Origin of the sequence: Candidatus Ancaeobacter aquaticus, from assembly GCA_030765405.1 — a bacterium.
Taxonomy (GTDB): domain Bacteria; phylum Auribacterota; class Ancaeobacteria; order Ancaeobacterales; family Ancaeobacteraceae; genus Ancaeobacter; species Ancaeobacter aquaticus.
In genome coordinates this window covers 1-57,671 of the sequence record JAVCCP010000078.1, presented here as the reverse complement: position 1 = coordinate 57,671, position 57,671 = coordinate 1, and the positions used below count along the sequence as shown (strand labels likewise).

41 protein-coding genes (1 of these 41 running past the window's edge) are annotated in these 57,671 nt (G+C 38.4%); 6 read left to right on the top strand and 35 right to left on the bottom strand.

Annotation, left to right across the window (positions count from 1 at the left end; translation table 11 throughout):
* From P9M13_10645 to P9M13_10580, 14 genes are all read right to left on the bottom strand, one after another.
* Nucleotides 1–905, bottom strand: the 5' portion of a protein-coding gene (locus P9M13_10645) for a dipeptide epimerase (GenBank protein ID MDP8263742.1). Its footprint begins 229 nt before the window's first position; 905 of the gene's 1,134 nt are visible here — the first part of the coding sequence; its start codon is at nucleotides 903–905; the stop codon falls past the left edge of the window.
* A 35-nt stretch (nucleotides 906–940) separates the two neighbouring features.
* Nucleotides 941–1,648: a BsuPI-related putative proteinase inhibitor gene (locus P9M13_10640; GenBank protein ID MDP8263741.1), complete on the bottom strand. Its 708-nt coding sequence runs from the start codon at nucleotides 1,646–1,648 to the stop codon at nucleotides 941–943.
* Nucleotides 1,649–1,808: 160 nt separating this feature from the next.
* Complete coding sequence (locus P9M13_10635) at nucleotides 1,809–4,226, bottom strand: homocysteine S-methyltransferase family protein (protein MDP8263740.1); 2,418 nt, start codon at nucleotides 4,224–4,226, stop codon at nucleotides 1,809–1,811.
* A 7-nt stretch (nucleotides 4,227–4,233) separates the two neighbouring features.
* The gene (locus P9M13_10630) at nucleotides 4,234–4,848 is read right to left on the bottom strand and encodes a vitamin B12 dependent-methionine synthase activation domain-containing protein (protein MDP8263739.1); all 615 of its coding nucleotides are present in this window, start codon (nucleotides 4,846–4,848) and stop codon (nucleotides 4,234–4,236) included.
* Nucleotides 4,849–4,948: 100 nt separating this feature from the next.
* Nucleotides 4,949–5,860 (bottom strand): phosphoribosylaminoimidazolesuccinocarboxamide synthase, encoded by a 912-nt coding sequence (locus tag P9M13_10625; protein ID MDP8263738.1) that lies wholly within the window; start codon nucleotides 5,858–5,860, stop codon nucleotides 4,949–4,951.
* A 23-nt stretch (nucleotides 5,861–5,883) separates the two neighbouring features.
* Nucleotides 5,884–7,638 carry a phosphoenolpyruvate carboxykinase (GTP) gene (locus P9M13_10620; protein MDP8263737.1) on the bottom strand — a complete coding sequence of 585 codons (1,755 nt, stop codon included), beginning with the start codon at nucleotides 7,636–7,638 and terminating at the stop codon, nucleotides 5,884–5,886.
* Nucleotides 7,639–7,884: 246 nt separating this feature from the next.
* Nucleotides 7,885–8,712 (bottom strand): type II CAAX endopeptidase family protein, encoded by an 828-nt coding sequence (locus P9M13_10615; protein ID MDP8263736.1) that lies wholly within the window; start codon nucleotides 8,710–8,712, stop codon nucleotides 7,885–7,887.
* Between the two features lie 19 nt (nucleotides 8,713–8,731).
* On the bottom strand, nucleotides 8,732–10,390 hold the full coding sequence (recN, locus tag P9M13_10610) for a DNA repair protein RecN (GenBank protein ID MDP8263735.1): 1,659 nt from the start codon (nucleotides 10,388–10,390) through the stop codon (nucleotides 8,732–8,734).
* A gap of 9 nt (nucleotides 10,391–10,399) precedes the next feature.
* Entirely contained in the window at nucleotides 10,400–11,959 is a 1,560-nt protein-coding gene (locus P9M13_10605) for an O-antigen ligase family protein (GenBank protein ID MDP8263734.1), read from the bottom strand.
* A 4-nt stretch (nucleotides 11,960–11,963) separates the two neighbouring features.
* On the bottom strand, nucleotides 11,964–14,381 hold the full coding sequence (locus tag P9M13_10600; GenBank protein MDP8263733.1) for a hypothetical protein: 2,418 nt from the start codon (nucleotides 14,379–14,381) through the stop codon (nucleotides 11,964–11,966).
* Between the two features lie 38 nt (nucleotides 14,382–14,419).
* On the bottom strand, nucleotides 14,420–15,190 hold the full coding sequence (locus P9M13_10595) for a CpsB/CapC family capsule biosynthesis tyrosine phosphatase (GenBank protein MDP8263732.1): 771 nt from the start codon (nucleotides 15,188–15,190) through the stop codon (nucleotides 14,420–14,422).
* 34 nt (nucleotides 15,191–15,224) lie between these two features.
* Nucleotides 15,225–17,207: a polysaccharide biosynthesis tyrosine autokinase gene (locus tag P9M13_10590; GenBank protein ID MDP8263731.1), complete on the bottom strand. Its 1,983-nt coding sequence runs from the start codon at nucleotides 17,205–17,207 to the stop codon at nucleotides 15,225–15,227.
* A gap of 8 nt (nucleotides 17,208–17,215) precedes the next feature.
* Complete coding sequence (locus P9M13_10585; GenBank protein MDP8263730.1) at nucleotides 17,216–17,839, bottom strand: polysaccharide biosynthesis/export family protein; 624 nt, start codon at nucleotides 17,837–17,839, stop codon at nucleotides 17,216–17,218.
* Between the two features lie 110 nt (nucleotides 17,840–17,949).
* Nucleotides 17,950–19,158 (bottom strand): outer membrane beta-barrel protein, encoded by a 1,209-nt coding sequence (locus P9M13_10580; protein ID MDP8263729.1) that lies wholly within the window; start codon nucleotides 19,156–19,158, stop codon nucleotides 17,950–17,952.
* A gap of 247 nt (nucleotides 19,159–19,405) precedes the next feature.
* Between P9M13_10580 and P9M13_10575 the strand changes: the two genes are divergently transcribed.
* Nucleotides 19,406–20,893 carry a sensor domain-containing diguanylate cyclase gene (locus P9M13_10575; GenBank protein MDP8263728.1) on the top strand — a complete coding sequence of 496 codons (1,488 nt, stop codon included), beginning with the start codon at nucleotides 19,406–19,408 and terminating at the stop codon, nucleotides 20,891–20,893.
* Between the two features lie 492 nt (nucleotides 20,894–21,385).
* Here the strand turns inward: P9M13_10575 and P9M13_10570 are convergent, their stop codons facing one another.
* Complete coding sequence (locus P9M13_10570) at nucleotides 21,386–23,761, bottom strand: vitamin B12-dependent ribonucleotide reductase (GenBank protein MDP8263727.1); 2,376 nt, start codon at nucleotides 23,759–23,761, stop codon at nucleotides 21,386–21,388.
* A 497-nt stretch (nucleotides 23,762–24,258) separates the two neighbouring features.
* A complete protein-coding gene (locus tag P9M13_10565) occupies nucleotides 24,259–25,554 on the bottom strand; it encodes a radical SAM protein (GenBank protein ID MDP8263726.1) in 1,296 nt (431 codons plus the stop codon).
* A 99-nt stretch (nucleotides 25,555–25,653) separates the two neighbouring features.
* Between P9M13_10565 and P9M13_10560 the strand changes: the two genes are divergently transcribed.
* From P9M13_10560 to P9M13_10545, 4 genes are all read left to right on the top strand, one after another.
* Nucleotides 25,654–28,002: a hypothetical protein gene (locus P9M13_10560; GenBank protein MDP8263725.1), complete on the top strand. Its 2,349-nt coding sequence runs from the start codon at nucleotides 25,654–25,656 to the stop codon at nucleotides 28,000–28,002.
* Nucleotides 27,986–29,143, top strand: coding sequence for a glycosyltransferase family 4 protein (locus P9M13_10555; protein MDP8263724.1), 1,158 nt, complete (start codon nucleotides 27,986–27,988; stop codon nucleotides 29,141–29,143). The genes P9M13_10560 and P9M13_10555 overlap by 17 nt, the downstream gene beginning before the upstream one ends.
* Nucleotides 29,130–30,098, top strand: coding sequence for a ParB/RepB/Spo0J family partition protein (locus P9M13_10550; GenBank protein MDP8263723.1), 969 nt, complete (start codon nucleotides 29,130–29,132; stop codon nucleotides 30,096–30,098). The genes P9M13_10555 and P9M13_10550 overlap by 14 nt, the downstream gene beginning before the upstream one ends.
* Nucleotides 30,099–30,218: 120 nt before the next feature.
* The gene (locus P9M13_10545; GenBank protein MDP8263722.1) at nucleotides 30,219–31,229 is read left to right on the top strand and encodes a hypothetical protein; all 1,011 of its coding nucleotides are present in this window, start codon (nucleotides 30,219–30,221) and stop codon (nucleotides 31,227–31,229) included.
* Between the two features lie 145 nt (nucleotides 31,230–31,374).
* On the opposite strand, the gene P9M13_10540 is transcribed toward P9M13_10545, so the two are convergent.
* The 17 genes from P9M13_10540 to P9M13_10460 form a co-directional block, all read right to left on the bottom strand.
* Nucleotides 31,375–32,256 carry a methylenetetrahydrofolate reductase gene (locus P9M13_10540; protein ID MDP8263721.1) on the bottom strand — a complete coding sequence of 294 codons (882 nt, stop codon included), beginning with the start codon at nucleotides 32,254–32,256 and terminating at the stop codon, nucleotides 31,375–31,377.
* 109 nt (nucleotides 32,257–32,365) lie between these two features.
* A complete protein-coding gene (locus tag P9M13_10535) occupies nucleotides 32,366–33,037 on the bottom strand; it encodes a methylenetetrahydrofolate reductase C-terminal domain-containing protein (protein ID MDP8263720.1) in 672 nt (223 codons plus the stop codon).
* 201 nt (nucleotides 33,038–33,238) lie between these two features.
* Nucleotides 33,239–34,123 (bottom strand): bifunctional methylenetetrahydrofolate dehydrogenase/methenyltetrahydrofolate cyclohydrolase FolD, encoded by an 885-nt coding sequence (gene folD, locus P9M13_10530; protein ID MDP8263719.1) that lies wholly within the window; start codon nucleotides 34,121–34,123, stop codon nucleotides 33,239–33,241.
* A gap of 314 nt (nucleotides 34,124–34,437) precedes the next feature.
* A complete protein-coding gene (locus P9M13_10525) occupies nucleotides 34,438–35,178 on the bottom strand; it encodes an SH3 domain-containing protein (protein MDP8263718.1) in 741 nt (246 codons plus the stop codon).
* Between the two features lie 159 nt (nucleotides 35,179–35,337).
* The gene (locus tag P9M13_10520) at nucleotides 35,338–38,067 is read right to left on the bottom strand and encodes a hypothetical protein (GenBank protein ID MDP8263717.1); all 2,730 of its coding nucleotides are present in this window, start codon (nucleotides 38,065–38,067) and stop codon (nucleotides 35,338–35,340) included.
* 191 nt (nucleotides 38,068–38,258) lie between these two features.
* Nucleotides 38,259–38,906, bottom strand: coding sequence for a prepilin-type N-terminal cleavage/methylation domain-containing protein (locus P9M13_10515; GenBank protein ID MDP8263716.1), 648 nt, complete (start codon nucleotides 38,904–38,906; stop codon nucleotides 38,259–38,261).
* Between the two features lie 292 nt (nucleotides 38,907–39,198).
* Nucleotides 39,199–39,966: a pseudouridine synthase gene (locus P9M13_10510; GenBank protein ID MDP8263715.1), complete on the bottom strand. Its 768-nt coding sequence runs from the start codon at nucleotides 39,964–39,966 to the stop codon at nucleotides 39,199–39,201.
* A gap of 185 nt (nucleotides 39,967–40,151) precedes the next feature.
* Nucleotides 40,152–40,310, bottom strand: coding sequence for a small basic protein (locus tag P9M13_10505; GenBank protein ID MDP8263714.1), 159 nt, complete (start codon nucleotides 40,308–40,310; stop codon nucleotides 40,152–40,154).
* A 13-nt stretch (nucleotides 40,311–40,323) separates the two neighbouring features.
* Nucleotides 40,324–40,638 (bottom strand): divalent-cation tolerance protein CutA, encoded by a 315-nt coding sequence (gene cutA / locus P9M13_10500; GenBank protein MDP8263713.1) that lies wholly within the window; start codon nucleotides 40,636–40,638, stop codon nucleotides 40,324–40,326.
* A 76-nt stretch (nucleotides 40,639–40,714) separates the two neighbouring features.
* Nucleotides 40,715–41,113 carry a thioesterase family protein gene (locus P9M13_10495; protein ID MDP8263712.1) on the bottom strand — a complete coding sequence of 133 codons (399 nt, stop codon included), beginning with the start codon at nucleotides 41,111–41,113 and terminating at the stop codon, nucleotides 40,715–40,717.
* Between the two features lie 22 nt (nucleotides 41,114–41,135).
* Nucleotides 41,136–42,461, bottom strand: coding sequence for a phosphomannomutase/phosphoglucomutase (locus tag P9M13_10490; protein MDP8263711.1), 1,326 nt, complete (start codon nucleotides 42,459–42,461; stop codon nucleotides 41,136–41,138).
* A 145-nt stretch (nucleotides 42,462–42,606) separates the two neighbouring features.
* Nucleotides 42,607–43,551 (bottom strand): GDP-mannose 4,6-dehydratase, encoded by a 945-nt coding sequence (locus P9M13_10485; GenBank protein MDP8263710.1) that lies wholly within the window; start codon nucleotides 43,549–43,551, stop codon nucleotides 42,607–42,609.
* A gap of 227 nt (nucleotides 43,552–43,778) precedes the next feature.
* Nucleotides 43,779–44,756 (bottom strand): GDP-mannose 4,6-dehydratase, encoded by a 978-nt coding sequence (gene gmd / locus P9M13_10480; GenBank protein MDP8263709.1) that lies wholly within the window; start codon nucleotides 44,754–44,756, stop codon nucleotides 43,779–43,781.
* Between the two features lie 233 nt (nucleotides 44,757–44,989).
* Nucleotides 44,990–45,325: a M23 family metallopeptidase gene (locus tag P9M13_10475; GenBank protein MDP8263708.1), complete on the bottom strand. Its 336-nt coding sequence runs from the start codon at nucleotides 45,323–45,325 to the stop codon at nucleotides 44,990–44,992.
* Nucleotides 45,326–45,562: 237 nt separating this feature from the next.
* Entirely contained in the window at nucleotides 45,563–46,576 is a 1,014-nt protein-coding gene (locus P9M13_10470; protein MDP8263707.1) for a hypothetical protein, read from the bottom strand.
* A gap of 108 nt (nucleotides 46,577–46,684) precedes the next feature.
* Complete coding sequence (gene larE / locus P9M13_10465; protein MDP8263706.1) at nucleotides 46,685–47,533, bottom strand: ATP-dependent sacrificial sulfur transferase LarE; 849 nt, start codon at nucleotides 47,531–47,533, stop codon at nucleotides 46,685–46,687.
* 72 nt (nucleotides 47,534–47,605) lie between these two features.
* Entirely contained in the window at nucleotides 47,606–50,239 is a 2,634-nt protein-coding gene (locus tag P9M13_10460; protein ID MDP8263705.1) for a cation-translocating P-type ATPase, read from the bottom strand.
* A 131-nt stretch (nucleotides 50,240–50,370) separates the two neighbouring features.
* Here P9M13_10460 and P9M13_10455 point away from each other — a divergent pair, with 131 nt between their 5' ends.
* On the top strand, nucleotides 50,371–52,398 hold the full coding sequence (locus tag P9M13_10455; GenBank protein MDP8263704.1) for an adenylate/guanylate cyclase domain-containing protein: 2,028 nt from the start codon (nucleotides 50,371–50,373) through the stop codon (nucleotides 52,396–52,398).
* A 214-nt stretch (nucleotides 52,399–52,612) separates the two neighbouring features.
* Here the strand turns inward: P9M13_10455 and P9M13_10450 are convergent, their stop codons facing one another.
* The gene (locus P9M13_10450) at nucleotides 52,613–53,341 is read right to left on the bottom strand and encodes a class I SAM-dependent methyltransferase (protein MDP8263703.1); all 729 of its coding nucleotides are present in this window, start codon (nucleotides 53,339–53,341) and stop codon (nucleotides 52,613–52,615) included.
* Between the two features lie 49 nt (nucleotides 53,342–53,390).
* Nucleotides 53,391–57,437, bottom strand: coding sequence for a M3 family metallopeptidase (locus P9M13_10445; protein ID MDP8263702.1), 4,047 nt, complete (start codon nucleotides 57,435–57,437; stop codon nucleotides 53,391–53,393).
* Nucleotides 57,438–57,671 lie beyond the last annotated feature (234 nt).

Genomic DNA, 57,671 nt, shown 5'->3' with positions numbered 1-57,671 from the left:
GTCTCCCCAACTTGACAGCCAAACTGGCACTTAATATTATTCTCTTTCGCAATATGGTAAATACTAAGAGCATCGAAGATGCCTGAGCATTTTGATAGGCGGATATTGAACATATTGAATACTTTATCTTTTGCAAGCATTCGGGCATCATTAACTGACGTTAAAGACTCATCCGCAGATATATAGAGACCTGAGGATTGTGTTAACTTTTTTATTCCTTCAATATCTTCTTTAGGTAACGGCTGCTCAACTGTACTCACACCATATATTTTCATCTGCTCAATTATGTCACGTGCCTGATCATAGTTCCAAGCACAATTCGCATCTACCCGTATATCAGTGCTTTTACCCACAATCCTTCTTACCACTCTTAATTTTTCGATATCATCCGGTGTACCTACTTTAAGCTTAATATACTTAAACCCGCCAAGTCTATATAGCAGCGCATACTTAATCACTTTTTTCATTTCACCAGACGAAATGACCCCGGTATAAAATATCTTGTCCCTCTTTTGAGAACCAATGACATCCGCTATAGATTTATTATGGGCTTTAGTCACCGCATCTAAAAAGGCAGTACTCACTGCACAAACAGCGCTGCTCCCACAATCGTTAAAATGTTCGTAATCTTTGTTCTTAAATATATCGAGTGCTTCTTGAAGCGAGGAAAATGACTTACCAATAAGAAATGGCGCCAGTTTGTCTTTTATATCAAGTGCGACAGATAGGGTAGTTTCACCCGTAACATACTCGCGCGGGAGGCCTTCTCCGTAACCGCAAGAGCCATTATCCAGGGTAATTTTTACGATAATACTCTCAGAAGAAGTGCGTGTTTTGAGAGAATGGGAAAATGAAACTTTAAATGGTATTTCTACTTCATATATGTCAATACAAGTAACGTTCATACGCTCTACAATTTGTTTGCGGAATTATATCCGGATTACATTCCGCTATATTCTTTTCTGCTGTTATATACCTTGAAATCTTTTATGGTTATGCTCCGGTACTGTGAACCGGAAATATTTTGTATTACAGGAGAAAAAACCGCAATATAATCACCGTTTTGATCTTTAAAATCTACACTACTGCCAGCGAGCTTATACGTCACACCATCATCACTATTTATATATATGTCACTGCCAATAACAGCAATTGTTCCTGTTATAGTATATCCACCGGCAATTTTTAAATCTTCTTCTAAAACGTCAATCTCTTTAGGTGCGGTAAGTATGCTTGTCGGCATAACAGAAAACTCTCCAGTAACCCCATACTTCCCCGGAGTAACCCGCTGCCCCTCATTGTTCTTATAGTCCCATTTCTCACTAAAAATAAACACCTGTCCTTTATCTAAAAATTCTTTTTGTATCGCTTGAGAAAAAAGGCGACTGTGTGTCCACTGCCAGATAATATTACTTTTTGCATCTTTTATAATAAAATCATATTTCTTTGCGGACAAAAAAGTACAGTTCACTTTTTCCGGACTAATATTTGCAACCTCTATCGTAAGAAGTGCGCTATCACCTTGTTTCTCGACAACGAGCATAACATTTATTTTATCAACAACTGATACAGCCTTTTGCGCCATAGCATAACCAGTTGTTTGCCATAAACAAATAATAGCCATAAACAATACTAATACTCTATACATAAATCCTCCTTTAAAATAAACTCTAAATTCTAAAACCTAAATCCTAAACAAATTAAAATTCTCAAATTCAAATAATCAAAAATAAATACAAAATCACACTACACATATTAAAATTCCTAAAAAAAACTAACATATTTCTCATTTATAATTACTTGCACTATTATTTAGACAATAAATCTTTAATGATCCTTACCGCCGCTATCGCATCTTTAGCATATGCATCAGCTTTTATCTCTTTTGCATATGCGGGTGTCACAACAGCGCCGCCAATAATCGTTTTTACATTAAGTCCCGCAGCTCCTATCTCACTGATCACTTTTTTCATCTCGGTCATTGTCGTCGTCATTAATGCAGACAACCCGACAATATCCGCTTTGTGTTCTTTTACCGTATCGATAATCTCTTTTGATGAAACACTTTTACCAAGATCGATTATTTCATATCCATAATTTTCCAGTACCGCTATTACAATATTTTTGCCGATATCATGGACATCTCCTTCAACTGTCGCGATAACAATCTTTGCTTTACTTGAATCCTGATCCTCTCCATTAGTAAACGTTTTAACGTGTTCAAAGGCTTTACGCATTGTTTCAGCTGATAAAATCAGCTGCGGGAGAAAATATTCTTTTGATTCAAATTTCTTGCCTACTTCCTCAAGAGCAGGTACCAGCAAGCTCATATTTATATCCATAGGAGTCAAACCGGTTTTTACTCCTTCATCAATTAATCCGGCTATTTCATCACGCTGCCCGTACAAGATCGCATTATAAAGTTTATCTTTAATATCGATAGAACCGCTTTGCGAACCCTTTTCTGCAATATGCGAACCACTTGTTTGCATATCACGTTTTTTTATCTCCGCTATGTACTGCACAGCTAGTTTGTCCCTGTTCACCAGCACAGATGAAGCAAGAAACGCATCCATCATAGACTGGTTATTTGGATTGATAATCGCAGCATCAAGCCCGGCACCAATAGCCATTGAAAGAAAACTTCCATTAATGTATTTTCTTCCGGGTAACCCAAATGAAATATTGCTTACTCCAAGGCTGTTTTTGTATCCCAGTGCTTTTATCTCTTTAACTGCATCGAGGGTAAGTCGGACGCCTTCAGGTTCACTTGATACCGTTAACGTTAAAGAATCAACGAGTATATCATCTTTACGGATACCTTTTCCTTCAGCTTCTTTAATAATTACCTGTGCTAACGCCACCCTTTTTTTCACTTCAGTCGGGATACCTTTTTCATCGAGTGTCAGTGCAATGAGTGCCGCCCCGTATTTTACAGCTAATGGAATAACAGACTGCATGCTGGCAGCTTTACCATTTACCGAATTTATAAGCGGTTTACCAGCACACTCTTTAAGACCCTCTTCAAGTGCCCGCTGATCCATTGTATCAATAGCAATCGCTGCACCAACAGTATTCTGCACTTGAGAAACCGCATTGCCCATTAGAGCCACTTCATCTTCACCGGGAACACCGACATTAATATCAAGTATTGAAGCCCCGTTTTTTGTCTGGGTAAGAGCATCATTTTTTAATAGGGTCATTTTACCGGCTTTAAGCTCGGCAGATAGATCTTTTCTATTGGTTGGATTAATGCGTTCGCCTATAACAAGAGGAATAGTATCGTCACTTACTCTCACTACTTGTGTTCGGCTTGCAACCATAAACCCGCCAATATAGTCTCTGGCTACCGGTTTGGCTCCTTTAATCACCTGAGCACATGCCCTGATATGGTCAGGGGTTGTCCCGCAACATCCACCGATCAAATTTACTCCTCTTTCAGCAAACTTGATAGCGTACTCAGCCATGTATTCAGGAGTCGCTCTAAAGATCGTTTTCCCATCCACCAGCTCAGGCAGTCCTGCATTCGGTAAAACAGATATATAGCCATCAAAATATCTACCCAACATTTCAACCGTATAGAGTAATTCTTCCGGACCACTAGAACAATTTACACCGATAATATCAGCTCCACATGCACCGAGAACAACTGCTGCTACCTCTGGTGGCGTTCCTGATAAAGTCCACTTACCCTTATCAAAAGTCATTTGCACCTGCACCGGAAGTGAAGAATGCTCTTTTGCCGCAATAACCGCGGCTTTCGTTTCCTTTATATCGCTCATTGTTTCAATGAGAATAAGGTCTGCACCTGTGTCAGCTATTACTTTTACCTGTTCGGCAAAAAGCGTGTACGCTTGATCAAAAGTAAGCTCACCTAAAGGTTCAAGCTGCTTTGGCAATGGCCCAATCGAAGCGGCGACATACGCTTTACCTGAAGCAGCATCAACAGCTATCTGGATACCTTTTTTGATTATTTCGGTCATTTTGTCTTCGAGACCAAATTCTTTCAGCTTTATTGAGCTTACCCCAAAGGTATTTGTCTCAATAACATCAGCTCCTGCATCAATATACTCTCTGTGTATATCTCTCAGCGTATCAGGAGAGATAAGATTAACCTCTTCCGGAGATCGCACACCTGCTAAAGCACCCTTTTCCTGAAGCATCGTTCCTAACGCACCGTCATACACTAGAATCTTTTTCTTTAATACCTGTAAAATATTTTCCATAATATATTTATTTCTCCTTGTAACCTATCACCGCACTAATAGACTTTTCAGGGATCATTAAACACGCTGGGTTTAACTGTATACCAATGTCTTGCGCACCAAGAACATGCAATAACTCTTTTTGCGCGGTAATAGCCCAATCAGAATACCCCGGTGAATATCGCTTTGTAAGCACACATCCTTCGAGATTCGCATTCGTTCTTATTATCTCATTTACCTTGTCAGCTAAAGCTTCTACTGCCTCTGAGCCAATAGCATCTAATACCATTGCTTCAGTTACTTTTTTCTCTTGCATATACCTTTGTGAGCGTAACGGCAAGTCCGGACCAATCGTTACTGCCATCAATACTACCTTATGAGACTTTTGCAATAAACCGGCAATTTCTGCCCCCTCTATTACAAATGTGCAATCTTTCAAGGTAACTATATTGCCACTCTTTTCTTCAATTAAAATATCTTTGTAAAGAGCTTTTGGCTCCATCAAAATATACGCATCTTCAATCAAATTATCAATAAGATTATCAATATTCTCTTGAGGATCCGTTTTTGAAGGATGATATCGAAGTCTTTTTAACACTTCATTACGTGGTATATTAACTTTTAGATTAGTGAGTGTCGGCATACCGGCTCATATTCTTGTGTAAACGTACTATATCATTTTATATATCAATTACGAGTGTATAGTATACCACAGAGAACAAGCAAATATAAAGGGAGATTTGTTATTTCTGATTGAGGTCTAAGCCCGTTATTCTCTTATATGCTTCTTGATATTTTTCAGACGTTTTACGAATGATATCTTCAGGCAAATGCGGTACCGGTGGGGTTTTGTTCCACTCTATTGATTCAAGATAATCTCTTACAAATTGTTTATCAAAACTATCCTGTGATCTACCCGGCTGATAGGAATCTTCGGGCCAAAATCGTGATGAATCAGGAGTTAACAGCTCGTCTATTAAAATTAACTCGCCATCAAGCATGCCAAACTCATATTTGGTATCAGCTATTATGATACCTTCTTCTAACGCCTTCTTGTGACAAGTAGCATATATTTCAATACTTGCTTTTTGAAGCTTTTCTGTAATCTCAGTACCAACCATATCTTTCATTGTTTGAATAGATATATTCTCGTCATGCCCTTCTTCAGCTTTTGTTGCCGGTGTAAAAATAGGCTCCACAAACTTACAGCTTTCTTCATACCCTTCAGGAAGCTTTTCACCACATACTGTTCCAGTCTTCTTATATTCTTTCCACGCTGATCCGGATATATATCCTCTTACAACACATTCAATAGGAACAAGCTCGGTCTTCTTAACAAGCATTGATCTACCGTCAAGGATCGAACTAAACTTTTCTAGTTCACCTGGAAAAGCGCTTACATCGGTTGAAATAAGATGGTTTTTCACAATATCTTTCGTGAAATTAAACCAATGCTCAGATATTTTTGTAAGTACTTTCGCTTTATAGGGTATACCTTCAGGTAAAATATAATCAAACGCAGATATCCTATCTGATGCAACTATAAGGAGCTTATCATCAAGATCAAAAACTGATCGTACTTTGCCTTCTTTAAAGAGCTTAACTCCATCAAGTTTTATCTGTGTTACAACATTAGGACTTACTGCTTCCATCATATTCTCCTGCATCTCTATTACAATTATTTATTTAATCTATCTTTAAGCGCCTGATGTTCTTCAGCCATTTCTTTCGGCAATTCATCTCCAAACTTCTTAAAGAACTCACTGATCTCATCATATTCTTTCAGCCACGCTTCTTTATTAACCTCTAGCAACGTGTCCATTACACCCTTTTCTAAATCAAGACCTTTAAGATCAAGTGCATCTTCTGTTGGCAAATAACCAATAGGAGTTTCTTTTGACGGAGCATCTCCAGTGGCTCTTTCAATAATCCACTCCAAAACTCTCAGGTTATCACCAAATCCAGGCCAAATAAATTTATCATTTTCGTCAGTCTTAAACCAATTTACATTAAAGATCTTTGGCGGGTTTTTGATCTTTTTACCCATGTTTAGCCAATGACTAAAATAATCGCTCATATTGTATCCACAAAACGGTAACATTGCCATAGGGTCACGTCTTACAACACCAACTGCGTGTGTTGCTGCTGCTGTTGTCTCTGAAGCCATGGTTGCACCAACAAACACACCATGCTGCCAATTAAATGATTCGTATACAAGAGGTGTTAATTTTGCTCTCCGGCCGCCAAAGATAAATGCGCTTATAGGCACGCCTTTGGGATCTTCCCACTCCGGTGAAATACACGGACATTGACTCGCTGGAGCAGTAAAGCGTGAATTTGGATGCGCCCCATTTTCACCTGAGGCCGATGTCCACGGATTACCTTTCCAATCTAAGCCCTTTTCAGGCGGTTGGCCATCAAGCCCTTCCCACCATACCGTTTTATCATCTTTTAAAAGCACATTCGTGTATATAGTATTTTTTTGTATCGTTTTTAGCGCGTTCGGATTACTCTTTTGGCTTGTTCCCGGAACAACACCAAAGAAACCTGCTTCAGGATTAATTGCCCATATTCTACCATCTTCACCAATACGCATCCACGCAATATCATCGCCTACTGTCCATACCTTATATCCTTTTGCAGATAATGATTCCGGCGGTACAAGCATTGCTAGATTTGTTTTACCGCATGCACTTGGAAATGCTGCAGCAACATAACTGACGTTGCCTTTTGGATCCTGAACACCTAAAATAAGCATGTGTTCGGCCATCCATCCCTCTTCATAACCAAGATAACTCGCTATACGTAAGGCAAGACATTTTTTGCCGAGAAGAACGTTTCCGCCGTATCCTGACCCAACACTCCAAATAGTGTTATCTTCAGGAAAATGACAGATAAACCGTTTCTCAATATCCCGCTCAGCCTTACCGTGAAGACACCGTGTAAAATTATCTGACCCATCCAGTTCATCCATAGCAATTTTACCCACACGGGTCATTATACACATGTTTAATACAACATATATACTGTCTGTGAGCTCGACACCAACTTTGCTTGAAGGAGATCCGGCAGGTCCCATGATAAAAGGAACAACATACATTGTTCTGCCTTTCATTGACCCACTGAATATCTCGCTTAATTTCTTATATGCTTCATCTTTTTGCATCCAGTTATTAGTCGGACCGACTGTTTCTTTTTGTTCAGTGCAAATAAACGTAAGATGTTCAGTTCGTGCGACATCATTTATTGCGGTACGATGGTATACGCACCCGGGCAACTTTTCTTGATCGAGCTCAATCAGCTCACCTGTCTTAAATGCTTCCTGGCTTAAACGATCTTTTTCTTCTTCAGAACCAGTAACCCAACACACATTATCGGGCATGCATAACTGCGCCATTTCATCAACCCATTTTTCTACATATTGATTGCTCATAATCACTCTCTTTTTTTGTATTTGTTATTGTTTGTGAGGGGTCATTGTATACAAAGACAGGAAAAATGCAACATAAATAACAGACCAGAGACCAGAGATCAGAGACTACAGACCACGGACAAAAATTCAACAACTTTTAAACTACTTATAGTAAAAATAATAATGGGAATTAACTTGCTAAAGCACATGTTTCTTAGTCTTGAGTCTCTGGTCTCTGGTCTAATGTCTGTTGTCTGTAGTTTTTATTTAATAGTTGAAGAGACCTAAAAGAACCAATAGATTATAGACACTGTGTATTATTATGGGAGGGACTAAGCTTCTGCCTTTTTCATACAAATAACACAGCACATAGCTCAAAATGAATATATATACAAAAAATTGTGGATCAAAATGGATAAAGGCAAAGAAAAGCGATATCAGCAGAGACGCAATCACTGGTCCTACCTTATTCCTCACGACCGGATACATAAAACCCCTATAGAACACTTCTTCAGCAAATGGGGAAACAATAAGTACGAGAAAACATTTTGCGTAAGCAACTGCTCCACCGGCAAATAATGTTTTTAAACTAACGCTTTCTATGATCTTCGATGATGGTTTCAGAAACTCATACACGTGCAGAATATGGAGAAAGGCACACCCAAAACCTAGATACACAAGAAACTGCAGTGAAAGCACGAGGTCTCTCTTAATATCTTCCGTAATAAGCCCGAGAGTACGTAAAGAACCTTCATAAACTTGAAGCACAAAGTAAAGGACAAGAACAATAAGAAATATATATTCAAGAAAAGACCAAAATAATACAAACCCTTCAACTGAGCTTTGACTTACCTCTCCTTTAAAAAATATCATCAGGGCTTGGAAGCCCGTGTATATAACAAATAATTCAACGATATTTTTTACCGACCAAACGCAATTAAAACTCTTATAGTCTTTTTTCTTAAGTAATCGACCGAGAAGCTCAGCAATCAATATAAAAAGAGCAAATACCCCCAACCTGAGTAGCAATATTTCAAGAAATGCTACAATAATCACACCTTCTTTAGCAAAAAAAGACGTTATGCTATCCATCATAATATATTGCCTTGCGTATTTACTTCTTTGTTAACAATACCTTCGCGTATTCTGATGCGGCAGAAGCAGCATCAGTGCTTCCAAGCATACGGGTAATTTCACCCATTCTTTCCTCAGGAGATAATGTCTTCACAAAGGTATGCGTCTTACCATTAATTACCTTTTTTTCTACACAGAGATGATTCTGGGCATGGCGCGCAATTTGCGGCAAGTGCGTTATACACAACACCTGTTTTTCTTTTGAAATCTCTTTCATTCGGTCTCCCACTCTACTCGCTAGCTGACCGCCGACATTAACGTCTATTTCATCAAATACCATAACCTGTATGGAATCAACTTCCGCAATAGCTTTCTTAATGGCAAGCATAATTCTCGATATTTCGCCTCCAGAGGCAACACTCTTAAGCGGCTTACACTTTTCTCCCTTATTTGCACTTATAAAAAACTCTAATTTTTCAGCGCCGGTGACGCCACATTCTATCGCGATAGATCTCACTTCAAATTGCGCATTTACAATACCTAATTGTGAAAGTTCTTTTTCAACAAGCAGGGACAGTTTTGATGCAGATTGTTTTCTTTTCTTTGATAGTTGCCCACAGAGCTTGTGCAATTCACTTGCACGCTCTTTAACATCCTTTTCTAGACGGTCGAGTTCCTCATCATAATTCTCTACACAACGAATCTTCTGATCTAACTCTTCTTTGAAATTAATGAGTTCATCAACGCTCATACCATATTTCTTTTTGAGCCGTTCAACCAGAGACAACCTCTCTTCAACCTCACTTAAACGATCTCCACTCACATCAATGGTAGTATTGAATTGCGTAAGCGTTTCAGCGAGGTCTCTTAATACGCATGATATTTCGCTTAAATTATTTTGATATCCCAAAAACTGTTCGTCATATTTCGCAAGCTCAGATAGACTTTTCTCAAATGCATTTATTTTTCCTACCACTGATTCATCTGCCTCATACAGTTCTCCATACATACTTTCAGTGAGCCCCTTAATATGCACAGCATTATTTAAAAGTTCGTGTTCTTTTAAGAGGGCTTCATCTTCTCCTACTTCAACCTGTGCCGCAGCAATTTCATTTATCTGAAACACGAGATACTCATAATCACGATTTCTCTCTTCTACAGAAGATCTAAAACCATCCCTTGTATCAATCGTTTCTTTGTACTGTCTGTATGCTTTTGACACCTTCGAACAATGCTCTTCTAATCTACCAAAACTATCGACAATAGTCGTATGACAAGCAGAATTTAAGAGTGATTGATGATCATGCTGTCCATGCATGTCAACGAGAAGATCACCTATAGTCTTTAGCATGCCTTGCGTGACAATTGATCCGCAGACAAAGCATCTTCCTTTTCCTTCTCGAGCTAACTCTCGTTTTATAAGAAACTCTTTTTCTTCGAAGGTTACCCCTATCTCGTTTAAATACTTCTTGAGGGGGGCATTTAAAGATATATCAAAAATTGCTTCTATGAGGGCCTTATCATGACCGGAACGTATCTGAGATACATCAGAGCGTTCCCCCAATATAAAATTAAGCGAACCAACAATGACGGATTTTCCGGCACCGGTCTCACCGGTAATGCAATTTAAACCGCGGAAAAATTCAATTTCCACTTCATCAACCAGTGCAATATTTTTAATATGGAGATATTGGATCATTCAACACCGCTACATGTTCTTTTTTTGAATTCTTTTATATTTTCTGGATTTTCCACTTTCATTTTTTTCAATATCTCCCATACTCCATAAAAGCGCCCCTAGCACGGTAAATAAAAGTGCATTTGCAGGTATATGGAAGTGAAATCCCCCAAGAGCATGTATTAACATACAGAACATGCCTACTGCTACACCAAACATACTATAATAAAAAGACCGCTTCTTTTTTAAAAACACCAACCGCAAGACTGTGTAAACAAGAAAAAACAAAACCGACAAAATAACAATCGCTCCGCACACTACACCAACTTCAATGCATAATTGCATAAAGTCATTATGCAGAAAGCGCGTACGTACCCCTAGGTTGACACTTTTATACTGAGGAAATACCATAGAGAATGTACCCAGTCCCGTACCTGTGTATGGATAGTCTTTTATCATCTCATACCCATCAACATAATATTGCACACGTATTTGTTCCGAAATTGATGGGCCTGAATATTTTTTATACATTTGGCTTACAGATACTTCCCCACCAGAAGCTATAAAAAGCATAGGAACAAACAAGACTAATCCAATAATTAACGACAATAGCACCTTTTTATTCTTGATAAATATATATGCCATAAAAAACAGTAATCCATATAACCCGCTTATGACTCCTAGCAATGATTTACTCATGATAAGTGCGGTTATCATTACAGAAACAACAAAAATCATTAACAGGATCCTATAAAGGAAATCGCTCACAACAATATTTTTCATACGTAAAAATAATGTATCGCCCTGCACTCTTCTAAACCGGTATATTATTTGTGTGAGTATGTACCCAATTGCAACGGGGATAATCATCACTATATAATTAGCAAAATTATTTTTATTCACATACGGGCCAAAGGGATCTCCTCCATAGCGAGGTATGCGAAACCAGAGTAATTTGCCGTTAAAAGTAAGTTTCTGGAGTATTCCCACGAGTGCCAATATAAATCCGGCAGTAATGATCACAACGAGTATCCTTCTTACCTGTTCCTTCGTCGTAATGTTGTTTACCGCAACAAAGAATATGAGAAACAAGCTGATTATTTTCCATAGATATTTTTTCGTACTAGGCGTATATACGGACAGCGGCCTTTCATCATTGCCGACAGCTTCATAAAGAAATGTGTTATACGGTTTTTTTTGCAGGAATCTAAATCTATAATCTTTCTTATCAAGATTTTTCAGGTAATAGGCAGGTTCGTATCGCGGAATATTTGTCGCATACAATTCATATGTTTTTGGAGACAATTTTTTTACTGTTGTTTTTTGAAGCGGAAAAAGTTGAAAAACAGTAAATCCGATCAAGAGTATCACAGGGATACTGATAAGCGGAAACCGTACCCTAAAGAATTCTTTTCCTCCAACACATATTTTCACTATCCAAAGCACAAAGAGTATTACTGCGCTTACTTCTATAATTCTGTATGCCCACGGCTCAACAGAACCAAAAGCAAATGGCGCAAAAAGTATCAAAAAGGCTATCACGCTATCAATAATTGCTGAAATGAGTGAAATAACAGTATCTCTGGACATATTATTACTTCTGGCTCCCTGACAGTTTCCGGACTCTTTCCTTTACTTCATAATTTCCAGGATCACTTTTTAATATCAACTCATAGAACGTAATTGCTTCTTTTTTGTCACCTAACTGTTCATATGACTTCCCTATTTCATACAGCTCATTATTATGTAAATCTCGTTTTTTTGCAATATCAGATAACACTTTTATTACGCTCGCATATTCTCTCTTTATATATAAATAATGCACATATTTATGTAATACATATATGTTTTCAGGATTTGCATTGTGCGCACGTTTAAAAACATTTTTTACATATTCAAAATTATAATTTCGCGGATAATTAGGCACCGTTTCAACGATCCAAGACACCGCTTCAATATTATGCGGGTTATTTTCTGCATATTCTTCCATCAAATTTACCGCATCAGCAAATGCACCTTTTTGCACTAAAATATCTGAAAGCGCATGAACATATTGATACCTTTCCTCTTTCGATGCCAATTTCATATCTTGCATAAATGCATTTTTATTTTTTTCAAATTTCATATTATCAAAAAGGATAATTGTCAGGTGGTATACGCCCTCCTCTTCATTTTTCACAAGCACCTTTAACTCATTATAATCATCAGTATACTTCAGCGCCCCAAGAATTATTTCATGTATGTATCTAGCTGAATCAGTGTTATCGGTTTTTTTATCAATAAGCGATACCTTACTAGAGACATTTTCTCGTTCTCTTCCTGTCGTATTTTTATTATCCAAAAATATCCCCTTAGAAGCAATCGTTACCGCATTTCTAAATAACGTATTTCCCGGAGACAATATCACCGCTTTTTCATACTCTTCCAATGCATTTTTTATCATCTGCTGAGAAGGAGTAGTGCTTATATCAGCTGAAAGATCGTAGAGACGCCCCAGTGTATAATGATACAATGGATTCTTTTGATCATAATCAATGGCTTTTTCAGCATACTGCAGATCTTTTTCTAAGCATGACGGAGAGAGCTTGCTAATCATCGTACGATCATTACCCTTTTTAATTATTTTGACTTGTTCGGTTCGATTCATTATCTTACTGAAATAATGCTGCGCAATAGTAAGCTTAATTACTTTTGTGCATATAAGAACTGTCAGCAGAACACCAAGACTCACCGCTATATACGATTGCCATTTATGTAACTTTTTAATCGTGTAATCCGTAAATACTTCTTCACCAGTTTTACTTGATTCATTCATTCTTATTCTCAGCAACACATAGATGCTCGCCATAACAAAAACACACATAAACACTATTGTTGCACTTTGGAACGGAACGCAAAATAATGCCCCGTAGAGTAATGCCACTATCCCTGACAATCCGCCTATTGCAAGCATCTTAACGGTTATGTCATTTCTCTTTAATATCATTTTAATTAAGCGATAATAATATACCCCTATTATGCATGCATATAGCCCTACGCCGCCTACTCCATAGCTAGCATACAACGTGCTCAAATTACTCTTTTGTGGGGAAATATCATGATTTTGAAAAAAATGTGGCAAGACACTCCATATTCCTTCAATATTTTTTAATATATAGTACATAATAACTATTAGTGCAGTACCAAGAACCCATTTAACAGTTTTTTTCATCTTTGATACAAGCAAAGACAAAATGGAGAAAAAACAAATCCCGATAAAAAAACTCTTAAAGACAATACCACTTGATATCGCGACAATACATAGCGTCATTATCACAAAACATGTTATGACATACTGTTTTTTATTGCCGTCAATATCTCCTGCCATAAAACCGCAGGCGAGAAAGTATGAAAGCAGTAAAAACCAAGAGAACATATTTTTGTTCAGGAGGATTCCTTCACCCTTGTTATCAAAATCTATTGTACGCGCAATCATCTGCGAAAAATCAATATAAACCAATTTTATTATCCATAGAAGCGAGTATAAAGCACAAAAAAACAGTACGAGAAACAACATCTTCTTTATGTAGTCCGTATTTTTTATGCAAAACACAAAAAGAAAAAAGAAACATCCATATAAAACTAAAGAATATAGATTTATTGTTGCATGATGCGGGTTTATTGATATCGGGATAGAGCCTGACCATTTAACCCTGCTAATACTATCATACAGTGAATACGTTTCAGGAGAAAAGACTTTCACTATAGCAGCCGGTAACGGTATGACATAAATCAAAGCAAGGCCAATAATAAAAACAAAGAGAAGAAACATCTTTGTTTTAACATAATATATTGATTTATGCGCCACATTCTGCAGATACCAGTGTATTACAAGAAAAATAACGGCACAGCTCAGAACACCATAAAAATATGAGAGAGTATTGCTAAAGGGAAGTAATATATATATAAGGACTACTATAAGAATAATTTCAGGTATACCGTCTAGGACTGATAGGAATTTTTCTCTTCTCATAGATTCTTTTTTATGTTTTAGGAATTATGGAGTACCGTTTACTTGTTAAAGAATGAAAAAAATGATCGTTGTTTTTGCGGATCTTCCGCGTAAAACACGTCACCATTAATGACCTTTTGAGGAACATCTATCACCATAGACTGGGCATCTTCTTTACCAACAATTTGTGATGCAACCTTCACCCCTTCACTCAATATTGGCACCCGGTGAGTAGTCGCGTGTGAATCAGTAGCTATAATGTGGACCAGCTTACATTTTAAGAGTTTCTTAGCGCATGCCTTTACGCCTGAACCAAACTCACCTGTTAAACTTGATGCCGTTATCTGAGATAACACCCCTTTTTCAACAAATTCAAAAAGAATATTAACATCTTTCTCGATAAACATATTACGTTCGGGATGTGTAATAATCGGAGTAATGCCTTTCATTTTTAGATCAAAAAAAAGACTATCTAAATGCTGAGGAATTACATGTACGGGTAATTCTATAAAAATATACTTCCCCATATCATTCAATGTTAGCAAATATCCTGACTCTATATGGTGTGCAATCTGATCGTCTAATTGTACCTCTGCACCGGGATAAAGAGTAATGTCGATCCCGGCATCTTTAAAATGACCTTGCATTACGTGTACGGCCTCTATGATGTTTTCTCTCGAATTATCATATACGCCGTTTAATGTGTGCGGGGTGGCAACAATAGACCTTATTCCATCACGATATGCAATACGCCCCATTTCCAGGGATTCTTCAATAGTTTTTGCACCGTCATCAATGCCTGGAAGAATATGGGAATGTAGATCTATCATAGTAATAATAATGTATTAAGAACAATAATGCGGCTTAAACCGGAATTTCTTCTTTTTCTTTAGCCGCAACCTTGTTATTTTGAGTGTTGGAACTTACACGTTTTTTTGTTTTTCCATCATGGCCATAATAAGAATAATTATATCTATAATAATAGTAATAATAATAGGCGTCCTTATGGAGAGCTACATTATTTAGAATAACCCCTAGTATCCTTCCCCGTGCATCAGTAATCTTCTGCTTTGCAAATAAACATGCTTCTCGAGGAGTTTTCCCGCAATGTATAACCATTATAACACCATCAGAGAGTGCCCCCAAGATTACAGAATCAGTTACTGCAGAGATTGGCGGTGAATCAAAGACTATTCTGTCATAGTTATCCTTTAATGTATTGAGGATCTCAACCATGTTTTTTGGATGCAATAGTTCCGACGGATTTGGCGGAATAGGCCCTGAGCTTATCACTGATAAATTTGGCACTTCAGTTTTATGAATAACATTTTCAATATCTGTATTACCCACTATGAGATTACTTAACCCGGTGGTGTTATCAACACTAAATGTCTTATGAATACGTGGTTTTCTCATATCAGCATCAATTATGAGGACTTTATCCCCTGCATTTGCCATAGCAATAGCAATATTTATAGCTGACGTTGTCTTTCCTTCACGAGGATTTGAGCTCGTTACCGTAAGAACTTTTGCCGGCTCACCAGGCGTTGAAAACATAATAGCCGTTCTCACCGCTCTATACGCTTCCGAGACCGTTGATTTTGGCGCTACATGAGCAATAGTATCAATATCCGCGACCTTTTTTGCGTCTTTCCTTTGCACTGACGGAATAAAACCAAGAAAGGGCAACTGAAGGTGTTGCTCAATATCTTCCGGAGATTTTAGCGTATTATCCAGCGCATCTAATAGAAATGCCATTCCCACGCCACCAATCAACCCTATTACCATAGCGAGAGCAATATTAAGTCTCACCCGCGGTTTTATTGGCTTTATTGATGGGTATGCATATTCTATGACTTCAATATTATTCGTTTTTATTGATTGAGATAAATTTGTTTCTTTAGACCGTTGGATAAGATTATTCAATAACTGCTGATTTGACTCTGTTTCCCTCGACAAAACATTATAATCAATCAATGTTTTATGCAGTTTTAATGTTTCGTCCGTCTCTTCTTTAATTCTTTTTTGTATAGAATCTAAACGTGTCTTTGCTTCAACAACCGTCGGATGTTTTTCTTTGTATCGTTTTTTTAGTTCCGCAAGCTTCGTTTTTAGGTCATTTTCTTCAATCTCCATTGCTCTTATTTGAGCAAGGTATCCTTCTGTTGGAAGTTCGGTTAATGAATGACTTTCCTTATATCTTTGCAATTTATTCTCTGCACCGGTCACTTTCTTTTTAAAATCAACTACTTCACTATCAAGAAAGGTTACCGCTTCTTTAGTAGCTCTCAATTTTCTAGCCAGATTTTCTTCCCGATATACTTCAGCAACCTTGTTAGCGACAAGCGCTGCTTTGATAGGATTATTGTGATCCACAGCAACTCTAATAAGCCTTGTATTAAGAACGGGAATAACCTTGATAGAATTCACAAAAGATTGGAATGGATACTTAGAAGTATTATTATTATTGTAATACGTATCGTTCTTTAACCGCAACTCCTTATATACCTTCTGAAGAATATTCAAACTCTTAATAATCTTATATTGCGTCTGATAATAGTCCCGATACCCGCCTGTTTCATCACCGAGAGAAACCACTTCTTTTCCCTGAAACTGCACTATTGTTGGCGCTTCCTTATCGATCATTAATGTATTTACCGACCGATATATATTCTCCTGATTAAGCGTATAAATCGTAACGGATATAACAACCACAAGAAATATACATATCACGAGCCATTTTCTTTTCAATACTATTTTAAAATAGTCTCGTATTGAACGTTCATTTTTATTCGTTACCATTTGATTTGCTGATTCCATCACACCACCTGCATAAATGTTACTCATTATTAATATTAAAAGAAACTTTCCATTACAATAATAGTATCATTTCTCTCTAGTTCTATATCTTTAGTCAAATCACCTTTAAGAATGTCCTTTACCCTGACCTCGTACATCTTCTTTTCGTGACCATGATGACGGACAAGCTTTATCTTGCTTTGTACAGCAATTTTTGTAAAACCTCCAGCCATGGCAATACCAGAAAGAAGAGTCATGCCGGTAATAAGTGGATATGCGCCGGGACTATTTACCTGCCCAAACACATACACTTTCGCATTCTGCTCACAAAATATTGTTACCTTAGGATCAACTATATATCCGTCACTTAATATTTCAGCAATCTTATCTTCTACTTCTGAAACGGTCATATCTTTCACGTATAATTTACCAACAAAGGGATACGTAATAGACCCGCTTGCAGACACACGCACTCTCATACCTTCTTTACCTGTATTTAAGTCCGCTTCACCATATACATTGATAATGAGAACATCATCAGGCCCTAACTGATAATCAGTTTTATTTTTGCTCGATTTTGGGAGCTCTACTGGTGCTTTTGCAAAAGAAATACCGCTATGCGCAACTAAAAAAACACCAACAAGCAAACATGAGATACATTTAATAGCATATTTTTTCATTGTAAAAACCCTCAAACTTTAAAAAAAAGCGCGAATACTTAAGGTATTTAACCTTCCTCACAGTATTCGCGCTTTTAATATCTTTAAATCAACTTATTTCCTCAACTGCTTTAGAATTTCAGATTCAGCTTACTTATTACAAGGTGTCTGTCATACCCAAAAATTTCGAAGTCTGACGACTTTGTAGCATACTCATATTCGATACCTGCCGTAATCCATTCCTGAATCGTATAATTGAGCCCCGTATTAAAAGTCCAAAGATTATCTTTTCTCTTCTCTGTCTTTAAACCAATCGTTGTTTCTTCAGGATAGGTTACTCTATCATAAGCAAATTTGAAAAAAGCATCGAGCTTATTCATAATCTTTTGATCAACCTGGAATGTTACTCTATTTGATAAATACCAGTTATTATCACCGAATGTTGCTTCGCGAGGTGCTCTTTCATACATAACCGCAAACTTTGTAGAATCAGTAAAATCGTGAATAAATGACAAAAACGTTGTAGCCGAATTAAAGTCCGTTTGATCGGATTGTCGATAATCCTTTAATATCCAACCTACTTTTGCAATACCTGTTAGCTTGTTTGTGATTTTACCGCGCACACCACCGCGTACCCGGTAATAATTATTATCTCTGAAATTACCTCCCTCGGTATCGTATCGCACTATGCCAACGTCACTTTCTGCTATCAACTCTGTCTTAGGAAATATTCTGTAAAATGCGCTACCGGTGAAAATTTGATCATGTCTATTTAAATTTTCATATGCTTGTTCTACATATTTTTCGAGGAAGTATGAATAAGCGCCTTCAAAGGTAAGAAGATTAAAGTTAGCGCCAGCTAAAATATCGGCTGTATAGTTTCTTCTTTGCACCTTTGACGTAAATTCAGTTCCAGACCGTGATGCTGTATCAATGAATCTGTTATTCTGTTTTACGTACACTTTATCAAAATCAAATATCAAACCCGTCGATGCAAGCTGATCTTGAGAGTTTTGAGTGTTGTACTTAAGATATTGGGAAAAATCAACACTGTATTTTCCCGTAAAAAGATGCTTTGAAAAAGGAACCTTTACTTCAATCCCCGGAACGAAGTCAAAGTAGAAGTCGCTTTTTGTATTCGTAGGATCCATAAAAATATTGGTGTCATATGTTGCCCGGGAATCAAAAGTCGGATGAACAACTGTTCTTCCATCACCAATTTTTATACCGTGTCCTAATTTTCCATATTTGATTTGATCGCCTAAAATACCAGCCATCGACTCTGATACAAATAACAACGCTAACAATATTGCTCCAAATACAACTACACGTTTTTTCACTTTCTCACCTCCATAAGTTGTGAGTGAATACTACTACTATAATTCTTTGTTGTTTAAACTTGAGGGTAATATTAGCGATATATTAAAAATATGTCAAATGTTTTTTTGTTTTTTTTATATAAAAATATACTGTTAAAAAAGTTCGAAAACCAAGTATATTTGTTCAATAAACCCAGAGAACATTTTGTTTTGACTTTTTCTGCTAATCGCATATTATATAAGGCATAGAACATGGAGATACTATATTATGGTACATTCAAAAAGAAAAGCATCAGATAAAATCAAACCGGAAGAATCTGTAGCATTCTTCCGTGACGTTGAAAGTTTTATGGAGTTTTCACTAGATTACGAAGCTTATCTTCACACTATTATAGACTACTTCCTGAAAAAATTTGATGCTGAAATATCTTTCATTTCCTTCCCAATGGGAAAATCTAAAAAAATAACGAAAATAATCACACGGGGAATCGAACCACCTAAAAGCCTCTTAACAAGCCTAAAAGATATTTCAACAAAGTCACTATCTTCCATAAAAACAATTCACAGCAACAATATAAATAAAAATTTGAAGTCAATTATTATTGTTCCTCTATTAATAAGAGAAGAAAAAATAGGAACCATCGGTATAGTTAACCCAAACAAGAAAAGATTTTTTCCCGCATCCGATAAAAAATCTTTAGAATTAAAAATCAATAAATTCAAGAAAGAAATCTATTATATAAAACTGCAATACAATTACAAAGAACAGCTCTCACGACTACGAGCTCTATTTGATATAAGTCATGCAGTAAGAGAAACACTAAACTTAGACAAACTTCTCTATTCAATCATGTCCGTGGCAAAAAATACCTTAAACGCCGAAGCTAGTTCACTTGCCATAACAGATCCAAAGACAAACGAACTTATTTTCACCGTCGCAAAAGGTGAAAAAGGAAAAGCAATTAAGGAAATGCGCCTTAAAATGGGACAAGGAATAATCGGCTCAGTTGCACAAAATGGAAAATCCCTTCTCATTCAGAATGTAAAAAAAGATAAACGTTTCTTTAAAAGTGCAGATAAAAAAACAGGTTTTATAACAAAATCAATTCTTTGCGTACCTCTTCGTGTAAAAAATAATATCATCGGGGCTGTTGAAGTTTTGAACAAAACAGATGGAACAGTGTTCAACAAGGATGATATGGAACTTTTGACCATGCTTTCATCAGAGGCAGCAATCGCAATAGAAAATGCGAGATTATTTAATTTAGCAACAACAGATGGGCTCACCACCCTCAACACCATTAGATACTTCAGAACACTGTATGATGATGAATATTCCAAATGTGTTAGACATAAAAGAAAGCTTTCTCTTATTCTTAGCGATATCGATCATTTCAAGAATGTTAACGATACATATGGACATCAAATCGGCGATCTAATACTCAGAGAAACTGCAAATATCATGAAAAATAGTGTTAGAGACACCGATATTGTCGGGCGATACGGAGGCGAAGAGTTTATTATCATGCTTACAGAGACTTCCAGAAAAAATGCCGTTATTTTGGCCGATCGTATTCGAAAAAAGATAGAAGAACATGTCGCAGTTGATGATAAAGGAAATAATTACAAAGTAACTATCAGTATGGGCGTTTCATCTTTAAGCGGGAAAGAATCTCCTGATGAACTTATTAAATTAGCCGATACTGCGCTCTATAAAGCAAAAGAAAGCGGCAGGAACAAAGTGTGTAAATTATAGATGAGCGGTTACCGCAAATAGAATTATTAAAAAACCCTATAATCTTATGATTACAGGGTTTTTTACATTCATTCTCAAATTTTCAAAAACAGTTTCACTTTCGAGCCCCAAATCCCTAGAAACTCGTATTGCTTTAAAAACATAAGAGACAGCCATTTTATTGGCTGTCTCTATAGCTATATTCACCCTGATCCCCCCTAGATTTTCTCGGATAAATCCTCCAAAATCATACTACAGGGGGGATAGTTCGACATTCGGGGACCAAATCCTTGGAAACTCTACTAGTTTCCTAAGGGCGACTAAGGCAAATTCTCGACCTTCAATACATAAAAAAAAGAGACAGCCATTTTATTAGCTGTCTCTATAGCTATATTCATTCTGATCCCCCCTAGATTTTCTCGGATAAATCCTCCAAAATCATACTACAGGGGGGATAGTTCGACTGTGCAATATCCACCTGTCATTCTGCAGGTGGCTATTACAGTCTCACTACTATCCGCACTCAGAATAGGCGCATGCTCTACATACCGCACAGCCGCCTTCTTGCTCCATCATGCCGCCACATTCGGGACATGCTCCACATATCTGCCGCTCATCTAAATGGCTTAGGACGCGTGTTTCTGTCTTACGTTCAGTATCATCGCCACTGCCATCTTCTCGCGCTTCAGCTTTAGCCTCATCTTTACACTGCAAGTAGTAACGTACCGCCTTAGCTATTGCATCAGAACATGACAGTATCTTTTTTTCACCGATACCAACATGTTTATGACAACTAATACCAATAAGCTGTTTAATTATCGACTCAGACCGAATGCCGCTTCTCCATGCAAGAGATACCAAACGGCCAATAGCTTCTGACTGACTTGCGGCACAACCACCCGCTTTACCCATAGTATTAAAAAGCTCAAACATCCCCTGCTCATCTTCATTAATGGTTATATAAAGAGGTCCGCACCCTGTCTGCATCTGAATACTTTTACCGTATAACACTTTTGGGCGAAGTCTTTTTGACCGCTTTGCCTTTGGAGTTAGTGTTTTATCCGAAGATTCCGTTTTCCCAGTAGAAAGAACCTGATTGCTTCTGCTTCCATCACGATAGATCGTTACACCCTTACATCCTGTTTCAAACGCGTACCTGTATACCTTTGCTACATCTTCTTTTGTCGCACTATTAGAAAAATTCACTGTTTTTGAAACCGCATTATCAGTATGCTTCTGAAATGCCGCTTGCATTTTTATGTGCCACTCAGGTTTTATATCATGGGATGTCGCAAAAACCTGTTTTATCTTTTCCGGCACTTCATCTATTCCGTGAAGCGTTCCCTTACGAGCGATCTTGTTCATTAACGACTCAGAATAAAACCCTTCTCTTTTTGCAATACTTTCAAACACCGGATGTGTTTCAACAAGCTCTTGCCCGTCCATTACATTGCGCACATATGAAACGGCAAAGAGCGGCTCAACCCCGCTTGAACAACCGGATATAATGCTTATTGTTCCCGTAGGCGCAATAGTTGTCACTGTTGCGTTTCTCATGGGAACACCGTCCGGTTTATCATAGATACTTCCGTTATAATTCGGAAACAACCCGCGTTCTTCTGCTAACTCGCCTGATTTCTTTCGCCCTTCAAACTGAATAAACTTCATTACATCTTCAGCGAGTGTAATCGCTTCATTCGAGTTATACGGCACTCCTAAAAGTATCAGCATATCAGCAAAACCCATTACTCCCAACCCGATCTTTCTGTTTCCGCGAACCATTTCCTCAACCTTTTGCAGAGGGTATTTGCTCTTATCAATGACATTATCAAGAAAATGCACGGTTGTTCTTATCGTAGCACGAAGTCTGTCATAATTTATTTTTCCGTCACTTACCATGTTTGCAAGGTTAATAGAACCAAGATTACACGCCTCATACGGCAGAAGCGGTTGCTCTCCACATGGGTTCGTGCTTTCTATTTCACCTAAAAGCGGTGTTGGATTATCCTTGTTTAACCGATCGAGAAACACAATACCCGGCTCCCCGTTCGCCCACGAATTATTTACTATCATATCAAAAACTTCTTTTGCTTTTTTCTTTCCGACAACTTTTTTATCGCGCGGATTAACAATGTCATACTCACTGTCATTCAACACCGCAAGCATAAAATCTTCCGTGACACCAACTGATATATTAAAATTGGTCAATTTTGTCTGATCTGTTTTACAATTAATAAATTTTACAATGTCAGGATGATCAACACGCAGGATCCCCATATTCGCGCCACGACGAAACCCGCCCTGATTCACTGCGTGTGTTGCCGCGTCATAGGCATGCATAAACGAAATTGGACCGCTTGATTTCCCATAGGTCGTAGTTACATAATCATTTTCCGGCCGTAAACGAGAAAAAGAAAAACCTGTTCCTCCACCGCTCTTATGCACAAGCGCCGTATCGCGGAGCGTTCCAAAAATACTTTCCATATCATCTTCTATAGGGAGCACAAAACATGCAGACAGTTGCTGTAATTTTCTTCCTGCATTCATGAGTGTTGGGGAATTAGGCATAAAATCAAGGTTAACCATAAGGTTATAAAATTTTGCTTCTGTATCACTGAAATTTCCGTCACCGGTATACAGCGCATCCGCAGATGCAATGTTGTGCGCAACACGTCTAATCAAATCTTCAGGGGTCTCTAAGAGCACTCCATGCTCATCTTTTTTTATGTATCTTGTTTCAAGAACCTTTATTGCATTAGGCCCTAATTTAACTTTTTTCTTTATATATGAAACTGTGTATTCGTTTACCAGCTCTTTCCACGAACCAGAAGCCTCATACGGTTTTTGCGGCACTACCTTTGTTTCCCCTGCAATCTTGACATCCTGCATAAATCTCTCCCTTCCCTTATCAGACTGTGTTGCAATACGTTTCTACTGCAAAAAACGATATACGGCCTACGGCTGCGTCAGACTCATAAAAAGTCCTCAACGTAGTACAACGACTACGTCTGCGGGCATTTTGCTCGTCTTTCTTGCCTCGTCTCCCATCTCGCTTCTCTCGTTACGAAACCTACTTCAACACAATCTGCATGTAATTACACTCAGTTTCCATATTTATAAATTTGATTATGATATTTTCGGGATAAAACCACACCATGTTGTGGTTCGCATAAGTTAACACGCTATATATTGGGCGTCAAGCCCTTTTTTTTTATTAAAATTCACCTCATTTTTAACTTCAGTAAACACAGATAGTTACACGATAAAAATTTTTAACACTACGTGTTTTTTTTTATACTTTCTGCGGTATAATTTTACAATGAAATAGTTTGCATATCCTTCTTCTTGCGTTACTTATAAAAGTGGGGCGCATATTTTTGGGGGCGTTATTTCTCGTATACTAATTGTACAAAATTATTATAATAAAAGAGTAATTTTTCACGTGAAATCTGATTATTGGATATTGAAGAGTTGCATTCATAGTAACTTTCAACGTCATTACTACCTAACGTGCCGTTCTGAAGGCACTTAGAGTAAAGATTGGTACCAGGAAACGGATAAAACAGTGATACAAGGAGCCAGTGAGGCTTTATGCTCTTATTTAAAGCTATCGTTTGCTCTATATCCTCCTGGGACTCTTCAGGTATACCAATCATGTTAAATGCAAGAGTTTTAAACCCCATACTCTTTACTAATCTAAATGTATCGATCACTTTTTGATTCGTGATATTTCTCCCTAATATTTCTTTTTTGATACGTTCACTCCCGCTTTCAACACCCATGTGAAGCCGCATACATCCCGCACGTTTCAGTATACGCAGATTTTTTTCATTCAAAAGATCAACCCGTGCATTACACCAAAACGGAAGCGAAATTTTCTTGGAATATTTTTGAGCGAATTCTTCTAACCAATCTAAATCCATTGGAAAGATATCATCATGAAAACCGATAAGGGATATATCAGTATATCTTCCTAGAACACATTGCATTTCTCGAATTACATTATCAACACTTCTTTTTCGTATAAATGAACCATGAGAGTGGCCGCTATACAATTCTTTTATTTTATGATTCGAACAATAACCGCATTCGTAGGCGCATCCTCTTCCAATCATAAATTCAGCGCCAATAGTGTTTTTGTTTCGGGTAAGAATTGTTTGATAGTCACCATAGATTTCACGATCAGGAAACGGTAGTGAGTCAAGATCGATAAGAGCACGGACATCATTTTTAACAACTGTACCTTTACGCAAAAACATAAAGTTCGCAATTCCATACACATCTTTTTTATCGTGCAGCGCGTTGACATATTCCAATAGCGCGTGCTCCCCTTCACCGCGCACGACACCCGTTATTCCTTCCACTGCCAGCACTTCCTCCGGAACAAGCGTTGCGTGTATCCCTCCGGCTATAATGGGAACAGATGAAATAGATCTAATAGTACACGTAACATATTTTACGAGCTTCATCTGGTTAGAAAAAGTGGATAGCGCAACAACATCTGGAAGAAAGGTTTCCATGCGCTCTATAACGGTATTCTTGTCGTTTGTATCAAGAATCAAAAGTGAAGTTTCATGACCATGAGCTTTTAATACACTCGAAAGGTATCCCACTCCATGATAATAGCCCGTATATACTTTCTTCGTTTCCAGAGGAATAGGATATATAAATAAAACTCTCACTTAAGTCCCCATTGATGCTATAATTATACAACTTAAATAACCAGTTACTAAAGCACAACATCCAAAAAATAATTAACACAATATACATAAAATATTTTTATGAAAAAGTTAATCAGCATTATAATTCTTTCAATTTTATTCGCTTCTATAAGCGATTTAAAATCTACTTCTTTAGCATCTCAAACGCAAGATAAATCAGTATATATTGTTCCTGACATTGAAACATTTTTATATACGCTTTCAACATGGGATAGACACACACGTTTTCCGATCTTTATCGGGGTAAATCGATATACAGAAAAATTTCTCCGTGCATACCCTGATTATGCCGTTATTAAAGCTCCTGCCGCGCACTATGTAGATCTCACCGAAGAAACCGTACTAAAGGCACTGTATGCGTCATGGGGCCCGGAAACTCTTTTTGATATAAAAAAGAAAATAACACCTAAGGACATCAAAAAGCGGCTGAGAAAAATGCGTGTACAACCACAAGGTATCGTGTTTACGGACATTGAAGACAGAGAATGTGCAGGAGGGCTCTTACTTGCCGCATACCATAAACAGTGCCTGGAATTCCTCGATATCAATATAGAAAAATTATTAACACAAAAAGAAGATAAGAAATATCTTAATAATAAAGCTAAGGAAACGATCCGTCTCACCATAATAAAGAAAATTGCGGCGTGGGGATACCCCTATAAAGGTCTCGGAACAGGGATAGACTATATTACCCTCGCCCTTCAATTTCCATTCAGCTATCAAGGAGGCAATTCGCTCGACGATGCTATAAACAGGATCGAGCCGCAATCAACAGATTGTTACAGTTATGTCGGCCGGCTTGTTGACAATAACCTCGGGATGGCGCTGTACCAGGCAAATGCATCAGTTTTTTTACCAACAAGCAGCGCGTTCTTTTTCGATACATGGCCGGAAAAATGGAACTATCGTATGGGGTGCGCATATTGGTTTTTTCTCCAGCATATACCTTCCATTCTCTATGAAGGAACCACAGGAAGGATAGATGCATGGCGTTCGATCATGAAATTTGGAAATTTCTTTAATTTCATTTTTGTGCAATCGTCCGGAAGTTCAAAAAGTTGGGCTGGAACCGTAGATGATATCCCTGACTCAGTTCCTGTTATTGTTTATTTTTCCCACAGTTATTCAGCGGCAAATTTTTATGACCCGCAAACAATCGCCGGACGATGGCTCGCAAACGGCGCGTATATATATCTTGGTTCAATAAACGAACCCATGAATGCCGCATTTCAAAAATCGATACATATCGCTTCAGCCATAAAAAAGAATTACCCGCTCGGAAAAGCATTTCAACGTAAAGAGTATCTAATGAAGAATTTCGCGAAACCCTGGCGACTCATATATATCGGCGACCCGTTATGTAAAATACGGTTTAAAGTTAATACAAGTCAATCAGTCAGCTTCTCGCAGTTTAAGATAGCACTTGAAACCCTCATAAACGCGAACCTCGCTCTCACCTGCAAAAAACTCGAACAATTCATAAAGTATTTTCCGCGATCAATCTTGTGCCCTACCGCACTCGATCTTCTCAATAAAACGTACCTACTGCAATTTTATGAATATAACTCACAGAAATATCCTCTACAAAAAAGCATGACCGTTACCTCTACAAGAAACTGGTTTTTACAGTTATCAGCTCAGGCAAAAACACTGTATACCAATTTAACCTATATCCATGATCTCGAATTAAAACATTTTTATATGCACCGGTATTATTATGTAAAAGATAATCCGTATATCAAACATATGCTCAAAGAAAAGATAAAATCACTTAATAAGACTGTACCATACATTAAAGAATGGGCTCTTGCAGGCCCTTTCACCCTTGCTCAGGGCGTTAAGCATGAAACACTTTTAAATCCCACGTTTTTCAGCATAAAAAAACCAATTATGCTGGATAACACCCTCTATCCGTGGAAACCCACCTACGCAAAAGAAAAAAATAATATGGTAGAATTAAAAACTAAGAGTACCAGCAAGCACTTGTTTGCGTACGCATGCACGTTAGTGTCCTCAAAAGGGAATCGCATAGCACTTCTCAAAGTAACTACCCAGTCACGATTCATACTTTTTGTAAACAATCAGAAAATATTTGATAACTTCAAAGTGCTTCAGACAAAGAGAACTATGTATCCCCTTCGCATGCAGTTAAAGGACGGGAGAAACTTTATTCTCATAAAAACGTATAAGGGAAAAGAGAACTGGGAATTTTCCGCAGGCATATATACCATTGGCGAAAAACGCATTAAAACTGTTTTTCCTATACATATGAGCTTATTGTTACCTAAAACCGCGCACGCACAAAAAAATAAACAGGTTGCGCCCTACCCTACCCTGCAATCATTACCGTTTACTAAGGGATTGCAAAACAATCATATACCTATAGACTACAATGACTCACAAAAATAACACACTTAAACAGACATCAAACGCAGATATACACATCAATTATTTTGGGCTTATTAAATCAACAATGAGCTGGGCACATGTCGGACGAGAAATGGTTCTGGCACTAGACGCAATAGGATGCAATGTATCTGTTACAAATTGCCGCGGACCTTTATACAATAGCGCATTAAAAATCGACTCTCATCTTTACACCCTCATGGATAGAAACCGTAATATTGATATTGAGCTAACCTTTGAATACCCCTTAAACTATCCGCGTTTAACAGGAAGGGCAAAAATAGGTTTTCTTGTATACGAAACAACCAAACTTCCACCTCTATGGGTAACGAATATAAACCGTTACCTTGACCTTTTGATCGCACCGAGCACATTCTGCTATGATATTATGGTCTCAAATGGTATCCCTCAGGATAAAATCGAAATTATTCCCTACGGATACAACAAAATGCTTTTTCATGATTCCGTAACACCCATTAGTTTTAATACTGAAAAAAAATTTATTTTCCTTATACTTGCTATGCCGCATTTAAGAAAAGGCATTGATGTCTTATTAGACGCGTATACTGAAACATTTACATCTAACGATGCTGTTTCCTTAATAATAAAATCTCCTTATCAACCGTTTAAAAATAAAAAATATTGGGAAATTAATATTGAAGATATCGTTAAGTCATATCATTCGCATCATGCGAATATACCTGAAATCATTTATATCAATAAAGAAGAAGACCCGGCTCTCATGCCGTCATATTACGCGGGATGCGACTGTTATCTTCAACCAAGCCTCTCAGAAGGGTTCGGCATTGCGATCCTTGAAGCTATGGCAATGAGAAAACCTGTTATAACAACTGCGTGGGGCGGGCATACCTATTTTTGCACGAAGGATAATTCATTTTTGATCGATTACACTTTAAAAAACGCAGGCTCAGCACAATACGATACGAGTGACACTGAAAGCATGATCGCCTATCCTGATAAAGATCACTTAAAACAACTAATGCGATCAGTATACGAAAAAAGAGACAATGCCAATATAAAAGCATATAATGGCTATGAATCAGTAAAACATCTCTCGTGGGAAAGCGCAGCACATTCATTAGTGCGAATTATAAAAGAAAGAAACCTATATGAAACTTGTTGAAGTGCCCATAAAAAATATTCTGCTTGAAGGAAAAGATTTTGATGATTACATCATAACCTTCCCGGATACAATAGAGACCGTTTTAGAATCAATAAAAGACGCAGGAATCTTAAACCCTCCTCGCCTTATTCAGGCACAAAACGGCACATACAAAATAATCTGCGGGATGAGGCGCATAAAAGCCTTAAAATCACTTAAAAAAAAGACCGTTTCAGCTTTTGTCTATACGCACAATGAACTGGGCGATGATAAAGCACTGATTGTAAGCATAACAGACAATGTTTCTTCACGTGTATTAAATCCCATAGAGTTGTCCCGGGCAATTATTAAGTTACAGTCACTGTGCAACTACGAAAAAGATGCTACGAGCCGCCTTCTTTCAATACCAGCTTCTGAAAAGGTTATTTCGGACTATATCAGTCTTCAAATACTCGAGAATGATTTAGCTCTGCTCATTGCTCAAGGTGTAATGACCGCTCATCAGGGATATATGATTGCCGCTCTTCGACACAATGACAGGATCTTTTTTTCATCACTTATAAAAACACTTGGGATACCAAATCAGAACGAGACAAAAGAATTAATCCAACATCTTACTGATCTAAAAATCATGCTAACCAAAGACTCGTTTCAATCAATAACTAAAACAAAATGTATCGCAGATACATTAAAAAACAATAAGCTAACGGGACGCAAAAAAGCACAGGAACTTATTGATACACTTCGCATACTTCGTTATCCACATTTAACAGGTAAAGAAAAGACATGTAACACATTAATACAATCGCTTCATTTACCCCCTTCCGCAACCTTGTCGTTTCCCCGCTACTTTGAAGGAAACACATTGAAATTAGAATATAAAATAAGATCAGAAAAAGATATAACAGACATACTGCAAAAACTAAACAGCCAAAGTAACACACTCAAAAAACTGTTACAGGAAATAGCGAAATAGCGTTTAGCGTTTAGCGTTTAGCGTTTAGCGTTTAGCGCAGGCTTTTAAATGGTAGCAGCTACCATTTAAAAGCCTGCGCTGCTTTGTTGTTTTAACAACAACCGAGATAAAAAGGTACATATGCCTGCATTTAACAAACTTTTTATTGAAAAGAATATATTAAAGAATAAAAACGTTCAACGGATCGCAGCAACCGTGCCGAAAAACCGTATCATCCAGATTACCTCGTACAAAAACCTTCCTGTACAGGATTCAATCGACAATGAAAAAAAATGCCTTGTACTGGCACAATTCAGAGGCGACTCAGTTAAAGAGTTCCGAAGATTAGATGGGCTCACACAACGGAAAGAATATTATATAGTCTACGCACAGAATTGTTTCTATGATTGCCAGTACTGTTTTTTGCAATGTTACAGCGATAATGCCTATCCCGTTCTTTTCATAAACCATAACAAAATATTGCGGGACGTTGAAACTGTCTTAAAAAGTGAAAAAAGACCGTTTTTCTACACAGGTGAACTTGCTGACAGTATGGCATTTGACCCTGTTACAGATTTTAATCAAAAGCTCATTAAGCTCTTTTCACGATATCCGAACGGAACACTTGAACTACGGACAAAATGTACCCATACAGCACTACTTTTAAAAATCGTTCCCATTAAGAATATAATTCTCTCGTGGACATTTACCCCTCAAGCAATAATTGATCAATATGAAAAACGTACCGCATCACTCACTTCACGCATTTCTGCAGCACGAGAATGTCAAAAGAAAGGGTATCAGATCGGTTTGCGATTAGACCCGATTATTGCCTATCAAAATGGGGAAGAAGACTACGCATACATGATAAAACAGCTCATGGAGTCACTCAATCATGATAGAATCGAATCAGTCGTTCTTGGCATATTTCGATTCACGCCAGCACTCGAAAAGATCATCAGGAAAAGGTTTCCCAAAAGTGATATCACTATTAATGAGTGTGTTCCCTGCATTGACGGTAAATGGAGATATCTTAAATCGATGAGAATTGCTATCTATAAAAGTATTATTGCAAGAATCAGGCAATATGCGCCACAGGTAAAAATAACCTTATGTATGGAAACACCGGAAGTGTGGAATGAAGTTTTTTAGCGGATAGCGGATAGCGTTTAGCGTGTAGTTGTAGTGCAGGGCTTTAGCCCTGTGTTAAAGCAAGGCTAAAGCCTTGCGCTACAGTATTATTAGAATTTTAGATTTGGTTGTTCTTAACTATACGCTAAACGCTACCCGCTATTCGCTATTCGGCGTGTAACGTCTTTGCTTTTTCAATAATATCTACGGTTTTTTCTTCACTGCCAATACACATGATATGCACACCGTCAGTGACCTTTCTAAATTCGTTCAGTTGGCGTGCTGCGATTTCTATACCTTTTTCAATAGGACTCTCGGCATTTTCAAGCTCCTGTATTAACAGGTCAGGAACTTTTACTCCGGGCACGTTTTCATTCAGAAAATGAGCCATACGAGCAGATTTGAGAAGAAGAATACCGGCAATTATTTTTGTATCAAAATTACGCGCGTGCGCCATAAAGCTTTCCAGCTTATCGTTCTCAAATATCGCTTGTGTTTGAAAAAACTCTGCGCCAACAATAATTTTTTGCTCAAACTTAAATAGCACCGGCTCAATGGGACTTGATCCGGGATTAACGCTTGTCCCGATAAAAAAGTTTGTTGCACCCTTCAGTTCTGTACCATTATAGTCTCTTCCCTGATTCAGCGACGTGATCATTTTAATTAACTCAACTGATTCAATATCAAATACGGGTTTTGCGCTTTGATGATCACCGCTGGTGATCATATCCCCGGTAAGAGCAAGGACATTATCAATCCCAAATGCTGAAGCACCTAAAAGGTCACTTTGGATGGCAATCCTGTTTTTGTCCCGGCAAATTACCTGATAGACAGGTTCAACACCTTCGTTCTTGAGGAATATTGCTGCGGGAAGCGCGCCTAAGCGCATTATCGCCCGTTGATTATCAGTTACATTTACCGCATCAACTTTACCCTTCAAATAGCGTGCCTTTTCCCTAAAAGGTCCAATATCAGCACCTTTAGGAGGACACAATTCTGCCGTGATGACAAACTCGTTATTTTTCAGTTTTTCTTTTAGTAAAGACATATTATCCGCTCATAATTCCTGGTTACTTTGTTAGCGTATAGCGCATAGCGTTTAGCGTATAGTTAAGAAATATATCAAAATCTAACCGCTATACGCCATACGCTATGCGCTAAGAAATCTTTTTTCTCGCTTTACTTCCAATATTCAAATCACCGGGCTTGTTGTGTTTGGAATAATCTTTTGCCGGTTTTATTTTCTTTAATTTATCAAGCTGTCCAAGCGCTTTTAACCGGTCATATATTTGCACCCACGCACAATCTTTTTCCCGATCAAACTCGCATTTTCCTTCATCCATCCCTCCGCATGGTCCATGCAACAGACCTTTTGGACATCGTGTTACCGGACAAATTGCCGCAGTATCGCCAAGAACACATTCACCGCACAATGAACAATGTTCACTAAAGTCACCTATACGTTTGGTGTTTCCCAAAAACAATGTATCGAGCGCGGGATATATTTCCTTATCATCTTTTATTACTGATACGGTCTGCACACCGGCTCCGCACGCCATGACAATAATTGCTTCACTTTGGTTAAATGCATCCTTATTTTCCATAATGAGCTTTTTGGTAAGCGGTATATGGCAAGTTTCATCTGGAACGATCCATCCAAGCACTTTTTTCCCGCGTGACTCAAGCTCACTTTTCATTGCAATGACTTCATCTTCACCGCCGGTTTTACAGGCAGCCGCACAGCTCCCGCAACCAACAATAAAAATATTTGTCTTTTCTTTAACAAACTCGAGTATATCTTCAATTTTTTTTGATTTCGTAATAATCATTACTTTAAATCCTATTTTTTAAGCTATAAGCTCTAAGAAAAAACTATACATTCAAAATACTATAAACTTAAATTATAGCACCCATCTTCTCACCGCGTAGGAGCCACCTTGTGTCACCTACGCGGTGCACTAAAAAACTATCAACGATGATCGATTAACGATCAACGAAATGCAAACACCTTGTGTCACCTACGCGGTGCATTAGCTTTTTTCTATGAGCTTTGCTGCTTCAACGGTATTTTTCATTAACATAGCGATTGTCATCGGTCCTACTCCACCTGGAACAGGGGTAATTGCCCGAGCAACATCTATTACATTATCATAATCAACGTCACCGACCAACCTATATCCTTTTGGTGAAGACGGATCGTCAACACGGTTAATACCGACATCAATAACTGTTGCACCCGGTTTAATCATATCAGAGGTAATAAAAAACGGACTACCAATAGCGGCGATCAAGATATCCGCTGAACACGTAATACTATTGAGATCAACTGAGCGAGAATGACACACGGTCACTGTCGCATTAGCGTGTTGCGCTTTTTGCATCAATATCGCTGCAAGCGGTTTACCCACTATATTGCTTCTTCCAACGATCACCACATGCTTACCCTCTATCGCAATACCGCTTCTCGCTAAGAGAACCTGTACACCATGCGGTGTGCAAGAAAGAAACCGCGGTTTACCCAGTAACATGCGTCCGACATTATATGGATGAAAACAATCAACATCCTTTTCAGGAACTATTGCCTCAATAATCTTGTCCTCATCAATGCTTTTCGGTAACGGTAACTGCACTAATATTCCGTGAATGACATCTTTCTTATTCAACTGATCAATAAGATCTAATAATTCCGCCTCAGTCACTGTTTCAGGCAGATCATACCGCTGGGAATATATCCCTAACTGCGCGCATCTTTTTTCCTTCATGTTCACATATGCGACAGATGCAGGATTGTTTCCGACAATAACGACTGCTATACCCGGATGAATACCTTTTTCTTTGAGCGAAGAAATCTCAAATGATAACTCATCGACAACTTCTTGCGCTATTTTTTTACCATCAATTATTTGAGCTGACATTACATTCTCTCCTTAGTGTCTTAGAATTGGTATTGAGAGATGACAGTATGATTACTTTGGCTGAGCCAATTTTGGAGCGAAACAAGGAACGAAGAGTACCGCATATCCCCTGCGATATGCAAGCGATAAGTGACACAGTTACAGCCCAAAATTGGCCAGCCCCTTCGGGGAGGCTTATCTTTGGCCGTCTACTTCGTTGCTCCTCCTTGACGTACCGCATAGGGTACGTCAGCGTCGTTACGCCTTATATACGACTCAAACCTGAGCCTCCAAATTTATCATACTGTTATCTCTCAATACCTTTACATTATACATCACTTTAGCGGAATATGTTTAAATTTTTGATCTTGTGTAATTTTTGTCTCTTTCATTTCTCGCAATTTGAAGATCTCTTTATTAAGTTCACCTATACGTTCACGCGCTAAAGATGTCTCTTTTATATCAGGATATTTTTCTACAATAAGAAAATATTTACTCCGTACAGCTTCATACCGCCACAATTCATCTCCTTCTGAGAGTATTTTCTCACGGAACTGTTCGGCCTCACGATATGCAATTTCACCATCCTTTTCACGCTGCATCTTACCGGCATATCCGCTAACAGTAGAGTAATACCTCACATACTTCTTACCCATATACCCAATGGACCCCTTTGGAGGAACAACACGCAGCCAATCACCTAAACGTCTTTTTATCTTTACCTTGTCACCTCTTTTAAGCTTACATACAGGGGTGAATTTATATCCCGGTGCTGATCGCACATATGCGGTATTTGCGGCTACCTTGTTCCGTTTAACAAACGAGCCGAATATCCATACCGACGCTTTTTCCGGCAGTTTTATTTTTGCCCACTTATCATTCTCACTATATACTGTGACCTCCTGCCCTTTCATCACCTGGCACATCACTTCACCGGACATCTTTGGCTTTGCACGCACATTCACACTTTTTACGGTTACTGTCCCGATATAAGGATAGCGTTCATCCGCGTGTAATGAAGCACATAGAAACAAAAATACAAATACTGCTATAACTCTAATAAATTTTAATCGCATATTTATAATCCATTTAAACAAAAAATAAAAGTGTAAAACCATTACCTTATTAGACGAAAACAAAGTAATTTTGTTTTACACTTTATCCAGAATATCCTTTATAACTTACTATTTATCAGAAAACAAATAAAACTGGGTAGATGCTATCCCATACGCTGTTTATCCATCAATGTCGGATGTGTAGAACACCTCAACCTTAGGCGGAATATACGTTACCGTTACATCTTCAAGAACAGGGGTTTTTAATAAATAATCAGTTTCCCCGTATTGTCTTCTTGATTCCAAATACATTCTGTAAGAACAGTACTGTCCCGTTGCATTTACAGACTGACATGTTCCTTCACTTCGGTAAAATGTAAGGTTTCCTTTTGTTGTGGTGGGCTTGGTATTCGTATCGACCGCATAACTCCATCCCGTTGGTGTTCCACTATCGTACACTTTCACATCAGCCGTCACATCCTCATCAACAATACCGTCTGGGTATATGAGAGCCCCACTAGTATCTTTATCGTCAGGGTCCTGCACATATGTGTTGGTACAGGTAATGGTACCCCACTCAGTATCAGGATCGCCCGAATCAAACTCAACCGATATGTAATTACCGTCAGTAGACATTATCCTCAAATCATCCCATGATGGAAGAGCTGAATTACAATACAGACCAAAAACACCAGTATAATTATTGCTGTTAGGATCAATATTTAATTCTTCATCAGAGCATTTTGCTGTTGGCGGATAATTATGAGTGCCTCCCGAATCAATAACCTGAAGTTTTATTCCCTGGCTTGGAGTAGCGCCTGTAATATCTCTTACAAGCATTTTATATGTTTTATCCCCAGAAAATGAATAATCATACAAATAAGATGATCCCTTTGGATATAAAGATCCACTGAATGCTTCTTGCCCGTCAGGGCCTGACTCTGATAGCCTAAAAACTACTTTACTAGGAAACTTTGATACATAACATTTTATGTATTCATTCCATGCCTCTGCAGCCCAACCGACCAGCGACTCGCACCCTGAAAGTATAAGTTCGACTCCATGCGTAGGATCTCCACTCAAAGGAACTGGCGTATTGTCATCATCTTGATTCCTTGTATATCCACCATCTTTAATACCTAAATAATAGCTAGGGGCAGAAGCTCTTATCCATCTTACATGATGACCTTCTATAGGATCAATTTCTTCCCATACTACCTGCCTTGCATACTCACCGATTGTAGCTTTAAGAGCGTCTGATTCTACCGGTATCCATCTTAACCCATTTCTACGAGCAAAAGCACTATAACTTCCCGTAGTATTATCTCTAAAAATAATTTGCCCAACATCATCTGTCCCGAGCCAAGCGTTTGCATCAATTGGACCTTCTGGACCGCTTGTCGAGTCGTAATAGTTTATACGCGCATAAAAATCATGCCAGTTCCATGAATCCTCTGATTGACCAGTACCCTTATAACTCAAAGAAACATTGATCCATTGCGTGCCGTGTTTAAGTTTTCCCGGATCAACATCATAGTCAGCAGTCTTCGGAAAGTTTTTTTGTGTATATGCACTATCACTAAAATCATCCCAAAAACCAAGCTTAACGGAACCTTCTATGGTATCATAATCAGCAGGCATATCCGCTCCGGTGTCTTGCGTCATATCTGTAGGACATGTATCATGCCATGTCACACGATAATACTCAGTAGACTGATCAAACTGTGATTGTTTTGTTATGTTCCATACCTTATAAACCCTCACGATTGCCGATACCGTATGTTCGGCAAGTTTTACATCAGTCGTTCCAACTCTCCGAAAAACCTTACCGGTGGATTCTATTTCATAAAACCCACCTGAATTAAATGAAAATTCAGTCGAATAATAAGGTGTGCCGCCTATCTCAGGTTTAACTTTATTTGGATTTACATTATCTTTTACTCGCTGTTTTACTGTAGCATCAATACCGCTTGAAACATCTACCCAGTAATCAAACCCTGACCAGAAACCAAGCGTACGATTAGCTATTATAGTGTTAGATAAAGATTCAGCATATCCCGATCCCACCCCGGGGTCACATTCAAGCACAGCTTTTAAAAGAATCTTTGGTGCTGTATTCAGATTTATCGGGGCACGAGACTCATCTGCACCTGTATTATCGACCGTATTAGGATCGACATACGCATAACAGGTTATATAATCTTTAATAGCTCCATATATGCCGTCACCCACACCGGGTGTCCATTTTATCTGTTCTTTAGATACAAATCCGATACCATTAATTGCATAAAGAGCATTTCTTTTTGTCATGATGTTTGACGCAATCGTTATCGGGCTTGAAACACCCAGATCATCAAAAAGCCGTGACATTATCCCCTCTATCTCTGGATTATCATCGTTAACATATATCATGCTTGCGCAATCAATAATTTTAAGAACTGATTTCCCTATAAAACTCATTTTTTTTGTCGTCCCAGATGAATCCATTACATCTTCAATAAGTATTTCCTCGGTATATTTTTCGGGATCCGTTCTTTTTGATCCATCAAATTCATTTAGATTTGAGAATGATGGGAGCGGATTACCATCGCTATCATTACAAATAGATGTATGCTCCTGAAACTTATCATAAAACCAAGGATCTCTTGCCCAGCCATTTTGTGGGTCCTTAGGCCCTTCATATGAATTAACTTTCGCCTTTGCACGGAGTTCGGCAATGGCACGCTCCAAACCGGCTTCGGCGATCAATCGCGCTTTTATCCGTGCCTCATACTGGTATGCAAGCCGCATTTCAAATGTCATGTTCATGACAAATGCAACACCCACGACTAATAGCAAAGTCAGGATACCCAAAGTGAGTATCATGGCTACACCATTTTCGCTATGTTTCTTTCTATTTAATTTACTCATATAACACCATCTACGTAATAGTTGAAATCTTTCCTACTCAAATAGCGCTTAGCGTATGGCATATAGCGCATAGTTAAGAAAAACCAAATCTAAAATTCTAATAATACTGTAGCGCAAGGCTTTAGCCTTGCTTAACGCAGGGCTAAAGCCCTGCACTACTACTATACGCTTACGCTACTCGCTATACCCTATTAATTCGCATTTCTCAATTTCACCACACCTACAAACTTTTTCGCCCTTTTTTCAAGTTCAGAATAAGATCCAGAATATTTTTTCATTGTTTCATCATCAACAATTTTAATTTCTATCCTTACAGCTTTAGGAAGTATATTAGATGAAATCCACGAATCACTCCACCACCCGGCATACAAATAATTTATAGAACACTTGACTACATTTTCTGCTAAAACTTCGCTTGAACCATCTTGGAAATTTCCAAAATTAGAAGTGTCTGATTTGTCACTTACATGATAATATCTCCATATCTTGAATATTTTATTTTCATCAGGATCAGAATACGCAAACCAATAACTTACTTCCACAAGATCGCAATCACCGGAATTTTTTAAAGGCACCATAAAATCAACTCTTCTATACGGAAGATTTGATTGACCTTTAAACTTATACCCATGCCCGGCGTACGCGCTTGCAAGCTCGCGTATCATACAATCCATTGCGGTACGTGCACTCTGAGATATTTGTGCGGTTTTGAACCCATGCTTAAACGCTTTTATCCCTTGAGAGAAGATCATGGTCAAGGCAACGACAAGAACCGTGAGTAACCCAAATGCAACCACTGTCTCTAAAAGTGTAAAACCATTTTGTTTTTTCACACGCATAAACCCTCTTCCATACATTACATTAATGTATTAGAGTAAGCACTGAAAGTGCCTAAGCCTTTTCATTATAGTATATTACATTATTTTAGAACCAATTGTCAAGGATACTGAAGTGTGGAGCTAAAAATTAGGTGGAAGATAACGTTTTTAGGAAAATGCTACCTTTTTTTCACCGCGTAGGAATCACCCTGTGCCACCTACGCGGTGATTTTGAAAGTGCAGGGCTTTAGCCCTGCGTTAAAGCAAGGGGTTTGGTTTTAGAACTTGGTATTTGATGATTGGTTATTATTTGTTACTTAGATTTTGTGAATTTGTTGTTATCTACAGGGCGGCGTTTCTGAATTTTAGGTTCCTGCGCAAGGATTTTTTTTACTTCTGTATCCGTAAGATATCTATACTGGCCTGACTTTAATGTGCCGAGAGACAGAAAGCCGATCTTAACACGTTTGAGGTTAACAACTCTGTGTCCGATCTCATTAAACATCCGTTTTACCTGGCGATTACGACCCTCGTTAATAGCGAGCGTTACAAAGGTCTTATCACCATGAGGACGGGACTTGTTGATCTTTGTACCGTATACTTTTTTACCGTCTAAGACAATACCCTTTTCCAGACGCTTCAGATTATTTTGTGTAATAACGCCTTTTGCAACAACATCATATACTTTTTGTACTTCATAGCGCGGATGAGAGACTTTAAGTGAAAAATCACCGTCATTAGTGAGAAGCAAAGCGCCATTAGTATCATAATCGAGTCGCCCAACAGTAAATAATCTTAATCCTTTTTCATGGACCAGCTGCAACACAATCGGTCTCTTATCTTTTTTCTGTACCGCAGAACAAACATATCCGGCAGGTTTATTGAGCAGTATATAGGTTTTTTTCTGTACAGACAGAGATTTCCCGTCAACACAGATCTTGTCTTTCGATGAGACAAGTTTCCCCATCTGAGTTACCACCTCACCATTTACCGTAACACGGCCATGTGTGATGATCTCTTCAGACTTTCTGCGTGAGGCAATACCGGCTTGCGCCATTACTTTTTGTAGACGTTCAGGCATATAATTCGTGCCTCGTGGTTCGTGATTAGTGAATCGGTTTTTGTTAAGCGCTTAAATGAACGTTCATATTTGCTACCCGTGACATTCACCGCCCCGATAAATCGTGGCGGTGAAATCTGGAAATTCGAAAAAATAATCGCTGTTAGATAAACGCTAAATGCAAAGTGCGCAAGCACTTTGTCAAATCAAACTGGTGGTAAGGTCTTTGGCAGGCCGTACACACTTTGTCCTTCTTTAAATTTGCCGCGTTTTCGTAGTTCTTCAACGCGTTCAAATCTTTTCATGACAGAACGTTTCACTTTAAATGTTCCACCAACTTTTCTCAGACTTGGATGCATAGACATAATTATTCCTCCTTTACTTCAATGATCCTTCAAGCCAATCGAGATATTTACGTTCACCACTAACTATCGGTAAGGCAATTATCTCCGGCACATCGTACGAATGATACTTTTTTACCATTTTCTCAAGCTGGGGCACTATACTCTTTTTTGTTTTAATAATCAAGAGAGATTCTTTCGCAGTATCAATTTTTTTCTCCCACCAGAAAAATGACTCCACACCATCAATAATATTGACACATGCTGCTAGTTTCGCTTCCAACAATGCTTTAGCTATTATTTTACCCTCTTTTTTCGATGAAACTGTTACATATACGACTACATAATCCATAAAATTTTTCTCTGAAAACAAAAATTAGTTTATAGTTCATCGTTCATAGTTCATAAAAAAACACAAACCATCAAACCTACTCGCTTCCACCATATATAGCACGCACTTCATCAGGTACCCGCACAGGTTTGCTTTTTTCATTGATAAAGGCATGTATTGTTTTACCTTTAGCGATCAATGAGGCATCTTTACGTATTTCATACTGAAACACCATGCTCGCATTCTTAATTTCACTGATCCACACAGTAATATCGATCAAATCATCGTAGGCAAGCGGAACTTCATATTTGCACGTGGCCTCAACAGCAGGTAAATACAGACCCTTTTTTTCAAATCCTGTATAAGGAATATTATTGTCACGGAAATATTCTGAACGGGCAACTTCAAACCAGGTAAAATAATTACCATAATAGGCATAACCCATTTGATCGGTTTCTTCGTAACGTACTCTCAAGCCAAAAGTGTACTTTTTCATATAAAAAGAACCATTCTATATATTAGCCTTGTTCTAAAATCGCAACAAGTTCGCTCTTTTTCTGTTCCATTAATTCTTTTGATTTGGCCTCTAAGTTGAGTCGCAGGGCCGGTTCAGTGTTTGACGGCCGTACATTAAACCACCAGTCACTATATTCTACTGATATACCGTCAAGATAATATACCTTGCCGTCTTTAAATGTTTCAGCCAATTCTTTTATCTTTTTGTCTTTATCAGCTACCTTAAAATTTATTTCACCTGTTGCAAAATATCTTCTAAGCGGCTGAACAATCTCAGATATCGGTCGACCATCTCTACTTACCAGATTTAGTATCTTTATCATCGCAATCTGCGCATTATCAGCATAGAAATTATCTCTGAAATAATAATGTCCAGAAAGTTCACCACCAAGTGCAGCATCGTTTTCTCTCATAATACCCTTTATGAACGAATGGCCGACACGTGACTCAATAGCAATACCGCCATGTTTTTCTACTTCTTCAGGAACAACCCAGCTTGAACGAAGATCATACACAATCGTTTGCGGACTCTTCTGGGAAAGGATCTCCTGAGCAATCAAAGCTGATATAAGGTCATTTGTTATCGTTTGCCCTTTTTCATCAACAAACGCTATTCTGTCTGCATCACCATCAAACGCGATACCAATATCATACGTACCGGTTTTCATATGTTCTTTAAGATCTTTAAGGTTCTCTTCTTTAAGCGGATTCGCTTCATGGTGCGGAAACGTGCCATCCGGCTCGAAATACAGTGGTGTTAACTCACAGGGAAGATGTTTATATACCTCTTCGACAAATTTTCCGGCAACACCGTTACCGGCATCAACAATAATCTTTAATGGTTTAATATCCTTAGCAAAGCTTAATATGTGGTTTACATAATCGCTTAAAATATCTTTTTGGGTTACTGTGCCTTTAGTATCTGAATGGGCAAATTCTTGTGTTTCGACCATCTTCTGCATATCCTTAATACCAGTTTCGCCGCTAATGGGAATTACGTTTTCCCGGCAGAATTTGAAACCATTATATTTAGCCGGATTATGCGATGCGGTAACCATGGCACCTGCCGGATATCCGTAATGTCCTACAGTAAAATAAACAGCAGGACTTGAACACATGCCAATATCAATAACATCAACGCCGCAATCCGTGAGACCTTCCATGAACTTTTGAGACATTATCGGTGTACTTGTACGCATATCATACCCAACAACAATTTCTTTTACCTTAAGAAACGTTGCAGCGGCTCTGCCAATATCATAAGCCATATTCTCATCCAGTTCAGTTGGATATACACCTCTAATATCGTACGCCTTAAAAATACCCACTCAAAAACCCCCCATACTTTTTAAGTTACAATTACCAAATACAAAGAATCAAACAATACTGTAGCGCAAGGCTTTAGCCTTGCCTTAACGCAGGGCTAAAGCCCTGCACTACACTATCCGCCATGCGCTATACGCTAACTGCAAATTACGTTCTTTCCATCCAATACGCTAGTAAATCGCGTAATGTATCTTCAATTTTATACCGTGGTTTCCATCCGGTTTTACTCATAAACTTTTTAGGACTTCCCCACACATAATCTATATCGTGCTTTCTAACTCTATCCGCTGATTCCTTTATCTCCACCTTTATTTGGGCTAAAGCGATCATCTTATCGAGAATTTCACTAATCGTATACAGTGTCCCGGAAGAAACATTGTACACTTCTCCACCACCGCATTTTTTTGCCGCAAGATCATATGCGCGCACAATATCTCTCACATCGGTAAAATCCCGTTTTACTTCAACGTTACCAACTTCTAAGACTGGTTCTTTCTTGTTTTTCTTGATCTGTGCAATTTGCTTTGCAAAGCTCGCGGTAACAAAATCGGTTGATTGTCCCGGGCCAATATGATTAAAAGGCCTCAAGATAGTAATATCTACTCCATAATTTTTCCAGTAATTTAATGCAAGTAATTCTGCGGACGCTTTTGATACTCCATACAAATTCGTGGGGGCTATGGATGTTTCTTCTGTTACCGGTAGATTTTTTTTATCTACTTCGCCATACACTTCTCCCGAACTGATAAAAACAATCTTACTTTTCGGTGAGTGCTGCCTGACAGCCTCAAAAAGATGCAGCGATCCATTAGTATTTATTTCAAATGATGCCGTAATGTCCGCATCAAACTTTTTAACTGATGCAACACCTGCCAAATGATAGACAATATCCGGCTGGGCTTTTCGTACAACAGAATTTATACCAAGATCATCCCTTAAGTCAGTAGTAAACAATTGAAAATGTTTGTAGTGGGCATACGAGGTATCAACGGCAATATGGCCAATCCCATAAATACGTTCGGTCTGCCCGGCTGTGTATTCAAGAAGATGATCCCCAACAAAACCTGTTACACCAGTAATCAAAATACTCATAAAACCCCAAAATTGCGGATAAGCAGCCATCTGCTGCGTTGCGTACTTGCGCTCCCTTGTGCGGTGTACAGTAAATACACCTCCGCGTTCGCTTGCACGCGCCTTGCACATAGCCACTTCTTCGCCATTTTTAATAAATCTCCACCTCAATGGAGAGGAAATGTCTCTAATAATTCAACGTTATTCGCCGTATAAAACAAATCCAGCTCTATCACTATAACAATAACTTACTTACTATTTGCCATTAGTTTCTTGTGTTTTTCAATATCGTAATCAACCATCATATCGATAAGACCTTTAAAGGTTATATCTGGCGTCCATCCAAGCTTTTCTTTTGCTTTAGCTGGATCTCCAATTAAGAGATCAACTTCCGCAGGTCTTACAAAACGTGGATCTGTTTTAACATATTCTTTCCAGTCTAAATCAACGTAAGAAAAAGCCTCTTCAACGAATTCCTGAACTGAGTGTGTCTGGCCGGTTGCAACGACATAATCATCAGGTGCGTCTTGCTGTAACATCAGCCACATCGCTTTTACATAATCACCGGCAAACCCCCAGTCACGTTTTGCGTCCATGTTCCCTAACTTAAGCGCATCTGAAAGTCCAAGCTTTATTCGTGCAACAGCATCAGTAATTTTCTTTGTAACAAATTCCAAACCGCGGCGCGGAGACTCATGATTAAAAAGTATTCCTGAACTTGCAAAGATATCATAACTTTCACGATAATTCTGAGTTATGTAATGGCCGTATACTTTTGCGACACCGTATGGACTGCGCGGATGAAACGGGGTGGTCTCTGTTTGCGGTACTTCATGTACTTTGCCGAACATCTCGCTTGATGATGCCTGATAAAACCGTATATCTTTATTTACAAGGCGTATCGCGTCAAGTACGCGTGTTACACCGACTGCAGTAAATTCTGCGGTAAGTACCGGCTGTGTCCATGAAGTCGGCACAAATGATTGTGCCGCTAAATTATAGACTTCATCAGGTTCTGTCTCTTCAATTATCTTTATTATTGAAAGCTGATCTAAAAGATCCGCCTGCTTTAAATCAATCTTCTCACGTATATGTTCTATGCGCTCAAACGTTTCAGTGCTCGATCGACGTACCATGCCGCTCACTTTGTATCCCTTTTCAAGAAGGAAGTCCGCTAAATATGAGCCGTCCTGCCCTGTAATCCCTGTAATTAATGCCTTTTTCATGGAACCCCCCTATAAAGCTATAAGCTGTAAGCTGTAAGCTTTAAGTTTAAAACTTTATTATACATTATATCGTTGTTTTCTCTTATAACTTAGAGCTGCTAAAGTTAGTCCTGCGAACATGCAAGGCTAAAGCTTTGCGCCACCACTGAGCTAAGCTATAAGCTGTAAGCTTTAAGTTAAAACTTTATTAGTTTTTATTTTAGTATTTTCTTACAGCTTATAGCTTATAGCTGTTAAGGTAGTCCCCATTTTGGATTTACCGATTTACCTTTATAGCGCAATTCATAATGCAGATGCGGACCGGTCACTCTTCCGCTGTGACCTGATAACCCTATATAACTCCCTTTCATAACGTGATCGCCCTTGCGAACAACAATCTTTGAAAGATGAGCGTAATAGGTTAAAAGCGTATCACCGTGATCGATCTTAACCATATTGCCATAACCGCCATTCCAACCGGCAAAAATAACTCTCCCCGGTGCAGTGGCATACACCTTTGTACCGTCACGTGCACGAATATCAATACCGGTATGCTTTATACGTCTTTTCAATACCGGATGGTGCCGCATACCATACTTTGATGTCACCGTAGGATTTTTAACCTTTAACGGCCAAATGTCCGGTGTTACCGATGGATGTCTTCCCCTAAAAGGACTGCATCCGCTTACGGTAACGCATACAATGATTATTGCGCTTAAAAAACATATATTTTTATATAGTTTACTACTTAGCATAATAGCATCCCTGACACTTATTGCAAAAATGGAGTGTATAATATCAAATCATACTATATATTAAAACACAAATTATTGACCAACCCGCAATGAGTCAACTGTCTCCTTATCAATAGAACTTGTCTTCTTCTCAATTAAATCTTCTTTCCCAGCACACTGACAAATAACCGTTACATTATTTTCATTATCAGAGTCACTGTAATAGGCACAAAACCGGCAACCCCAATCAATATCTTCTTCAGTTACAGCATGATCTTTTCTGTGACAGACAAGTACAACCGGACCGGGTAGCTCCTCAATATAAACGATCATGTCACCAGAACGTGCCTGTGCAGTTAATTTTTCATTCTCTTTTTCGTCTCGTCCAACAATGATCTTTGCACCACTTAACAAACGAAAATGCCGGCCAGTTTTAAGAAGGTCTATAGAAGATCTACTGTCATCATTATTATCGAACGCGTCCTGCAACTTTCTGCTGTACCCTCGATCAGTCAACAGACATCCGCCTGCAGGTGTTGCATACTCCGTAATTCCAAACCGTTCACATAATTCGAATTGGGGTTTTCTGCTTCTTCCTGTTATCCCGCATAATTTACTCCTGTCTACCCACCCCTCTTTTTCAGGTATAGTTTCAGGTAATGAATGAGCTGTAAGAGGCCGAAGCAAAATACCTTCCACCCCACCTTCTTTTTCAATCTCTTCGAGGGCGTGACGCATCTGTGACATTGGCCGTTCCCCGAGCACTTCACCGGTAATCAGAAACTGCGCGTCAATATCATGCATATATTTTTTTGCGTCTCGGATCATTATTATTTTGCAATCAATACAGGGATTAAGATTTTTTCCGTGACCGTGAGGAGGATCTTTTACGAGAGCAGTCATTTCAGGGGTAATTTCACGTACAAGTAGCGGTATCCCTAACATATCAGCACACCGCTGAGGAACAAAGACACCGGTCTTTTTAGAGTAGCCTGAACTGAACGTGCTTACATAAGTAACAGCATAGACATCTATACCCTGTTCAATGATCAATTTTGCTGCAAGAATGCTGTCCAGCCCACCGGATAGTAATGTTACTGCTTTCATGATAACTCGTTTTTCGTGATTAGTGTCTCGTGAATCGTATTTATATTTTTTTCATATACTTTCTTATAGCATATAGATTACAGCTGAATAATATAAAGCATCTAGTTTTTAGTCTGTAGTCTCTGGTCTGGAGTCTATGGTCTGGGGTCTGACATGTACGTTCATACTTCCCATACGATATCCTTCAAGATCAATTGTAATATATCTAAATCCGATATCTTTTAAGTGAGATAGGATCTTTTCTCTGATATCCTGAGCCATAATATGATCCATTTTGCTCTTTTCAACCTCTATTCGCGCAGTATCATCATAGTACCTCACCCTCACTTGCCTAAAACCCAGAGTCATAAGAAAATCTTCCGCACGATTTACCTTATCAAGTTTTTCACGGGTGATCTCGTGTCCATAGGGAAAACGTGATGAAAGGCACGCGTAAGCCGGTTTGTCCCAGGTGGGCAGATCCATGCTCTTCGAAAGTTCACGTATATCATTTTTGGTGAGGCGAGCTTCTTTAAGCGGACTCACAATATTAAGCTCTTGCAATGCCTGTGTTCCCGGCCGATAATCATGCACATCATCACTGTTTGACCCATCGGCAATAAACGCTACGCGTTCTTTATCTGCAATACGTTTGAGCTTTTGAAATAGTTCTTTCTTGCAATAATAACATCTGTTTACAGGATTATCCTTAAATTCCGGTATGTCGAGTTCTTCCGACTGTATCACCACATGTTTCACACCGATATGGGCTGCAAGCCGACATGCTTCTTTAAACTCTCTTTCGGGATACGTACTCGAACACGCGGTTACCGCACACGCTTTATCTCCAAGAACATCATAGGCGACTTTTACTAAGAAGGTGCTGTCAACACCACCTGAAAAACCGATCAAAATACTTTTATATCCTCTGATCAGTTCCTGTAATGTATGTAGTTTGGTATTGATATCTGTAGTCATAATAGTCCCTACCCTGCTGCCGCACGGCTAAAGCCGTGCACTACATGTCCCACGCATTATTGATTCCCTACTTTAATACTTAATAATTTTTCTGCGCCGTAATAATTTTTCGATCTCTACCGCAATAAATACAATAGATGACAAAAACAATGTAAATGTTAATTCACCAGCCGTAAGCGGTGCGGTCTTAAATATCGGGTTTAAAAACGGGACATATATCGTTGCCATCTGGAGTAAAAAGGTAAGGAGAAACGCGCCCAACAAAGGCACATTACTCATAATCCCTTGCGAGAAAAGTGATTCATTTTCAGATCGCACAGCCAGAACATGTCCCATCTGACTTAAACACAGCACTGTAAAAACTATTGTCTGCCAGTTTGATCTGCCTGTTTCAATCGCCCATGCCTGCGAGAAAAGTGATACTCCTCCCATCAAAAGTCCTACCCAGAAAATGTGCAGCCCTAACCCGTTCGCAAAGATACTTTCTTTCGGATGCCGCGGCGGTCGGTTCATAATGCCTTTTTCAGCCGGTTCTGCGGTAAGCGCAAGCCCAGGCAAACCGTCTGTAACAAGATTTATCCACAATATCTGTATTGGTATCAGCGGAATGGGAAGACCTAAAAACGGTGCAAGAAAGATTGTCCATATTTCACCTGCATTACTGGTCATAATATATTTAATAAATTTCCGTATATTGTCAAAGATCCGTCTTCCCGCTTCCACGGCATGCACTACGGTCTCAAAATTATCGTCCAAAAGCACCATATCTGCCGCTTCTTTTGATACGTCTGTGCCGGTAATACCCATAGCAACGCCGATATCAGCACGCTTCAATGCAGGGGCGTCATTCACGCCGTCACCGGTCATCGCAACATATTGTCCTTTATCCTGCAGCGCCTTAACAATTTTTAATTTCTGTTCAGGGGCAACACGCGCATATACTCGCACTCTTTCAACACGCTCCTCAAGCTCTTCAAGTGATAACTCTCCTAGTTCTTTCCCTGTTATAATTTCTCCATCTTCGCTACTAATAATATCAAGCTTTCGTGCAATTGTCCGTGCAGTAATAGGATGATCGCCCGTTATCATAACCGGTTTTATGCCGGCTGTTTTACATAGCGCCACCGCTTCTCTTACCTCTTCTCGCGGCGGATCAATCATCCCGACAAGGCCAAGTACCGTAAGATCCGTCTCAACATTTTCCGGAACATTATTTTTAGGGAGATTGTCCCATACCCGCATTGCAACGCATAATACTCTGAGTCCCTGATCTGCCATTTTTTCATTTATCTTTAACAACTCATCTTTTTGTAACGATTGGGATCCAATACATTGTTCTTTTACCGTTGCATTGGCTGCTATCACTTCCGGTGCACCTTTCGTAAAAGAAATATAGCGCGCATTAATACGACAATCAGGATCTTTTACTTCATGGAACGTGGTCATACATTTTCTCTCAGAATCAAATGGTAACTCTGCAACACGTGGATATAACTCAACTAACTTTGTTTTATCGTATCCGTTTTTCCCCGCATATGCATACAACGCAGTTTCCGTAGGATCACCAAGAACGATTCCTTTATTATCTTTATGTGCATCATTACTCACTGAAAGCGCCAAGAAAAGTGTTTTGAGCAATTCATTATTTTCTACAGAATCTTTATTAATTTCACATGAAGTGTGCACCGACTCAACGGTCATTTTATTCATGGTCAGCGTGCCCGTTTTATCGGTGCAGATATATGTTACTGACCCGAGTGTTTCGACTGCAGGAAGTTTTCTTATAAGGGCATTCTGCGCAACCATCTTCTTTGCCCCAAGTGCGAGCGATATAGTAACAACGGCAGGTAATGCTTCAGGTATTGCCGCAACAGCAAGCGATACTGCGGTAAGAAGCATAAGAAGCGGTAACTCCCCTCTCATCACCCCAACACCAAAAACAATGGCGCATATAAACAGTATTATGAGTGCAAGGTGCTTACCAAAACGTGCTAATCGTTTTTGCAGGGGTGTTTTTACCTCATCTTCATTCTGCAGCATCTGAGCGATTTTTCCGAGCTCTGTACGCATACCCGTTCCAACAACAACACCTTTTCCGCGGCCATAGGTAACGACGGTACCGCGATAGGTCATATTCTTTCTGTCGCCTAAAGGAAACGTCCCATCATTGAGTATATCGGAATGTTTTTCTGCTGGTACTGATTCACCAGTAAGTGCGGCTTCTTCAATCTTTAACTGTGATGTTTCACATAAACGTATATCTGCAGGCACAAGGTTTCCCGCTACTAAAACAACTATGTCTCCGAGAACAACGCTTGTTGATTCAATCACCTGCTGCATACCGTCACGAATAACGGTTGTATAGGGAGAGGCCATTTTCTTTAATGCGGCCATCGCCTTTTCTGCACGGTACTCCTGCACAAAACCGATTACCGCATTAAGGACAATAATAACAACAATTGCTATCGTGTCAGTCACCTCACCAATAATGCCTGATACAATAGCGGCAACAATAAGGACTATGATCATAAAATCTTTAAACTGATCAATAAACATGGCCAGTGGTGTGCGGCGTTTACTTTCAACTAAAGCGTTTTTTCCGTGCTCAGCCAAACGATGAGCCGCCTCCTGCGAGGATAAACCATTTATAGAAGAAACCTGTTCTTTTAAAACTTCTTCTTTAGAAAAATTACAATATGTTTTCATAATTACCTTAAGGGGTTATGATCCGACCCCTATATTATCAATTACGTGACTTAATTCAACAAAAGTATTTATCAAAATCATATATTTTGGTATAAAGGAGTTGAGAAATGCAAACAGGATGTATAGTATTTATGAAAAAATTTTCACGTTTTCTTACCGGGCCAAAACTTGGCACACTTATTACACTGATTGTTCTTGTATTAATGTATATTGACACCCCATTCCTCCACTTGTTTGAACTCAAAACAATTGATGCGCGTTTCCATATGAGAGGGCGTATTGAAGCCGGAAACAACGTCGCATTAATAGCTATTGACGATAGAAGCATAAAAGAGCTCGGCAGATGGCCATGGCCACGCCGCTACTTTGCTCATGCGGTAAAATATTTAAAAGATTGCGAAGCAAAGGTTATCGGTTTTGACGTCCTGTTTACCGAGCCGGACAGAAATTCTACGCTGAAAATGCTCGGAAAAGTCGAAGATACATTCACTTCATCAGGATTTTCAAAGACCAGTGCTGAAGGAAAGAATTTTCTTTCATATATTGAATCAGAAAAAAGGACATATGATAACGACTCTGCGCTTGCAGATGCCTTTAAGTATGCGGGCAATGTAGTCCTACCGATGTATTTCACCCTTCCCGGTGAAGAAGGAGATAAAGCATCATCGATAGACAAAAAAAGTCTTTCTCTTTTAGAACGATCAAGTTATCTCTTAACAAAACTCGGTGTTAAAGATCCGCGATATCTTCCACTGGAAGCTACAAATGTTTTTCATACGATTAATTCCTTAGATGAACAAGCACTATGTGAAGGCATGGTAAATATTGTTCCTGACATGGACGGTGAGCTACGCTGGGAGCTCTTTGCAATCAAGTTTAAAGGAGATCTTTATCCGCCGATAACCTTGCAAATGGCTCGTTTATACTTGAATATAGATATGGCAAAGATAAAACTTATCACTTCTGATGCCGCCTTATTACCGAACGAGATCATCCCTTTGTCAATGACCAACAAGCTTTTTATAAATTATTACGGCCCGAACGGCTCGTTCCCTTACTACTCATTTATTGACGTATTCAACAAAACCGTTCCAGCAGAGAACTTAAAAGGTAAGATCATTATTATTGGCGCTACAGCACCGGGATTAGGGGACCTCAAAGTAACACCCTTTTCACCGCGTCTTTCAGGAATGGAAAAACACGCAAATGTTATTCAAAACATACTGGACAACAGATTTTTGAAATTCAATATGATATGTACGGTTATTAATATCCTCTTTATTATTTTCTTTGGAATCGGCATGGGATATATTCTTGGACGTGCAACAACAATAAAAGGTATTATAATATTCCTTGTTACCATGACTTTTTTTATTGCGGCTTCCCAAGCTCTTTTCAGTCATTTATATCTCGTTACAAATATCGTTTATCCTTTTATTGCTCTCTTTCTTACCTATGGCGCGGTTACCGCGTCAAAACTTCTCACTGAAGAACGCGAACGGAAAAAGATAAAAAATATATTCAGGCATTACGCTTCAGAGCAAATCGTTACCCAGCTTCTCGCAAATCCTGAAGATATCAAACTCGGCGGTGAAAAGAGAGAGATAACCATTTTGTTTTCAGATATACAAAATTTTACTTCAATATCAGAAGCACTTGAACCCGAACAAATAGCGCATATATTAAACAAATATCTTACAAAAATGACCAATATTGTTTTTAAGCATGGAGGGACAGTCGACAAATTTATGGGTGATGCCATTATGGCACTTTTCAGCGCACCGCTTTATTATCATGATCATGCGTATAAAGCATGTGCAGTAGCGCTTGAGATGGTTGCAGTATCAAAAGAATTTGAAGCTGAGTGGAAAGAAATGACAAAACAGGCCCTCAAGATAAGAATAGGTATTAATACCGGTGTTGTTGTTGTCGGAAACATGGGCTCTGAAAAACTTATGGACTATACCGCTATCGGGGACGCAGTCAATACTACACAGCGTTTTGAACAGCTTAACAAGGAATATAACACTCACATCATTATCGGTGAAACAACCTATAATGAGATTAAAGACAGAGTCGAAGTGCGAGAACTCGGTGAAGTAAACATTAAAGGCAAGAACAAACGTGTCAGGACATATGAATTAAAAGGATTGAAATAAGGCGAAGCCTTATTTAATCGTTCATCGTTCGTGGTTCATCGTTCATAAAAATAACCGATAAATACTTCAGGAGATCGCAGCTTAAATGAAAAATAACCACTATTTACGGCATTTAACTTTGCAATCCACCGAAAGAGAAAATCAGGGGATAAACACACTCACCGCTATGTAAAATATCAGAATCTGTTTACCGGTTGGACTATTCATCCTCATACTATAATTTTCTACATTTAAAAATAATGTATTCTGGAATTCTATAATTTTTAAATCTTTTTTCGGGATCCATTTTGGCTGGTTTAGGCTCTATTATCTCTTCAATCATAAAACCGTTTTCATTTAATAACTTGGAATAAAAACCCAGACTAAAATGCAAATCAGTAAATTCTATATGGGAATAATCAGACAAAAGATACGTACCCCTATATTTTGCACCATCTTTAAAATAAGAAAAGCCGGGAACCGCGCCGCTTATCTTTGTACTTGAACTACCGGTCATATTAGCAACAGGATGACAATCGCTAAAAATAAAAGTTCCTCCTTTTTTAATAATCCGGCTAACTTCATTAAATGATTTTGCTACTTTTTGTTTGGAGGAAACGCTCAGAAAAACCATATTGGCAAACACAATATCAAATTTCCTGTCCTTATAAATACTCAAGTCATCGGCATCTGCCACCGTATATTTAATGTTTTTTGTTTTATTACTCTCTTTTTTGCAGATATCAATCCACCTCTGGGAACTATCAACTGCAAAAACCTTAGCGCCTCTTTCACTCAGTTTTTGGCTGATCAAACCTGCTCCACACCCCAAGTCTAAAACAGTTTTACCTTTAACATTACGAAGGAGCCTTAATATGGCCGGATAAATAATATAAACTCCACTAAGCGTCTTTTTTAAGTACTTACTAACTATCTTCTTGTCTTTATAATTCGTTGCCTTCATAGCTTTATCCTATCCTTTTCATGTAGCAAGCCTTTGCGCCGCCCTTTTTTTATGCGAATATCAGGAACTGCTCTCGCGTAAAATACATCATGTCTTCAGTATATCTTTTCGTAGCCTCAAAATCGCATGATATCTCTTTAGCGAATCTTTCCAGTTCTCTTCTTGAATAATGTTTTTCAATGTTTTGATCTTTTGAAAATGCCGCATACATAAAATCAAAGGCTGACAATATCATGCCTTTTTCAGGCATCTTAACGGTAACATCAAGTTTCCCCAGTAGATCAGCGTTTTCTTTAAATCCTATCTTTACAATTTCCTGATCTCCTATTTTTTCCTCTACCTTTGACGGATCTGTCTCTACCAAAAGATTATTTTTATATTTATTTTTTAAAGAAGTTAGGATTTTATCAGCATCATCGTTTAAAAAGCCGGTATTGATCACTGCTATCTTTGTATTCGAACCGGATGCGACAAGCTGATTTAAGATCACAATAAGTTCGTCCAAAGTGGTCTTTTCCAGGCTTTTGCCTTCTTTTTTATCATAATCCTCTGGATCGACCAGCAGTGAATCAACCATTACCAAAACTACATTTGTGTCTTTCAGCCCCGAAGTCTTGTCTGACAGCTCCTTTATATTTCTAAATGGTTTATATACCCTTGCGATCGTATCGATATATTTTCTTTGGGCATCGTTTACTTCAGTAATTAATTTATCTTTTGGTTTTAATACTTCCGAAATATAATATTTGGTGTTAATAGGCTCTTCCGTTGCATCCTCAATCATTTGCTGCCATTCAACAGAATCCCCCAATCTGTAGTAATTTTCAATAAGCCATTTGCCAACAGCGGGATTGCCTAAAATATGGCCGTATTCCCTGATTAAAAAAGTTTTATTTTGGGCATTTATAAAATCCGCGTTTGCATAATCGTTTGGCATATAACATGTTGTAGCGATATAATGATATAGCCCCGCGAATCTTGGCCAATTATAATAATCACTTACCGTATCTTTGGATGGCAAACCGATAATATCCGAACATCTATCCCAATATAATTTTGTTAAATCCTGATCGGGATCTTCATAAATCTTTCTATCAAAATCAGCAATTGCGATATAATGTCTTACCCCCCTGAACTTTAAAAGATTCTCTTTCCGTCTGGCTTCAAGAAATTCAACTATCAAATCTTTGGGCATTCTCGCATACTGCATTAACCAATCAGGGTCAACTATCATAGTTTCCGTAAATCTTGCCATACCTTCCGCTATGCCAATATTGTAACCGTTTAAAAAGAAACCCGGCTGAGCAGTATAGTATGAATGAACGCCATGCCCATATTCGTGATTAACCGCATCCGCGGCAAAACTGCCGTCAAGAGGCGTTGCTAAAAGCCTGATATCTTTATCTATCGGGTCTATTGTAAAACAAACGCCGGGATGCGGGAATTTCTCGCTTAGTTTCCCTTCTCTCGGGTTCATGTCATATTCGATTCCTGAAGTATCAAGGCCTAAACCTTTAAATGTCCATACCATCCTTTCGTGCGCCTTTTCTTTGGGATAGTATTTCTTCTCAACCTGTTCGTATGTTTCATGAGACGCATACAAAACATCCCACGGTTCCAGCCTCTCAACACCCAATATCTTTTTTTGTTCCTCAATTACTTTTTCAGTTTCTTCGTCTGTAGCATCTTTTACGGCTCCCATTAATTTCATAAACTCGTCATAATCTAACTCTTTAGTAGCCGCGACCAGCTCAAAATAATTTTTGTAGGGAAGGTTGTATTTTTCAGCTAATTCCCGCGTCTTTTTATTCTGCAACCTTACCAAATCAAGTTTCTTTTCAAACAATGCCTTGCCGCGTTCGACCATAAGCATCCAGGCATTTTTCCTTTTATTTCTGTCCGGCTCAAACCTTAGGATCTGTTCGTTTATTATAGTGTCATCAACGGACTTACCTTCATATATCATGGGATATGCCATAAATTCTTCTTTTAACTTTATATCCAACTCGCTAACTTCTTTAGAATTTGATACCTGCCCTCCAAGCAGGAGAAAATAAAGAGAATTAATCCTTCTTACAAGAAGAGGATCTTTAATATCCATACGTTTAAATCCAAGAACATCTTCAAACAGTTTTTCGTCTGACACTATCTCAAGCGTTTCCTGCTGGCACTCTTCTATTCCCGCTTTTAAAAGTTCCTTTTCTTTGGAAAAATCAATTAGAAATACTTTATCTTCGCCCAAAATTGCCTTTTCTTGTTCGGTCATTGCATCAATTAGGGCTTCTCTTTTTGCCGGGTCTCGTATAATTTCCTTTTGCTCCTTATTAAGCAGGGCATCATATACCCCCGCTATTCCCATATTCCTCAAGAATTTTTTACCTTCATCAGGAAGTTTCACAAAGCACTTCTCATGTTTTTCAGGATCTTTTAAGTCTTTTCTTTGCTCCTCAGTAAGTGTAGCAAGGTAGACATTGCCTTCATCCAGGTATTTTTGGATATTTCTTTTTTGTTCTTTAAGCAGATCAAAATACGCCTCCCTCTCATCGGGAGGCAATTCCTTCTTAAGTATAGTAGTATACAACTGCCAAGTTAGATCGCCTTCTTTTATGGCTAATTGACGGATCTTGTCCTCCATTGAGCTAACAAACTCAGAGACTTCTTTCTCACTCATGTAGACTTTGGCATCTTTATCCTCAGTTTCCTGTGGCGTCCCTTGCTTTTTAAGCGATTTACGGAAGTCTTTTTCCCGTAACACCCCTTTAACAAAGGTTGTTACTTTTTCATCTGAATCAAATAATTCTACATATCTACCGAATGATCCAATATATTTTTCGGCCTTTTCAGGACCTAAATAGTTAAATCTGTTTAAAAGACAATAATTAAAAATGAGATCAAGGAAATAACCTTTTAAAGCAATTTTGACCAAAAATATTAATTCTTCTTCACTAACCATCTTGTCTTCATCTAATTCAACAAGATAGGCCACAAGTAAAGAGGAAAGATTCTTATATTGTCCGTCAGGGTTCTCAAAGAGAAGTTCCATAATACCGTTCCGGAATTCTCTGAATTTGTAATCTTTTCTTGCTGATCCAAAATCATAAATACCCGTAATTGTATCCCCAACATAAATCATGTTACTGTCTAAATCGCCATGGATAAAAGATTCAACTTTTTTGCCATAAGGATATCCGCTCTTAACAATATCAAATTGTTTCAGCAGGAACTCCTCATGTTCATCAAATATTTTCTGTCTGCCATCAAGGCTATCCTCAAGAGCACTCTGATTTCCTTCGCTAAAGGTACTAAAGGTTTTTTCTTTTAATTTATTTAAATATTTATCGAATTTTTCTACAGCAACTCTCTCAGCAATTTCCTTGCTTTCCTTGCCTTCCGGTTTGGTTATGCTGGTTATATCGATTTTATTCTGGATCCGGGCCGCCATTTTTACTAAGGATAGAACCTTATTAAAATCCGTTTTGAAGGATTCTTGATACTCACCTTTTTCTAAAAATTCTTCCAAAACCCAGTAATAGCCGTCAAGTTTAAATGCGTAATCCAGGATATCTTTTGTCTCAGCTGAGGTCTTTCTTATTCCGGGGACAGGAAATCCTTGTTCTTTCATTTTCTTTTGTGAGGACAAAATGAATCTAATTTCATCTAATTTATTTTCGTTTGCATGAAGAGGGGAAAAACTCTTTAAAATATATTTTTTGCCGTCTTTCAGCGTAATTATAATCGGCATAATCCTGTTAGCCCATCCTGTCGCGGAAAAATCAATATTTGATGCGTCATCATTTATCGCAAAAGTAATATTATAATGTTCATTTAATAGCTTTTCTATTTCTCTGATAATATTTTTTGTCCTATCGCTTTTTTTAGGGTCTGATTTAAACCAAACTTCATCCTTAATGCTTTTCCGTATCATGTTATCCAGTTTTTTGAAGGCGGCCGTTTCTTGTTTCTTTTCAAACCCTGATTTTGGTGCAAGTGCCGCCCTTCCTGCATATACCGGTACTGACAAGGCAATATTCGTGGATAGAAAGATTATTATGTTGGCTAACGACAAAATTTTAATAAGACGGTTCGGTATTTTCATGTTTTACGCACTCCTTCAAGTCACGAGAATTGCTAAATAATTGCTTTATAGTAAGTACTTAGACATGATGCCATGAAAAACCAACTTTGTCAATGGGGAGGGTCCTGGAGCAACGATTCCGCAACAATACGCATAAGGTATGATTTTAAGCTTAATTAGAGGTTTTTAAACAAAGGGTCATATTCGCGAAAGGATTTCGCTTAAAAAATTGGATTACAAAAGACGATTATATCT

What these genes read in the sequence shown, in the direction of transcription:
- P9M13_10640 (MDP8263741.1), bottom strand. Translation starts at nt 1,648, where the DNA reads ATGTATAGAGTATTAGTATTGTTTATGGCTATTATTTGTTTATGGCAA.
- P9M13_10635 (MDP8263740.1), bottom strand. Translation starts at nt 4,226, where the DNA reads ATGGAAAATATTTTACAGGTATTAAAGAAAAAGATTCTAGTGTATGAC.
- P9M13_10630 (MDP8263739.1), bottom strand. Translation starts at nt 4,848, where the DNA reads ATGCCGACACTCACTAATCTAAAAGTTAATATACCACGTAATGAAGTG.
- P9M13_10625 (MDP8263738.1), bottom strand. Translation starts at nt 5,860, where the DNA reads ATGATGGAAGCAGTAAGTCCTAATGTTGTAACACAGATAAAACTTGAT.
- P9M13_10620 (MDP8263737.1), bottom strand. Translation starts at nt 7,638, where the DNA reads ATGAGCAATCAATATGTAGAAAAATGGGTTGATGAAATGGCGCAGTTA.
- P9M13_10615 (MDP8263736.1), bottom strand. Translation starts at nt 8,712, where the DNA reads ATGATGGATAGCATAACGTCTTTTTTTGCTAAAGAAGGTGTGATTATT.
- recN (MDP8263735.1), bottom strand. Translation starts at nt 10,390, where the DNA reads ATGATCCAATATCTCCATATTAAAAATATTGCACTGGTTGATGAAGTG.
- P9M13_10605 (MDP8263734.1), bottom strand. Translation starts at nt 11,959, where the DNA reads ATGTCCAGAGATACTGTTATTTCACTCATTTCAGCAATTATTGATAGC.
- P9M13_10600 (MDP8263733.1), bottom strand. Translation starts at nt 14,381, where the DNA reads ATGAGAAGAGAAAAATTCCTATCAGTCCTAGACGGTATACCTGAAATT.
- P9M13_10595 (MDP8263732.1), bottom strand. Translation starts at nt 15,190, where the DNA reads ATGATAGATCTACATTCCCATATTCTTCCAGGCATTGATGACGGTGCA.
- P9M13_10590 (MDP8263731.1), bottom strand. Translation starts at nt 17,207, where the DNA reads ATGAGTAACATTTATGCAGGTGGTGTGATGGAATCAGCAAATCAAATG.
- P9M13_10585 (MDP8263730.1), bottom strand. Translation starts at nt 17,839, where the DNA reads ATGAAAAAATATGCTATTAAATGTATCTCATGTTTGCTTGTTGGTGTT.
- P9M13_10575 (MDP8263728.1), top strand. Translation starts at nt 19,406, where the DNA reads ATGGTACATTCAAAAAGAAAAGCATCAGATAAAATCAAACCGGAAGAA.
- P9M13_10570 (MDP8263727.1), bottom strand. Translation starts at nt 23,761, where the DNA reads ATGCAGGATGTCAAGATTGCAGGGGAAACAAAGGTAGTGCCGCAAAAA.
- P9M13_10560 (MDP8263725.1), top strand. Translation starts at nt 25,654, where the DNA reads ATGAAAAAGTTAATCAGCATTATAATTCTTTCAATTTTATTCGCTTCT.
- P9M13_10555 (MDP8263724.1), top strand. Translation starts at nt 27,986, where the DNA reads ATGACTCACAAAAATAACACACTTAAACAGACATCAAACGCAGATATA.
- P9M13_10550 (MDP8263723.1), top strand. Translation starts at nt 29,130, where the DNA reads ATGAAACTTGTTGAAGTGCCCATAAAAAATATTCTGCTTGAAGGAAAA.
- P9M13_10545 (MDP8263722.1), top strand. Translation starts at nt 30,219, where the DNA reads ATGCCTGCATTTAACAAACTTTTTATTGAAAAGAATATATTAAAGAAT.
- P9M13_10540 (MDP8263721.1), bottom strand. Translation starts at nt 32,256, where the DNA reads ATGTCTTTACTAAAAGAAAAACTGAAAAATAACGAGTTTGTCATCACG.
- P9M13_10535 (MDP8263720.1), bottom strand. Translation starts at nt 33,037, where the DNA reads ATGATTATTACGAAATCAAAAAAAATTGAAGATATACTCGAGTTTGTT.
- folD (MDP8263719.1), bottom strand. Translation starts at nt 34,123, where the DNA reads ATGTCAGCTCAAATAATTGATGGTAAAAAAATAGCGCAAGAAGTTGTC.
- P9M13_10525 (MDP8263718.1), bottom strand. Translation starts at nt 35,178, where the DNA reads ATGCGATTAAAATTTATTAGAGTTATAGCAGTATTTGTATTTTTGTTT.
- P9M13_10520 (MDP8263717.1), bottom strand. Translation starts at nt 38,067, where the DNA reads ATGAGTAAATTAAATAGAAAGAAACATAGCGAAAATGGTGTAGCCATG.
- P9M13_10515 (MDP8263716.1), bottom strand. Translation starts at nt 38,906, where the DNA reads ATGCGTGTGAAAAAACAAAATGGTTTTACACTTTTAGAGACAGTGGTT.
- P9M13_10510 (MDP8263715.1), bottom strand. Translation starts at nt 39,966, where the DNA reads ATGCCTGAACGTCTACAAAAAGTAATGGCGCAAGCCGGTATTGCCTCA.
- P9M13_10505 (MDP8263714.1), bottom strand. Translation starts at nt 40,310, where the DNA reads ATGTCTATGCATCCAAGTCTGAGAAAAGTTGGTGGAACATTTAAAGTG.
- cutA (MDP8263713.1), bottom strand. Translation starts at nt 40,638, where the DNA reads ATGGATTATGTAGTCGTATATGTAACAGTTTCATCGAAAAAAGAGGGT.
- P9M13_10495 (MDP8263712.1), bottom strand. Translation starts at nt 41,113, where the DNA reads ATGAAAAAGTACACTTTTGGCTTGAGAGTACGTTACGAAGAAACCGAT.
- P9M13_10485 (MDP8263710.1), bottom strand. Translation starts at nt 43,551, where the DNA reads ATGAGTATTTTGATTACTGGTGTAACAGGTTTTGTTGGGGATCATCTT.
- gmd (MDP8263709.1), bottom strand. Translation starts at nt 44,756, where the DNA reads ATGAAAAAGGCATTAATTACAGGGATTACAGGGCAGGACGGCTCATAT.
- P9M13_10475 (MDP8263708.1), bottom strand. Translation starts at nt 45,325, where the DNA reads ATGCGGCACCATCCGGTATTGAAAAGACGTATAAAGCATACCGGTATT.
- P9M13_10470 (MDP8263707.1), bottom strand. Translation starts at nt 46,576, where the DNA reads ATGAAAGCAGTAACATTACTATCCGGTGGGCTGGACAGCATTCTTGCA.
- larE (MDP8263706.1), bottom strand. Translation starts at nt 47,533, where the DNA reads ATGACTACAGATATCAATACCAAACTACATACATTACAGGAACTGATC.
- P9M13_10460 (MDP8263705.1), bottom strand. Translation starts at nt 50,239, where the DNA reads ATGAAAACATATTGTAATTTTTCTAAAGAAGAAGTTTTAAAAGAACAG.
- P9M13_10455 (MDP8263704.1), top strand. Translation starts at nt 50,371, where the DNA reads ATGAAAAAATTTTCACGTTTTCTTACCGGGCCAAAACTTGGCACACTT.
- P9M13_10450 (MDP8263703.1), bottom strand. Translation starts at nt 53,341, where the DNA reads ATGAAGGCAACGAATTATAAAGACAAGAAGATAGTTAGTAAGTACTTA.
- P9M13_10445 (MDP8263702.1), bottom strand. Translation starts at nt 57,437, where the DNA reads ATGAAAATACCGAACCGTCTTATTAAAATTTTGTCGTTAGCCAACATA.